Source organism: Rhodococcus sp. WWJCD1, from assembly GCF_002258735.1.
Classification (GTDB): domain Bacteria; phylum Actinomycetota; class Actinomycetes; order Mycobacteriales; family Mycobacteriaceae; genus Rhodococcoides.
In genome coordinates this window covers 57,672-114,886 of record NZ_NOXY01000009.1, presented here as the reverse complement: position 1 = coordinate 114,886, position 57,215 = coordinate 57,672, and the positions used below count along the sequence as shown (strand labels likewise).

At 61.6% G+C, this 57,215-nt stretch carries 55 protein-coding genes and 1 pseudogene (2 of these 56 cut by a window edge); 29 read left to right on the top strand and 27 right to left on the bottom strand.

The genetic code is table 11. The annotated features are described in order from the left end of the window. The 5 genes from CH286_RS05760 to CH286_RS05740 form a co-directional block, all read left to right on the top strand. A protein-coding gene (locus tag CH286_RS05760; protein WP_155293097.1) for a hypothetical protein crosses the window boundary here: on the top strand, window positions 1–31 show its final stretch. Its footprint begins 215 nt before the window's first position; only the last 31 of its 246 coding nucleotides appear in the window; the start codon falls outside the window, past its left edge; it ends in the stop codon at window positions 29–31. 27 nt (window positions 32–58) lie between these two features. Beyond that, window positions 59–610: a TetR/AcrR family transcriptional regulator gene (locus CH286_RS05755; RefSeq protein WP_037147184.1), complete on the top strand. Its 552-nt coding sequence runs from the start codon at window positions 59–61 to the stop codon at window positions 608–610. Between the two features lie 100 nt (window positions 611–710). Beyond that, window positions 711–2,300: a GMC oxidoreductase gene (locus CH286_RS05750; RefSeq protein ID WP_094608640.1), complete on the top strand. Its 1,590-nt coding sequence runs from the start codon at window positions 711–713 to the stop codon at window positions 2,298–2,300. 22 nt (window positions 2,301–2,322) lie between these two features. Continuing rightward, window positions 2,323–3,615, top strand: a complete 1,293-nt coding sequence (locus CH286_RS05745; RefSeq protein WP_255182584.1) for a lipase family protein — start codon at window positions 2,323–2,325, stop codon at window positions 3,613–3,615. Between the two features lie 255 nt (window positions 3,616–3,870). Then, window positions 3,871–4,626, top strand: a complete 756-nt coding sequence (locus CH286_RS05740) for an EAL domain-containing protein (protein WP_176458157.1) — start codon at window positions 3,871–3,873, stop codon at window positions 4,624–4,626. Between the two features lie 8 nt (window positions 4,627–4,634). Here CH286_RS05740 and CH286_RS05735 read toward each other — a convergent pair whose 3' ends face one another. Genes CH286_RS05735 through CH286_RS05720 form a run of 4 tightly spaced genes read right to left on the bottom strand, consistent with a single transcriptional unit; the run spans window position 4,635 to window position 8,361 of the window. Next, window positions 4,635–5,246, bottom strand: coding sequence for a methyltransferase (locus CH286_RS05735; protein WP_032405347.1), 612 nt, complete (start codon window positions 5,244–5,246; stop codon window positions 4,635–4,637). A 23-nt stretch (window positions 5,247–5,269) separates the two neighbouring features. Then, window positions 5,270–6,262: a Bug family tripartite tricarboxylate transporter substrate binding protein gene (locus CH286_RS05730; RefSeq protein ID WP_094608637.1), complete on the bottom strand. Its 993-nt coding sequence runs from the start codon at window positions 6,260–6,262 to the stop codon at window positions 5,270–5,272. Next, the gene (locus CH286_RS05725; RefSeq protein WP_037147174.1) at window positions 6,259–7,782 is read right to left on the bottom strand and encodes a tripartite tricarboxylate transporter permease; all 1,524 of its coding nucleotides are present in this window, start codon (window positions 7,780–7,782) and stop codon (window positions 6,259–6,261) included. The genes CH286_RS05730 and CH286_RS05725 overlap by 4 nt, the downstream gene beginning before the upstream one ends. A gap of 3 nt (window positions 7,783–7,785) precedes the next feature. Then, the gene (locus CH286_RS05720) at window positions 7,786–8,361 is read right to left on the bottom strand and encodes a tripartite tricarboxylate transporter TctB family protein (RefSeq protein WP_032377631.1); all 576 of its coding nucleotides are present in this window, start codon (window positions 8,359–8,361) and stop codon (window positions 7,786–7,788) included. A 142-nt stretch (window positions 8,362–8,503) separates the two neighbouring features. Between CH286_RS05720 and CH286_RS05715 the strand changes: the two genes are divergently transcribed. After that, window positions 8,504–9,343, top strand: a complete 840-nt coding sequence (locus CH286_RS05715; protein ID WP_080739000.1) for a MurR/RpiR family transcriptional regulator — start codon at window positions 8,504–8,506, stop codon at window positions 9,341–9,343. Next, window positions 9,343–10,512: an MFS transporter gene (locus CH286_RS05710; protein ID WP_094608636.1), complete on the top strand. Its 1,170-nt coding sequence runs from the start codon at window positions 9,343–9,345 to the stop codon at window positions 10,510–10,512. Before CH286_RS05715 ends, CH286_RS05710 begins: the two co-directional genes overlap by 1 nt. A gap of 1 nt (window position 10,513) precedes the next feature. On the opposite strand, the gene CH286_RS05705 is transcribed toward CH286_RS05710, so the two are convergent. The 3 genes and pseudogenes from CH286_RS05705 to CH286_RS05695 form a co-directional block, all read right to left on the bottom strand. Next, on the bottom strand, window positions 10,514–10,948 hold the full coding sequence (locus tag CH286_RS05705; protein WP_094608635.1) for a GNAT family N-acetyltransferase: 435 nt from the start codon (window positions 10,946–10,948) through the stop codon (window positions 10,514–10,516). Window positions 10,949–10,979: 31 nt separating this feature from the next. After that, window positions 10,980–11,399: a DUF4234 domain-containing protein gene (locus CH286_RS05700; protein ID WP_037147168.1), complete on the bottom strand. Its 420-nt coding sequence runs from the start codon at window positions 11,397–11,399 to the stop codon at window positions 10,980–10,982. Between the two features lie 185 nt (window positions 11,400–11,584). Next, window positions 11,585–11,824: pseudogene (locus CH286_RS05695) on the bottom strand (YhjD/YihY/BrkB family envelope integrity protein); the annotation flags it as partial. Between the two features lie 234 nt (window positions 11,825–12,058). On the opposite strand from CH286_RS05695, the gene CH286_RS05690 reads away from it, so the two are divergent. Then, window positions 12,059–12,439 (top strand): VOC family protein, encoded by a 381-nt coding sequence (locus CH286_RS05690; protein ID WP_094608634.1) that lies wholly within the window; start codon window positions 12,059–12,061, stop codon window positions 12,437–12,439. A 177-nt stretch (window positions 12,440–12,616) separates the two neighbouring features. On the opposite strand, the gene CH286_RS05685 is transcribed toward CH286_RS05690, so the two are convergent. Further along, window positions 12,617–13,060 carry a VOC family protein gene (locus CH286_RS05685; protein ID WP_032405356.1) on the bottom strand — a complete coding sequence of 148 codons (444 nt, stop codon included), beginning with the start codon at window positions 13,058–13,060 and terminating at the stop codon, window positions 12,617–12,619. Window positions 13,061–13,185: 125 nt separating this feature from the next. On the opposite strand from CH286_RS05685, the gene CH286_RS05680 reads away from it, so the two are divergent. Continuing rightward, window positions 13,186–13,593 carry a hypothetical protein gene (locus tag CH286_RS05680; protein ID WP_094608633.1) on the top strand — a complete coding sequence of 136 codons (408 nt, stop codon included), beginning with the start codon at window positions 13,186–13,188 and terminating at the stop codon, window positions 13,591–13,593. Between the two features lie 2 nt (window positions 13,594–13,595). Here CH286_RS05680 and CH286_RS05675 read toward each other — a convergent pair whose 3' ends face one another. From CH286_RS05675 to CH286_RS05660, 4 genes are all read right to left on the bottom strand, one after another. Further along, window positions 13,596–14,381 (bottom strand): hypothetical protein, encoded by a 786-nt coding sequence (locus CH286_RS05675; protein ID WP_094608632.1) that lies wholly within the window; start codon window positions 14,379–14,381, stop codon window positions 13,596–13,598. 89 nt (window positions 14,382–14,470) lie between these two features. Beyond that, window positions 14,471–14,755: a hypothetical protein gene (locus CH286_RS05670; protein ID WP_032405359.1), complete on the bottom strand. Its 285-nt coding sequence runs from the start codon at window positions 14,753–14,755 to the stop codon at window positions 14,471–14,473. A gap of 105 nt (window positions 14,756–14,860) precedes the next feature. Continuing rightward, window positions 14,861–17,026: a heavy metal translocating P-type ATPase gene (locus tag CH286_RS05665; RefSeq protein WP_094608631.1), complete on the bottom strand. Its 2,166-nt coding sequence runs from the start codon at window positions 17,024–17,026 to the stop codon at window positions 14,861–14,863. Then, on the bottom strand, window positions 17,019–17,426 hold the full coding sequence (locus CH286_RS05660; RefSeq protein ID WP_032405365.1) for an ArsR/SmtB family transcription factor: 408 nt from the start codon (window positions 17,424–17,426) through the stop codon (window positions 17,019–17,021). The genes CH286_RS05665 and CH286_RS05660 overlap by 8 nt, the downstream gene beginning before the upstream one ends. Before the next feature lie 124 nt (window positions 17,427–17,550). Between CH286_RS05660 and CH286_RS05655 the strand changes: the two genes are divergently transcribed. Beyond that, a complete protein-coding gene (locus tag CH286_RS05655) occupies window positions 17,551–18,792 on the top strand; it encodes an Nramp family divalent metal transporter (RefSeq protein WP_094608730.1) in 1,242 nt (413 codons plus the stop codon). A 77-nt stretch (window positions 18,793–18,869) separates the two neighbouring features. Here the strand turns inward: CH286_RS05655 and CH286_RS05650 are convergent, their stop codons facing one another. The 10 genes from CH286_RS05650 to CH286_RS05605 form a co-directional block, all read right to left on the bottom strand. After that, a complete protein-coding gene (locus tag CH286_RS05650; RefSeq protein ID WP_094608729.1) occupies window positions 18,870–19,898 on the bottom strand; it encodes a hypothetical protein in 1,029 nt (342 codons plus the stop codon). A gap of 5 nt (window positions 19,899–19,903) precedes the next feature. Then, window positions 19,904–21,019 (bottom strand): glycosyltransferase, encoded by a 1,116-nt coding sequence (locus CH286_RS05645; protein ID WP_094608630.1) that lies wholly within the window; start codon window positions 21,017–21,019, stop codon window positions 19,904–19,906. Further along, window positions 21,016–22,161 carry a lipopolysaccharide biosynthesis protein gene (locus tag CH286_RS05640; protein WP_032376054.1) on the bottom strand — a complete coding sequence of 382 codons (1,146 nt, stop codon included), beginning with the start codon at window positions 22,159–22,161 and terminating at the stop codon, window positions 21,016–21,018. Before CH286_RS05640 ends, CH286_RS05645 begins: the two co-directional genes overlap by 4 nt. After that, window positions 22,158–23,225 (bottom strand): glycosyltransferase, encoded by a 1,068-nt coding sequence (locus CH286_RS05635; protein WP_255182583.1) that lies wholly within the window; start codon window positions 23,223–23,225, stop codon window positions 22,158–22,160. Before CH286_RS05635 ends, CH286_RS05640 begins: the two co-directional genes overlap by 4 nt. Continuing rightward, window positions 23,225–23,842, bottom strand: a complete 618-nt coding sequence (locus CH286_RS05630; protein ID WP_032376055.1) for an acyltransferase — start codon at window positions 23,840–23,842, stop codon at window positions 23,225–23,227. The genes CH286_RS05635 and CH286_RS05630 overlap by 1 nt, the downstream gene beginning before the upstream one ends. Then, window positions 23,839–24,813 carry a GDP-mannose 4,6-dehydratase gene (locus tag CH286_RS05625; protein WP_094608629.1) on the bottom strand — a complete coding sequence of 325 codons (975 nt, stop codon included), beginning with the start codon at window positions 24,811–24,813 and terminating at the stop codon, window positions 23,839–23,841. Before CH286_RS05625 ends, CH286_RS05630 begins: the two co-directional genes overlap by 4 nt. Next, window positions 24,810–25,805 carry a GDP-mannose 4,6-dehydratase gene (locus tag CH286_RS05620; protein WP_094608628.1) on the bottom strand — a complete coding sequence of 332 codons (996 nt, stop codon included), beginning with the start codon at window positions 25,803–25,805 and terminating at the stop codon, window positions 24,810–24,812. Before CH286_RS05620 ends, CH286_RS05625 begins: the two co-directional genes overlap by 4 nt. Then, window positions 25,805–26,941 carry a glycosyltransferase gene (locus CH286_RS05615; protein WP_094608627.1) on the bottom strand — a complete coding sequence of 379 codons (1,137 nt, stop codon included), beginning with the start codon at window positions 26,939–26,941 and terminating at the stop codon, window positions 25,805–25,807. Before CH286_RS05615 ends, CH286_RS05620 begins: the two co-directional genes overlap by 1 nt. Window positions 26,942–27,367: 426 nt before the next feature. Then, window positions 27,368–28,855 carry a cellulase family glycosylhydrolase gene (locus CH286_RS05610; protein WP_032405844.1) on the bottom strand — a complete coding sequence of 496 codons (1,488 nt, stop codon included), beginning with the start codon at window positions 28,853–28,855 and terminating at the stop codon, window positions 27,368–27,370. Window positions 28,856–28,964: 109 nt separating this feature from the next. Next, on the bottom strand, window positions 28,965–30,386 hold the full coding sequence (locus CH286_RS05605) for a hypothetical protein (RefSeq protein WP_037147145.1): 1,422 nt from the start codon (window positions 30,384–30,386) through the stop codon (window positions 28,965–28,967). A gap of 110 nt (window positions 30,387–30,496) precedes the next feature. On the opposite strand from CH286_RS05605, the gene CH286_RS05600 reads away from it, so the two are divergent. From CH286_RS05600 to CH286_RS28405, 19 genes are all read left to right on the top strand, one after another. Continuing rightward, window positions 30,497–31,957 (top strand): polysaccharide biosynthesis tyrosine autokinase, encoded by a 1,461-nt coding sequence (locus CH286_RS05600; protein ID WP_080737410.1) that lies wholly within the window; start codon window positions 30,497–30,499, stop codon window positions 31,955–31,957. Window positions 31,958–31,962: 5 nt separating this feature from the next. Further along, complete coding sequence (locus CH286_RS05595; protein ID WP_032405371.1) at window positions 31,963–33,207, top strand: alpha/beta hydrolase family protein; 1,245 nt, start codon at window positions 31,963–31,965, stop codon at window positions 33,205–33,207. Next, window positions 33,204–33,881 carry a YveK family protein gene (locus CH286_RS05590; RefSeq protein WP_094608626.1) on the top strand — a complete coding sequence of 226 codons (678 nt, stop codon included), beginning with the start codon at window positions 33,204–33,206 and terminating at the stop codon, window positions 33,879–33,881. The genes CH286_RS05595 and CH286_RS05590 overlap by 4 nt, the downstream gene beginning before the upstream one ends. Then, window positions 33,878–35,125, top strand: a complete 1,248-nt coding sequence (locus CH286_RS05585; protein ID WP_255182582.1) for a lipase family protein — start codon at window positions 33,878–33,880, stop codon at window positions 35,123–35,125. The genes CH286_RS05590 and CH286_RS05585 overlap by 4 nt, the downstream gene beginning before the upstream one ends. A gap of 16 nt (window positions 35,126–35,141) precedes the next feature. Beyond that, entirely contained in the window at window positions 35,142–36,413 is a 1,272-nt protein-coding gene (locus tag CH286_RS05580) for an acyltransferase family protein (protein ID WP_094608625.1), read from the top strand. A 4-nt stretch (window positions 36,414–36,417) separates the two neighbouring features. Continuing rightward, window positions 36,418–37,638 carry a lipase family protein gene (locus CH286_RS05575; RefSeq protein ID WP_094608624.1) on the top strand — a complete coding sequence of 407 codons (1,221 nt, stop codon included), beginning with the start codon at window positions 36,418–36,420 and terminating at the stop codon, window positions 37,636–37,638. Window positions 37,639–37,649: 11 nt separating this feature from the next. Continuing rightward, window positions 37,650–38,483: a sialate O-acetylesterase gene (locus tag CH286_RS05570; protein ID WP_094608623.1), complete on the top strand. Its 834-nt coding sequence runs from the start codon at window positions 37,650–37,652 to the stop codon at window positions 38,481–38,483. A 330-nt stretch (window positions 38,484–38,813) separates the two neighbouring features. After that, entirely contained in the window at window positions 38,814–40,259 is a 1,446-nt protein-coding gene (locus CH286_RS05565) for a sugar transferase (RefSeq protein ID WP_094608726.1), read from the top strand. Window positions 40,260–40,322: 63 nt separating this feature from the next. Next, window positions 40,323–40,622 carry a hypothetical protein gene (locus tag CH286_RS05560; RefSeq protein ID WP_141215806.1) on the top strand — a complete coding sequence of 100 codons (300 nt, stop codon included), beginning with the start codon at window positions 40,323–40,325 and terminating at the stop codon, window positions 40,620–40,622. 158 nt (window positions 40,623–40,780) lie between these two features. Then, entirely contained in the window at window positions 40,781–42,100 is a 1,320-nt protein-coding gene (locus CH286_RS05555; RefSeq protein ID WP_094608622.1) for a UDP-glucose dehydrogenase family protein, read from the top strand. 495 nt (window positions 42,101–42,595) lie between these two features. Then, window positions 42,596–44,107 (top strand): sugar transferase, encoded by a 1,512-nt coding sequence (locus tag CH286_RS05550; RefSeq protein WP_094608621.1) that lies wholly within the window; start codon window positions 42,596–42,598, stop codon window positions 44,105–44,107. Between the two features lie 5 nt (window positions 44,108–44,112). Further along, on the top strand, window positions 44,113–45,258 hold the full coding sequence (locus CH286_RS05545; protein ID WP_141215805.1) for a polysaccharide pyruvyl transferase family protein: 1,146 nt from the start codon (window positions 44,113–44,115) through the stop codon (window positions 45,256–45,258). Then, complete coding sequence (locus CH286_RS05540; protein WP_094608619.1) at window positions 45,248–46,369, top strand: glycosyltransferase; 1,122 nt, start codon at window positions 45,248–45,250, stop codon at window positions 46,367–46,369. The genes CH286_RS05545 and CH286_RS05540 overlap by 11 nt, the downstream gene beginning before the upstream one ends. Window positions 46,370–46,476: 107 nt before the next feature. Next, window positions 46,477–47,169, top strand: a complete 693-nt coding sequence (locus CH286_RS05535; RefSeq protein WP_176458156.1) for a WecB/TagA/CpsF family glycosyltransferase — start codon at window positions 46,477–46,479, stop codon at window positions 47,167–47,169. After that, entirely contained in the window at window positions 47,166–48,257 is a 1,092-nt protein-coding gene (locus CH286_RS28415; RefSeq protein WP_094608617.1) for a glycosyltransferase family 4 protein, read from the top strand. The genes CH286_RS05535 and CH286_RS28415 overlap by 4 nt, the downstream gene beginning before the upstream one ends. Further along, a complete protein-coding gene (locus CH286_RS05525) occupies window positions 48,254–49,822 on the top strand; it encodes an O-antigen ligase family protein (protein WP_176458154.1) in 1,569 nt (522 codons plus the stop codon). The genes CH286_RS28415 and CH286_RS05525 overlap by 4 nt, the downstream gene beginning before the upstream one ends. Beyond that, the gene (locus CH286_RS28410) at window positions 49,819–50,814 is read left to right on the top strand and encodes a glycosyltransferase family 4 protein (protein WP_094608615.1); all 996 of its coding nucleotides are present in this window, start codon (window positions 49,819–49,821) and stop codon (window positions 50,812–50,814) included. Before CH286_RS05525 ends, CH286_RS28410 begins: the two co-directional genes overlap by 4 nt. Further along, entirely contained in the window at window positions 50,811–52,331 is a 1,521-nt protein-coding gene (locus CH286_RS05515) for an oligosaccharide flippase family protein (RefSeq protein WP_141215804.1), read from the top strand. Before CH286_RS28410 ends, CH286_RS05515 begins: the two co-directional genes overlap by 4 nt. A gap of 190 nt (window positions 52,332–52,521) precedes the next feature. Continuing rightward, complete coding sequence (locus CH286_RS28405) at window positions 52,522–52,824, top strand: DapH/DapD/GlmU-related protein (RefSeq protein WP_094608613.1); 303 nt, start codon at window positions 52,522–52,524, stop codon at window positions 52,822–52,824. Window positions 52,825–53,083: 259 nt separating this feature from the next. Here CH286_RS28405 and CH286_RS05505 read toward each other — a convergent pair whose 3' ends face one another. The 5 genes in view from CH286_RS05505 to CH286_RS05490 are tightly spaced (each overlapping or abutting the next) and all read right to left on the bottom strand, a layout consistent with a single transcriptional unit that may run on beyond the window. After that, complete coding sequence (locus tag CH286_RS05505) at window positions 53,084–53,779, bottom strand: SGNH/GDSL hydrolase family protein (RefSeq protein WP_094608612.1); 696 nt, start codon at window positions 53,777–53,779, stop codon at window positions 53,084–53,086. Then, window positions 53,776–54,558: a hypothetical protein gene (locus CH286_RS05500; RefSeq protein WP_094608611.1), complete on the bottom strand. Its 783-nt coding sequence runs from the start codon at window positions 54,556–54,558 to the stop codon at window positions 53,776–53,778. The genes CH286_RS05505 and CH286_RS05500 overlap by 4 nt, the downstream gene beginning before the upstream one ends. Then, on the bottom strand, window positions 54,555–55,649 hold the full coding sequence (locus tag CH286_RS27770) for a glycosyltransferase (protein WP_176458152.1): 1,095 nt from the start codon (window positions 55,647–55,649) through the stop codon (window positions 54,555–54,557). The genes CH286_RS05500 and CH286_RS27770 overlap by 4 nt, the downstream gene beginning before the upstream one ends. Further along, on the bottom strand, window positions 55,646–56,878 hold the full coding sequence (locus CH286_RS27765; protein ID WP_176458151.1) for a hypothetical protein: 1,233 nt from the start codon (window positions 56,876–56,878) through the stop codon (window positions 55,646–55,648). The genes CH286_RS27770 and CH286_RS27765 overlap by 4 nt, the downstream gene beginning before the upstream one ends. Then, window positions 56,878–57,215, bottom strand: partial view of a glycosyltransferase family 4 protein gene (locus tag CH286_RS05490; protein WP_141215802.1) — the end only. It continues 910 nt past the right edge of the window; 338 of the gene's 1,248 nt are visible here — the last part of the coding sequence; the start codon falls outside the window, past its right edge; its stop codon occupies window positions 56,878–56,880. The genes CH286_RS27765 and CH286_RS05490 overlap by 1 nt, the downstream gene beginning before the upstream one ends.

The window sequence follows — 57,215 nt, the reverse complement described above, 5'->3', positions numbered from 1 at the left end:
CAGTGCCGCGTTACGAGCCGTGGACGACTGACGTCCCCGCGAGAGTCATAATCGGACCATGCGGTCGAAACGCAAGATCCTGGACGCGACGCTCGGGCTGATCGCCGAGTCCGGCTTCGAGGACGTCACCATCGCGGCGGTGGCACGGGCTGCAGGCGTGACGAGGCAGACGGTGTATTCGATTTTCACCACCCGTGAGGACATGATCTCCGAGGCGATGGTGGGTCTGGTCGTCGATGTCTTGGGTGCCATCAGGGAGAAGGCCGATCAGGCCGAAACTCCGGCCGAGTTCGTCGTCGAGACCGTTGTGGCTGCACGTGATCTCATTCGCCGAGAACCGGTGCTCAACTCGTTGTTGCGTTCGGGCAATGCGAATCCGTTGTTCGATCCGGACATGATGGATCGAGCAGCACCGGTGGTGCGTCAGTTCCTCGACGGCTACATCGAACGCAATCCCGAATTCGATTCGACGAAGTTCGACGGGGTCGAGGCCATGTTCGCGCGCAACGCACTGTCGGTCATTCTGTTCGACGACCCGACTGTTCACGACGACGACGGTCTACGGGCGTACCTCCGACGGTGGTTGGTGCCGCTTCTATCCTTGGACTGACTCTGTAAAACTTGACACTTCGATCCCCTTCTGTCTAGTTTTGCTTCGCGCGTACACGTGACACAGGTCTCGGGGGCGCTGCAGCACCTTTGGGGGGTATGTGTCGAACTTGAATCGCCGATCGTTTCTCGGTGCAAGCGCTGTTGCAGGCTTGGCCGCTCTGTCGGGCACCGGGGTGGCGCGAGCGGACGGTGGACGACGCGTCCAGATCCCGCTGACCCGCGAGGACCATCGCGTCGTGATAATCGGATCGGGGTTCGGCGGTGGCGTCAGCGCATTGCGCCTGGCCGAAGCAGGGGTGCCGGTTCTGGTACTCGAGCGCGGAAGGCGTTGGAACACAGGGCCGAATGCAGACACGTTCCCCAACGCCACGTCGCCGGACAAGCGCATGCTCTGGCACGGCTCCAGTCCCAACCTGTTCGGCAAACCGGTTCCTTTCGACCCCTATGTCGGCCTGCTGGAGGCCGTTTCCGGGGACAACATGACCGCGTTGTGTGCAGCCGGTGTGGGTGGCGGATCCCTGGTCTATCAGGGAATGACGCTGCAGCCGTCGCAGCCGGTGTTCGAGGAGCACTTTCCGGTCGGGCTCGACTGGCCGACTCTGGACCGCGTGCACTACCCACGTGTGGCGCGGATGTTGCAGCTCGAACAGGCCCCCGACGAGTTGATCGATACGCCCACTTACCAAGCAGCCCGAGTGTTCGCGGCCAATGCGCGGCGAGCGGGCCTGCCGGTATCTAAGATCCCGATGCCGATCGACTGGGACTTCGCTCTCGACGAGACGCGCGGAGTGATGAAGCCGTCGTACACCGACGGCTCCGGGGCGTTCGGAGTCAACAACGGCGGCAAGCATTCTGTCGACGTCACCTACATCGCAGCCGCCGAGGCGACTGGTCTGGCTACCGTGGCAACTCAGCACGATGTCACCCACATCGAACGCGCCGTAGACGGTCGCTGGACGGTCCACGTCGACCGAATCGACTCCGACGGAACGGTTCTGGAGAACAAGATCCTCACCACCGGCACCCTCATCATGGCCGCCGGAAGCCTCAACACCACCAAGCTGCTCGTCCGCGCCGGAGCCACCGGTGCCATTCCCGATCTGCCGGACGAGCTCGGGCAGGGCTGGGGTACCAATGCCGATCGCATCTACGTGTGGTCGAGCATCGAGCAGCAATTCGGCGTGCCCCAAGGGGGCCCGGTGGTGTTCGGCAGCCTCAACTGGGACGACCCGAACACCGCACACACCGTCATCCAGGCATCCATACCACCGTTGTCGTTCGACGCTCACAGCACCATGTTGGTGGGGTACGGAGTCAGCCGCGGACGCGGTCACTTCGGCTACGACTCCGCGTCGGACCAGGCCAGATTGTACTGGCCGGCCAACGGCGACAGCGTTATTCAGGACGGCTCCATCGATCCGACGGTTCGTCGCATCGCCGGTTCGGGCAGCCTTATCACCGATACCAATGCCTTGTTCCCGTCCACGTGGCATGCGTTGGGTGGGGCGAACATGGGCTCGGTGTGTGACCTCGACGGACGCGTCCACGGTCAGCGAGGTCTGTACGTCCTCGACGGGGCACTCATGCCCGGCACCACTGCAGCGTGCAACCCATCCATGACAATCGCCGCACTGGCCGAACGTGCGCTGGACAACATCGTTGCCGACGATGTCGGCTCCTATATCTGACCCCCTCCGCAGAAAGAGATCGATGCATCTGTACCGCAACATGATCGGCGGCATCGTCGTCGCTGTGCTCGTGTCCTCGGCGTCCGTGCTCGGAGCCTCGGCAGCGCACGCCGATGCCGTGGACGACTTCTACGTGCCCCCGGCTCAGGTGGTCGACGACCCAGGTGCCGTGTTGCGAACGCAGCCGATGTCGTTGTTCGCTGCGCTACCCGGAGCCGACGGGGGCTATCCCGTCCAGGCACAGCGGGTGCTGTATACGTCACGGACGCAGGACGATACGCCGGTGGGAGTGTCGGGCACGTTCATCGAGACCGAGGTGCCCTGGCGTGGAGCCGGCCCTCGGCCGACCGTCGTCGTCGCGCCGGGCACGGTGGGTCAGGCCGATCAGTGCGCACCCTCGCGTGCGTTCCCGACGTCGATCAACGCTGTGACGCAACCACTGTCGATCTCGTTCAACCAAGAGCTGCTGTCGTCGACACTCTGGGGATCGATGGGTGCGAACGTCTTCGTCACCGACTACATCGGTTTGGGAACACCGGGTGTGCACACCTACGTCAACCGGGTGGAGCAGGCTCATGCGGTTCTCGACGGCGCTCGTGCAGCGAACGAGCTCACCGGTGACGCCGACGCGCCGGTCGGTATCTGGGGCTATTCCCAGGGCGGGGGAGCGGCGGCCGCGGCGGCCGAACTCGCCTCGGAATACGCGCCGGAGCTGAATCTGAAGGGCACCTGGGCCGGAGCGCCCACTGCGGACCTGCTCGAAGTGTTGAAGACGGTCGACGGGACGCTCATCGGAGGAGTGATCGGCTACGCGCTCAACGGCTTCGTCGAGCGAGATCCGAGCATGCTGCCCCTCGTCGACGAACGACTCACCGATCACGGCAAGGCTGTGCTGAACGATCTGTCGACGCAGTGCATCGGCGACACGATCCTGAAATACCCGTTCCTACGCACCGATTCGTTGACTACGGACGGCAAGTCGATGCTCGAGAATCTGCGCACCATTCCGCAGGCGGGGGCCATCCTCGAGGCTCAGCGGATCGGTCGCAGTACCCCGAACGCACCGGTGATGATCACCAGCGGACTCAACGACGACACGGTTCCGTACGGTCAGGCCCGGCAGTTGGCCCAGGATTGGTGTGGGCGAGGTGCCTCGGTCGAGTTCCGGACGAATCCGTTGCCGCCGATCCTGCAGGGTGCGGTGTTGCCCAACCATTTCGGGCCGCAATTGATCGACGGGTACGGCGGCGAAGCTGCGTCGTTTCTGATGGACCGGTTCGCAGACGCTCCGATGGCACCATGCTCCGTCGACTGAGTGACCGCAGGCGCTGGCGGATGGTACGGAGATTCGTACTCCGAAATCGCTGCCCAGCAGCAATGACCGCCCCGCAACGGGCCGCAGACTACGTCGCGATAGCCGACGCGTTCGGAGTTTTCTGGTCTGGCGACGATCAGCGAAATCGTTCGCTGCTCAGTAGTTTCGAGGATCCGGATCCAGACGCAGTCCTCGACTCGATGCACCGGTTCGCGGCTCCGATTCGGCTTCACCCGGTGGTTCGGGTATGGAACCGTGCCGTCTACTAGGGCCGCCTCGACTCCGCTGCGCTCGACGCTGCTGCGGTCGAGGCGGCGGGTGGAGTCTGTCGTTGCCGGTGGTGGACCGGACATCGTCTTTCAGCCGATCGTCCGTGCACGCGATGGTGCGATCGAGGGATACGAGGCCTTGTCGCGCTTCCCGGCCGGCGGCGGTGACACCGAAGCGTGGTTCGCCGATGCAGCGCAGTGCGGCTTAGGGCCTGCTCTGGACAGGTCGGCGGCTGTGAAGGCCCTGGCAGAATCGGCTCGTCTGCCGGGTGAGTGCTTCGTTGCGGTCAATCTCTGTGCTGCAACGTTACTGGTGGATTCTGCTTTGGTGGACGTGCTGCTCGATCACGGTCGACGTCGACCACTGGTGGTCGAGATCACCGAGCATGCCGCCCTCGACGACGAGGCCGCGGTGGTGGCTGTTCTGGCGGAACTTCGACGCGGCGGGGTAACCGTGGCGGTCGACGATGTGGGGTCCGGCTACGCCGGTATGCGGCATCTCGTCGTGCTCGAGCCGCAGATCATCAAACTCGACGCGTTCGTTGTCCACGGCATGCGGGACAACCGAGCGAAGTCGGCCTTGGCCGAACTGGTACTCGAGTTCGCGCGAAAAACCGACGCGAGGTGCGTGTTGGAGGGCGTCGAGACCGACGAGGATCTCGAGGCGGCCACCGGAATCGGGGCGGATCTGCTGCAGGGCTACCGAATCGGTCGCCCTGCAGCGGTGGATCTGCTCGTCTGAGGCGGTGTTCAGTGGCTGCGGGCCGAGAAGCTCTCTCGTTTCGACGCCTCACGTGCCACTACTTCCTCGGCAGCGACGATGACGACGTCCACATCGGAGCTCTTCACGACGACCACGCCGTCGGCGTCGGCGACGATGACGTCACCGGGAGATACGACGACGCCTCCGAGCGCCACCGGCTCGTTGAGCCGGCCCGGCCCGTTCTTGTACGGTCCTGCCGGGGTGACACTGCGGGCGAACACGGGCAGGCCCAACTCGGCCAAGGCGTCGGCGTCGCGTACGGCACCGTCGATGACGAACCCCGCAATGCCCAGTGATTTGGCGCGGATCCCGATGAGATCGCCGATGAGGGCGCGGGTGTCGTCGCCCGAGCCGTTGACCACGATGACGTCACCGGGGCGGGCGTCGTCGAGAGCCTTGTGAATGTAGAGGTTGTCGCCTGACCGGGTCCAGACGGTGAAGGCCCGGCCGGTCACTGCTGCGCCGGCCCAAATCGGTCGGAGCCCGGCGATGATGCCGAAACGTTCCTGGGCATCGCCTACGTTGGCCGCGGGCACTCGAGAGAAGCGTTCGATCATGTCGTCGGATACGGCAGTGGCGGAATAGGTTTCGGTACTCATGAGATCAATGCCTTTCGGGTGACTTATTGCTGGTCGGCGAGCAGTTCGGCGATGATCGGCTCGATCTCGGTTTCACGCTGTTCCCACAGGGTTTCGACGTCGGCCCCGGAGACCCAATCGGGTTGTGTCGCTGCGCCGGTCAGCTTCTCTGCCACGGCCGGGTCGGCAAGCGCGGTCTCGAGGGCGTTCTGCAGCGTGGTCATCGTCGCGTCCGGGGTGCCTGCGGGGGCGCTGATGGCGAAGTTGTTGGTCATGAACGGGGCGTCGTATCCCTCGCTCGCCAACGTCGGGACGTCGGGGATGAGCTTGTTTCGCTCATCGGTGAGTACCGAGAGGATGTTGACCTCACCCGAGGCGAACTGGCCGTAGAAGCTGGACACTCCGCCGAGGGCGAAGTCGGTTTCGCCCGAGACCAGTGCCGAGATCTTGTCTGCACCGCTGTTGTAGTGAACGATGTTGAAGTCCAGGCCCAGAGTGTCTTCGAGGGTGCGCAGGTTGACGTGGTCGTCGCCCGCACGGGAATCGGTGCCCACCGTGATGGTGCCCGGGTTGGCCTTCACTGCATCGAACAGTTCGCCGATGTTCGCGTAGGGGCTGGACTTGTTGACCCCGATCACGATGTCGTTGGACGCGAACGACCCGATGGGCGAGAAGCTTTCACGATCGAAGCCGGCCTTCTTGCTCGGGTCCAGGTATCGCCCGAGGATCGACGGGATGTTGGTGAAGCCGATGGTCTCGCCGTCCGGCTCGGCGTTGGCCAGGTAGTTCAGTCCGACGACCTGGCTGCCGCCTTCTTTGTTGACCACTTTGACCGGGACTCCCAGTTCGGCTTCCATGGCCGGTGCCATGATGCGGGCCAGGATGTCGTTGCCTGCGCCTGCGGCGGACGGGACGACCCATTCGACAGTGGCACCGTCACGTGGGAACGGTGCTCCCGAATCGGTTGTGCCCCCGCTGCAACCGGCAATGAGTGCGGCGGTGGAGATGGCCGCGACGAGGATGGGCAGTTTTCTCATGAGACGGGCTCCTTGATGGGGTGGTTCGCGGTGGCGCGGCGGGAGAGGATGCGAGCCAGGACGGGGCGCAGCATTCCGAACAGAACGGCTGCGATGAAGACGAGCAGAAGAACCTTGTTGATGGGGCCTTCGACGAAGACTCCGTAGTCACCGCGGGACAGTGACAGTGAGCGTTGAAAGTTCTCTTCCAGCAGTGGTCCGAGGATCAGCGCGAGGACGAGGGGTGTGAGCGGAATCTTGGTGAGGTGGAACAGGTATCCGATGACGCCTGCACCGAGCATGATGAAGATGTCGAAGACGCTGCCGTTGATGCTGTAGACGCCCAGGAACATGAAGGCCAGGATCATCGCCATCAGGTAGTGGAACGGAATCTTCAGTACCGCGATCCACAGACGAACCAGTGGCACGTTGAGGATCAGCAGAATGATGTTGCCGACGAGGAAGCTGGCGATGATGGTCCAGGCGACCTCGGGGTTGTCGCGGAACAACAGTGGGCCGGGGATCAGACCGTTGATGGTGAAGGCGCTGGCCATGATGGCGACGGTGGCGGAGGTAGGGATACCGAGGGTGAACAGTGGAATCATCGACGACAGAGCGAGCGCGTTGTTGGCCGATTCCGGTCCGGCGACACCCTCGACGGCGCCCTTGCCGAATTGCCCAGGACGCTTGGTGAGCTTCTTCTCCATCGCGTAGGACGCCAATGAGGTTGCGGCACCCGGAGATCCGGGAAGCAGGCCCATGAAGAAGCCGATGACCGATCCGCGCATCGTCGGGCCTGCAGACCTGGTGATGTCGGTCTTGGTGGGCAGCAGCTTGCCGACGGCGAGTGGTCGTCGGCCGGCACCTCCCGCCGAGCGGGCCTGGATGAGGATTTCGGTGAGGCCGAAGCAGCCCATCACGACGGCCACGAGTGCGACGCCGTCGAACAGTTCCGGCATGCCGAACGTGAATCGCTGGACGCCTTGGCCGGAATCGATGCCCACCGACGCGATCGCCAGGCCGAGACCGACGCTGATCAGTGCCTTCGCGGGGTTGTTGCCCGAGAAGCTGGTGATCAGGGCCATGCCGAGCAGTGCGACCAGAAACAGTTCCGGAGCGCCGAATTCGAGTGCGAATCGGCTGAACGGGGCGACGACCACGAATCCGATGACGCCGACCAGTCCGCCGACGAACGACGCGAGTGCAGCGACGACGAGAGCGGGTCCGCCGCGTCCACTCTTGGCCATCTCGTAGCCGTCGAGCGTGGTGGCGATGGACGACGCCTCACCCGGAATGCGCAGCAGCACAGCGGTGACGGTGCCGCCGAACGCTGCGCCGTACAGGATGGCGGCGAGCATGATCAGCGCTGTGGTGGCGTCGAGTCCGAAGGTGATCGGGATCAGCAGTGATACCGCGGCGGCGGGGCCGAACCCGGGGAGAACACCGACGAGCATGCCGAGCACGCAGCCGAGGAGTGCGAACAGCAGATGCGTCGGAGTCAGGACGTTGACGAAGCCTGCCATCAGATCGGGAAAACCCATGACTCACAACCCCCAATCAGCGAGGAACGGAATGGAGGAAGCCGGCAGGGCCGTGCCGAGCCAGACGTCGAACACCAGCCGGGTGGCCAAGGTGGTGGCCACTGCGACGCCGACGGCGACCACCGGGGTGCGCTTGCCGACGAACGTCAACACGACGGCGAGCATCAGCGCCATGGACAGCGTGTAGCCGAGTGTGGGCAGCACCAGTGCGGCTCCGGCGATCGCGGCAACGACCACTCCGATTCTGATCCAACCTGCGCGGTCGGGCAGTTCGGCCTCGTCGGCGTCCTCCTCGTTGTCACTGGAGAGGAACGCGACGGCTGCGGAGGTAGCGGGCTCGAGTTCGGGATCCGGTTCGGGCGCGCTCGTCCGCGGTGCTCGGACGAGCTGGATTGCCCACATCGCACCGCCGAGGATCATGCCGAGGCCGCCCACCAAAGGCAGGAAGCCTGCCCCGACGCCGGGGTCGGCCGTGACGCCGTACCCGGTTGCCATGGTGACCGTCGCCAGGCCGACGACGAGGGTCGCGCCGAGCACGATCCATTCGATCGTGTGTTGTGTGCCGAGCAGTACCTTCACGGCCTGCCGCCTTTCTGACATATGTTCGGATGCGGCCTGAGAAGGTCGGCCGGATTGCTGTGCTGTGGATCACTTGCAATCTTGCACAGGTTTACAGGATTGTGGTTGAGTGTGTCAACAGACACAGTGGAAAGTGGAGGGTATGAGCTTCCGAACAGTGGTGGCGAGCAGCGGAAAGTCGCTGAGCGCGTCCGAAAAACGTGTCATTGCGGTGCTTCTCGGCGAGCCGGAGCCGTCGAGTCTGCGAGCGGCTCCAGTCGCGGCCCGCGCGCAAACTCACGAGTCGACCGTCGTGCGGTTGGCGCAGAAGCTCGGATACAGCGGCTTCCCGGACTTGCGCGCAGATCTCGAACGCGACAACCCCGAACCCGTGACCGCATCGGCTCTGATGCGCAGCGATACCGGTCACGAACTGGCTGTCTTCGCGCGCGACGAGGCCCGTGCACTGGAGCGGTTGTCGAGCTTCATCCCGCAGGAGCAGCTGGTGGACGTGGCGACCTCCATTCATCGGGCGCGGGTGGTCTACCTGTTCTCCAAGGCCGACGAACGCCCGGCCCTGGATATGCTGGCCCGTCGTCTCCGCCGACTCGGTCTTGTCGTCGTCGAGCTCGGTCTCGGGGGAAAGGACCTCGCCGAGCGGTTCGTCAGCTTCACCGAGGACTCCATCCTTATTGCATTTGCGCTGCGCGAGGCGCCGTCTCAGCTGCCTGCTCTGGTCCGTGAAGCGGAACGACGCGGCGGCACGTCGATTCTGATCAGCGATGCGCCGGGTTATCACTTCAGGCCCGCGCCGACGCATCTCCTCGTCGCGCAACGCGGAGACGATTCCGAGTACAACACTCTCATCATTCCCATTGCCATTGCTTACGCACTGCAGTTGGCAATCTTCCACCTCGATCCCGATCGGTACGGGGCGGTGCGCGACGACATCAACGACGTATCGAGGTTGGTCGGAGGAACCGACGAAATTCCCTTGCGCTGATGGCTTCTCGTGATTCCATTGCTCTGACCGTTCAGGCGACGACTGCGCAGGCCGGGTGGGTTGGGGTGCGGTTGATGATCGGTTATCGGGCGATCGCCGAGGGTGCCGACACTCGAACGCTTGCGGTGATCGCGGCACTGTTCGCTGCACCCGCAGTATTGGCGGCTCTGCCGATCGGACGCATCGCCGACAGGTTCGGCGGTCCGGTGGTGATCGTATCGGGAATCGTTCTGTGCTCGATCGCAACCGGTGTACTCGTTGGGTTTTCGGCAATGTGGGCGTTGCTCGCGTGTACGGCCGCGTTCGGTCTGGGCAATCTTCTGATCATGATCGGGCAGCAGGCGTTCGTCGCCCACGTCCACGTCGACGGCAAGAACGAAAGTGCCTTCGGCGCGATGACTGCCGCCGCGTCGATGGGGCAGTTGGTCGGGCCGCTCGCGGTGACGGCCGTCGCGTCGAGATTCGGCGGCGCGAGCGTCGAGAGTCCGAACACGACGGCAGGCATCCTCACTGCCGGTGCGTTCACCGCGGTAGCGCTCCCCACCGCACTGTTCTTGATGCTCGGCCGCAACCACATTCGCGCGCAGAAACCTGCCGAGGGCGAAGCGTCGGGGTTGAAATTGCTGAAGCTGCCGGGCATGTGGCAGTCGTTGACGGTCAGCGGCGCGGTACTGGTGACGGTCGATCTGCTTTATGCCTTCGTACCGGCGTGGGCCGTCGAGCGTGGGGTGTCGGTGACGACGGTGGGGTGGCTGCTGGCGTTGCGTGCCGGTGTGTCGGTGGTCAGCCGAGTAGGCCTCGGCAGGCTCGATGCGAAGTTCGGTCGCACTGTGCTGCTCAATGTTTCGCTGGCGGCGGGCGCGATCGCTCTCGCAGTGCTGCCGTTCGTGCAGGCAGTCGGAGCCATCGGAGTCATGATTGCACTCGGCATCGCGTTGGGTATTCCGCAGCCACTGACCATGTCGTGGGTGGTGTCGATCGTGCCGAAATCCACGCAGGGGGAGGCGTTGGGATTGCGGATGTCGGCCAACAGATCGGCCCAGATTCTCATCCCACTGACGGTCGGTGCCATCGCCGGGCCGTTCGGGGTGACGGGCATTCTGGTCGGTAATGCACTGGTGCTCGGGGGATCCATCGTCGCGGCCTCGCACCCGAGGAGTCGGCCGTGACTCAACCGGCGCGGGTCAGCATCTTCACGTGCGGGATCCCGGCTTCCAGGTAGTCCTCTCCCATCCGAACGAATCCGAAGCGCTCATACCACTTTTCGAGGTGCGCTTGTGCGGAGATTTCGACCAGCCCGGGGTACGCCTTCAGTGCCGCCTCGACGAGTTCGCCGGCATAGCCGCGGCCACGACCCTCGACCGCGGTCGCGACGCGGCCGATGTGGACCGTGTCCTCGACGAGGACGCGGAGGGTAGCCAATACCTCTCCGTGTTCGTCCTGTATCCAGAACAACTCCGTTGTCGCCAGTAGGTCTGCGCCGTCGAGTTCGACCTCATCGACGATCTTCTGCTCGTGCACGAACACTGCAACGCGAAGCGCCATGATGCGGTACAGCGTGCTCGGCTCGACGCCGGCAAGTGGAGCGTGGTGAAGGGAAGGCATGGGTCCGTTTCGTCAGCGTTGATCTCGATCGTCACGCCGCAAGCGGCACAACGGTTCCCGGTGCAGCGTCGTTGTATCGCGCCGCGATCTTGTTCAGTTCCAGCTGGTAGTAGAGGCTCTGCAAGCCGAACACGAAGGTGAGTAGAAGCCCGACGATCGAGCTACACGTCGGCTGGAGGCCGGCCGCGCGTTGGGCGTCGGCGATGCGGCTTCCGGTGTTGTAGTAGCTGATCAGGGGCGCGATGATCGTCCAGCCGAGCAGCAGTAGAACCAGCAGTGGCCCGGCGACGGGTGCGTTGACCTTCCGACGGTCGAAGTCGGCCATCTCGCGGTGAATGAGGTAGTACCAGACGAAGTGGTAGATGCCGAGAGTGATGAGCGGCAACAGGATCCAGACGACAACGGGGTTGCGCCGCTTCATCGCGCTTCCTTGGGTGATCGGACCGGTCATGATGCTCCCCAACCTTGTCGAACGGCCTGTTCATGGACCGGACAATTCTCGCACGTCGGTGGGCCGATGCACAGAATGCTCCACTCGACGGCCCGGCCACGCGGATCACCGGACCTGATCCGCGGAGTGGAGCAACTGTTGATCGAACCCGAGATCAGTAGCTAGCGAGAAGCTGGAACGGGAAGTCACGTTTCGGGGTTGTGTTCCTCCCGCAGTTTGCGGCCTTGCTCGACGGCCTGCGCATCCTTCTCGTCGTTCTTGTCCGACACGCGGGTGTCCCGGGGCGGCAGTTGCAGGCACTTCTCGGCGACGATGCCTGCCTGGAGTTGACGGCCGCGTTCGAGCTCGGAGTCCAGCGCGGCTCCGAACAGCAAGGCCAAGTTGGTGATCCAGACCCATAGCAGGAACACGATGGCTCCGGCGAGTTGTCGCTCTCGTACTCATCGCGCTCGCCGCCGTCATGCTGGCGCGCTGGGTCAGATCCGCAGGTGAATCCGCCTTACGGGGATCGTCGGGATCTGCCGCGGTGGGCGCGGGATCGGCAGCGTGCTCAGCCGCCAAGGGCGCATACCCGGGCAATTCAGATGAGAACAACGGTGTTCGGCGGAGGTCGGCCGTCGACGCACTTTTCGACCCCGTGCCAGGTGTAGATTCGCGCCATGGCATGTCGAATCAGTGAACTCGTACTCGATTGTCGCGATCCCGAGGCCTTGGCCATGTTCTGGTGTGAGGTGTTGGACTTCGTCGTATTGGACCGGGAGGACGACGGTTCCGTGGAGATCGGTGCGCGCGACGGGTTCGGAGGGTCGCAGCCGACCATCATCCTCAGTCGCAACGAGAACCCCGAAAAGGCGAAGCCTCGCTTGCACATCGACGTGAGCGCAACCGATCGGGATCAGGACGCCGAACTCGAACGACTTCTCACGCTCGGCGCACGACGAGTGGAGATCGGTCAGACCGGCCAGGAGTCGTGGCACGTGCTCGCCGATCCTGAAGGTAACGAATTCTGTTTGCTGCGAACACGACTCAGCCCTGTGTGAAGCCTCTTCAGGGTAGGCAGAGGGATCCGATATCGGCCACCACGGTGTTGTCGTGCGGATCTATCCATCGCGCGCCGTTCGAGTGGGCACAGGTTCACTTCACGCCCGAATCGAAGGCACTCCAGGTCACGTGCAACGGCGTCGAGCGCGCGTGTCCACGAGCCGCCAATCGGTGACCTAGCTTTCGGCTGCGGCCACCGATTGGGCGAACATCAGAAGAATGTCGCTCGGCCCGCGGAGGTAAGTGAGCTTGTAGACGCCCTCGTAATCGGCCACGCCTCGCAGGGGAAAGTAACCGTGGCGGGCTGCGATCGCCAGAGCGGCGTCGATGTCGTCGACCGAGAAGGCGATGCGGTGCATGCCGATCTCGTTGGGCAGCGTCGGCGTCGTCTCGATGGCATCGGGGTGGATGTACTCGAACAGCTCGATACGCCCGAGGCCGTCCGGGGTTTGCAGCACTGCGATCTTGGCGTGGTTGCCGTCGAGACCGACGGCGGTGTCTGCCCACTCACCGCTGACCGTGTCGCGGCCGAGGACCGTGAGGCCGAGTTCGGTGAAGAAGTCGATCGTGGCTTCGATGTCGCGGACGGCGATGCCGACGTTTTCGAGCTTGATGCTCATGCGCTGAGTCTCGCATACTGCTTTCTCGGATAGAACAAGACCGAGCGGCCTCGTTCTGGCAGGATCAACAGCTACGCCGGGGTGCGGCGGTCACGACCGAAGGACGACCAACACATGACGTCACCGTGAACAAGCTCTCGACGGTGGCGTTGCTGATCCTGTTGGGTGCAGCCGGGACGTTCAACGGAGTGTCGTTGACCTCGGATCCCACCGGGCGGTCATTGGGCTTGAACGTCGGGATGCTCCCGTCGTGGCATACCTGGGATTACCGCATATCCGGGTTGTTCGTGTTGTTCTTTCTCGGACTCGGACCGTTGATCTGCGTGGCCGCCGTGCTCGTCGACGCCTCCGAAGCTGCGGTGTATGTCGCGTGCGAAGGGCTGGTGACCATCGGCTGGATGGTGTGGCAGATCGTCGTACTCGACATCGATGCTCCCCGCGCTCAAGTCCCCCTCACCCTGTTGGGAGTCGCGTTGATCGTCCTCGCACTCGGCCAATTTCGTGCACGTGCCCGCGAACGCAGCCGACAATAGAGTCAGAGACCGACGGCGCCGAGCAGGGCTGCTCCAGGATCGACAACCGCAACGACGGCCGCGACGAACAGCAGCGCCATCGCTATCGTCATCACTGCACCCAGTGATCCGAGGATGACGAACATCCGACGGTGAGCACCGTCCGCCGAGCTGTAGCGTCGAAAGGTGATGACGGTTCCGGTGGCGACTACAGCGATCACCACAGCGGTAGCGACGATCACCGCCCAGTTGTAGTGCTCGACCTGGTTGAGCAGCTCGAGCAGAGGCGGCCTGGTGTCTCCGCTCTGCACACCGTTCTCGATCAGTGACTGTGCCGTCTGCCCGTCCGCATTGTCGGCGGAGAGCATCGGAAGCAGCGCGACTACGGGTGCGACCGTCGACTGGATGTTGAGCACAGCCACGAACACCGAAAACAACGACAGCACAGTCGTAGTGGCCGCAGCGACCACGTAACCTACGCCGGCAGTCAGCGATCGCCGCCACAGAGTCGCCGCGAGCAGACCCAGAACCACGGTCAGCAGCACCGAGATGACGATCTTGATCGCGTGCCACTCGAACCAGTAGTCCACCATCTCCGCCAAGCCGGGAGGGTATGTGCGGACGCCGCTGCCCCAGTATTCGACCAGGCCGCGGCCGAGCAGCTCACTCATGACTGATTGATCCTGAAACTGCGGATAGCGTCCGCGCAGCAACGCGGCTGGACCCAGAACGAACGCGGCCACCAACGCCGACCCGCCGCATGCCAATACAACGATCGGCCAGTGGTTTCGGGTGACGGACACACTCATCGGACGACTCACGGGAGAGAGTCAATCACCGGGTACTCGAGAGCGCATCCATCTGAAGTACTACATCGCGGACGAGCCGCACCAGACGCTCAGGAGTCGACGTCCGGTCGCTGGATGCGCCGGACCCTTGCAACAGTCACCCCAGCCAGGATCACCCCAGCAACAGTGAGGAAGTCGGATTCGGTCAACCCTCTGTCTGCGTCGACCACGTACAACACTGCGCCTTCGATGGGGGCGTTGAAGAAGAGCCACAGAATGGAGGCAACAACCAGCGATATTGCTGCGGGCCACGAAGGCTTGGCGAGACACCATGCGGCCGACGCGAACACTGCGTTCATCAGAACGAGGGCGTGGAAGGGATCGGTAGTCGGCACCGGTACATCATGACCGAATGTGCAAGTGAATACGCTGGCACCAACGAGAAGTTGCTTGTTCGGCGGGACTCTGAGGCTCTATCCGCGACGTCGGTCAGTGTTCTCTCACAACCCGAGCGTGTTTCGTGTTCGGGCTGTGCTGTGCACGGGTTCGGCTGTGCAACAGGAACATCGACTCGAGCAACCGGGGCTCTTATGGCCGGATCCGGTCGAAGCTAGCGGCACCGCGATAGCAGGCGTCAGTAGGTTCGAAGGCATCTTGTCGACGGCTGTGTTTCCAGGATTTGGTGCGGGAGCACAGCATGCATTCTGGAATTCCGGCGCAGGAGCGACGGTGAGGTTGACGGTGCCCGAGCCTGACGGCGGCGGGACGAACCCGTCCAACGGTCTGGTGCGGGCGGCACGAATTGCGTTGGCGATCACCAGAACTTCGGCGAGTTCGTGGACGAGGACCACGGTGGTGAGGCTCAAAATTCCGGTGGCAGCCAATGGCACGAGGATGCCGATGATGGCGATCGACAGGGCGATGTTCTGGACGATGATGGCGCGGGCACGCCGGGCGTGGGCCAGCACCTGGGGTAGGTGGCGCAGGTCCTCACCCATGAGGGCAACGTCGGCGGTCTCGATGGCGACATCGGTTCCCATCGCGCCCATGGCGATCCCGATATCTGCGGTCGCCAAGGCAGGAGCGTCGTTGATCCCGTCGCCCACCATGGCAATCTTCCTTCCGGCCGCAATGTCGGCCAGCAGGGAGGCTTTCTCCTCGGGCAGTAGGTCCGCGTGAACGGTAGTGATGCCTGCTTCCGCCGCCAAAGCCTGCGCGGTGAGCGCGTTGTCTCCGGTGAGCATCGCGGTGTCGATCCCGAGAGCAGTGAGTTGGCGGACGGCATCGGCGGACTCGGGCCGAAGCTCGTCGCGGACGGCGATCGCGGCAATCAGAAATCCTGCGCGTTCGACGAGAACGACTGTGGCACCGGCGCTTTGCAAGCGGTGTACGTCCTCCCGGAACATGTCGGTGTCGAACCAGCTCGGTTTTCCGAGCCTGATCGGGGTTCCGTCGAGGGTGCCGGTCACGCCGTGCCCGGGGATTGCGGTGACTTCGTCGGCTGCCGCAACGGTCGACACGGACGCGAGTATGGCGCTGGCCAGTGGGTGCTCACTGCGCGCTTCGAGAGCAGCTGCCGTGGCCAGCGCGTCTGCACGGTTGATGCCGTCTGCGGTGACGACGTCGACGACTTCCGGTCTTCCTGCGGTGAGGGTGCCGGTCTTGTCCAGCGCTACGACACGGATGAGGCCGAGTTCCTCAACGGCTGCGCCGCCTTTGATCAATGCCCCGTTGCGACTTGCTGCGCCGATTGCTGCAACCACCGACAAGGGAACGGAGATCGCCAGCGCGCACGGTGATGCCGCGACCAGGACCACCAGTGCTCGTTCGAGCCACAGCATCGGGTCGCCGAGCATCGCGCCCACGCCGGCGACGAGGACGGCGAGAACCATGATCGAGGGCACGAGGGGGCGTGCAATCCGGTCTGCGAGCCGCTGGCCGGACCCTTTGCGGTCCTGGGCTTGCTCGACGATGTGCACGATGCGAGCGAGTGAGCTCTCCGACGCCTTCGTGGTCACGGTGACGTCGATGGCCCCGCCGCCGTTGATGGCACCGGCAAACACGTCGTCGCCGACACCGGCTTCGATGGGGACGGATTCACCGGTGATCGCGGACAGGTCCAGGTTGGTCGATCCGCGGGTGATGGTTCCGTCTGTGGCAGCCCGCTCGCCGGGTCGCAGCACCATGGTGTCTCCGACGACGATGTCGTCGGGGGACAGCGTCGACTCGATTCCACTGCGTATGACCGACACCGTCGGCGGCACCAAGGACAGGAGGGCACGAAGCCCGCGGCGAGTCTTGGTGACCGCGTGTTCTTCGAGCCCTTCGGCGATGGAGAACAAGATGCCGAGCATCGCAGCTTCGGGGATTTGACCCAATGCGATGGCTCCGACCAATGCGATCGTCATCAGCGTGCCGACACCGATACGGCCGTGCCGAAGATTTCTCATCGTCGCAGGTACGAAGGTGATCGCGGCGAGCGCGGCGGCGGCCAGTCCGCCGAGGGTCGCTACCGTGTCGAGACCTGTTCGGCCGAGCGCCCACGACGCGATGAGGATGATCGAGGCTGCAGCGGCTAGTTGCAGTTCGCGTACCTGCCACAATCTCCGAGGCCTGTCGTCTATCGACGGCGGTGTAGGGGTCGGTCTGCAGCATGCGTCAGACATGATCGACACCAGCGGGGGTGGCGACCCTGGGCCTGGCCGAGGCGGTGGAAAGTGGCTCGGTCAGGACTGACAGCAGGTGCGCTCCGCGGTCGGTGAGCGAATACATGACGAGCTTCCCCTGCCGGGTCGAGGTCACGGTGTTCGCCGTTTTGAGCTTGCGGAGGTGGTGGGAAACCAGTTTCTGGCTCTGCCCCACGATCCATGCGATGTCGCAGCCGCACATCTGTCCGCCGGCGTTCAAGGCGAGGGCGATGGTCAGGCGGGTGGGGTCGCCGAATGCTCGTGCAGCGTCGGCGAGTGGTTCGACGTCGACGAGTGCGGGCAGGGCAGCGCGGACGTCTTCGGCGTGGGGGAGATCCATGCACAGCAGATCGCAGGAATCCAGTGGTTCGAAAGCCATGAAAACAATCTAACAACCATGCGATCGTGCGTAAGAGGCCGTGGTCGACCGTTGCGATGTTTGGGTCGCCGAACTATATTATCCGGGTCCTCAAAAATGTCGGTGGCGTTGGAGCGTGATGTTGATGTCTGTCCTGCTGCGCCGATCTTCTGGGTCCCCGTCGCGGTTGCGCTCGAGCGTCGTTCTGCTCGGTCCCGCTTTCGTCGCCGCGATCGCGTACGTCGACCCTGGAAATGTCGCCTCCAATGTCAGCGCCGGTGCGCAATTCGGATACCTTCTGGTGTGGGTGATCGTTGCAGCCAATGTGATGGCGGGTCTGGTTCAGTTTCTGTCTGCCAAGCTCGGCATCGTGACCGGGATGACGTTGCCCGAAGTTGTTCGTGACAGATCGAGCAGGCCTGTGCGACTTGCCTATTGGGGGCAGGCAGAGGTGGTCGCCATGGCGACCGACCTCGCCGAGGTCGTCGGCGGCGCGATTGCGTTGTATCTGTTGTTCGATCTGCCGCTTCTAATCGGCGGGTTGATCACCGGGACCGTGTCGATGCTGTTGCTGTTGGTGCAGGATCGGCGCGGTCAACGCCCGTTCGAGTTCGTGATCCTGGGCCTGCTCGGTGTCATCGCAGTCGGGTTCCTCGCCAGTGTCGTCGTCGAGCCGCCGTCCTTCAGCGCGGCCGCGGCGGGTTTGGTTCCGCGGTTCGACGGCGCGGAGAGCGTGCTGATCGCAGCCGCAATGCTCGGTGCGACGATCATGCCGCACGCGGTCTACCTGCATTCCGGCCTGGCTCGTGATCGACATGGGCATCCCGACGCAGGTCCGGTACGTCGGCGACTGTTGCGGATCACCCGGGTCGACGTCGGACTGGCGATGTTGTTGGCCGGTGCCGTGAACATGTCGATGTTGTTGCTGGCCGCCTCGACCCTCGGGGGCAAGGAGGGCGTGGATTCGATCGAGGGAGCTCACTCCGCGGTGGGCGAGACTCTGGGCCCGGTCGTCGCGCTGTTGTTCGCGTTGGGACTGCTCGCGTCCGGCTTGGCATCGACATCAGTAGGGGCGTACGCCGGCGCGATGATCATGGACGGTCTGCTGCGCAAACGCATCCCGATCGTGGTGCGGCGGCTTGTGACCCTGATTCCTGCACTCGGAATCCTCGCCGCGGGGGTCGACCCCAGCCGGGCCCTCGTCGTCTCGCAAGTCGTGCTGTCTTTCGGAATTCCATTCGCGCTGATTCCCCTGGTGCGGTTCACCTCCGATCGAACGCTGATGGGCGAGGACGTCAATCGCCGGGTGACCGCATACGCGGCCTGGTTCATCGCAGCAGTCATCGTCGCGCTCAATGTCGCACTGATCTATTTGACGGTGGCCTGATCTCCGGTTTCCACTCGACGCCACGAACCCGAGACTTCTACCCTCGAGTCCCGCGAGTGGAGCAAAAATTGCAGAGCTTACGACCCGGCCACCACATCGAATGCCGGCTTGTGGCTGAAGTCCGAGCGCAGTAGTCCGTAGTTCTGTTCCGAATCGGCTGGGTCGGTTCCCGAGTCACGCAGCGAGTGCACGAACACCGGTCCCACGTACGGCAGTGACGACGCCTTGTTCAGGCTCGAGCCGATGATCGCGGCCTGTGCATCCTCGGTGACGGCCATCGGGCCGTTGCCGGTGGGTGCGCCCAGTTCGGTGATCCAGATCTTCTTGCCGCCGTCGCCGTTGGCCGCCATGGCGCCGTAGGCCTGATCCACCTGGGCCCATTGGCCGTTGGGGTCGTTCTCGACGGTGAAGGGGAACGTATAGGGATGCAGCGCAACGGCATCCATGAACCCACCTGCTCCGGCGGCGTACATCTGCTGGAGGAAGGTCACCGGCGCAACGGTCCAGGCTCCGAAGTTCACGGTGGTGGCCAACCCGGCGCTGAGCACGGTGGCCCCGGCGTCGGCGTTGTGGATCGCGGGGTAGGCGGCGCGCAGCAGTCCGGTGTAGCGGGCGGCGTCGACGGGCGCGAAGAAGGTGGGGATGTTGGGCTCGTTCCACACCTCGTAGCTATCGACACGATCGCCGAGGTGCGCTGCTGCGGCACCGGCGAATGCACCGAAGGTGTTGGGGTCCAACGGAACTGCGCCCGGCAGCGGGGAGGCGACGCCACCCTGCGCCCAACCGGGGGTTCCGCCGAGTACGGCCAGTACCGAGTAGCCCTGCGCCGTCGCGGCATTGATCACGCGATCGGTGTTGCCCCAGTCGAACACTCCCGGGGCTGTCTCGATGGCCGCCCAGTTCACGACCACCCGCACCCACGAGGCACCGATCTCACGCCCGGCCCCGAGTTCGTTGTTCAGCGTGGCGTCGTCGAGCGTCAGGAACGGAGCGCCACCGGTGAATCCGAGCCCCGCAGCCGGTGCTGCATGCGCCACGGGTGACGAGAGACCGACGGCGATCGCGGCGGCTGCCGCAACGGTGAGCAGACGTGAGCGGAGGGTCATGGCGATCATCCTAGGGTGCGTGTCAGCGGAGCACCGATCAGTGACTCCACGGTGGAGTGGGGGATGCGATCGTGCCAACGTGCGGTGTTCAGTTCGTAGATGCGCTCGCCCGCCTTGACGGCTGCGGTGCGATCGAGCAGGTAGCGGCGGCATTCGGCGACGAACTGCTCTTTGTCGTCGAAGGTGGGCAGCTCGAAGATCGAGTCCAGGGATCCGACGGCCGCCGAGGTTCCGACGACGGGTAGGCCTTTGCTCGCGGCGTCGAGGATCTTGACGCGTACGCCGCCGCCGGTAGCGACGGGTGCGATCAGGGCGCGGCAGGTGCCGAGGAATTCCTGCAGGTCGTCGACGAAGCCGAGGTCGCGAACTCCGGCAGGATAGACGGGATCCTTGGCACCCGGGGCCTTCGCGCCGATGATGCACAGTTCGGCACCTTCGATGCCCGCAGAGATGGCCGGCCAGTACTCCAGAGCGATCTTGAAGGCCTCCTGGTTCGGCGGCCAGTCGCGGGTACCCATGAACACCAGACGTTGTGCGGTCTCGGCCAGATTCAGCTGCGGTGCGGGTTCGAGGGTGAGGTCGATCCAGCGGGCGTCACGTACACCTTTGTCTCGGTACATCTGTGCCTCGTCGGCGTCGTACGTCCCGACGGCATCCGCTGCGCGGGCGACGCGAATCTCGTCGCGCAGGATGCGCGGCGCCTCGATGCGGCCGATCAATCCGCGCGTCACCTTCCACACCTGCGATTCGGTGTTGACGGTGTTGATCGCGAACGGTGACCCCAGTTTGGCCGAGCGGAGGAACGATTCGGCCATGTAACTGTGTTCGGCCACATACACATCCGAGGTGGATGCGTCGATGGCATCACGGAAGGCGTCGACGTCGTAGCGCCCGTGTACCACCGAGCGGGTCGGCCGTAAGGACTTCGCCAGCAAACCGACATCGACCTTCGGCTTGGGAACGCGAACGACGTCGGGAACTACATCGGTCTCCTTGGACAGGCAGATCGAGCGCACCTCGAAGGCCTCGCGGGCCAGCTGCATCATCAAGCGAGACAATGCGATGTCGCCACCGTGTTCGGTGACGGGGTCCTTGGACAGCAGGAAGGTTGCGCGTCTCATTGCGTCACTTCTTCTTTCACCGGATCTCGGTACAGGGCGCGCATGAACCAGACGAGGAGCACGGCGTCGGTGATCACCGACGCCACGGCTGCGCCGACGGCACCGAAGGGGAACAGGCACAGCACGAGCACCATCTTCAGCGGCGCGAGTGTTGCGGCAGCCAGCACCCGCGTGCGGTCGCGATGCTGGAGGTACAGCACGGTGGTGAACACGTGGTTCATCACCCGCATCACCACGAACAGGGACATCACCACCAGAGCGCCGGCAATCTGTGGGGATGCCGGAGTGAAGAACAGGACGATTCCGGCCGCCAACAGCAGAGATCCTGCGGCACCGCCGAGAATCGCCGTGTGCTTCAACGCCGGACCGGCACTGACCAATCCGTCAGCTGCGCGCAGCTTCTCGTGGAAGGTGTTGCCGAAGGCCTGGCCGATGAAGGCCACGGCCCAGGCCGTCACCGCAGCGACGGAGTAGTAACCGGCGATCGTGGAGTCGGTGAGGAAGCCGAGCAGCAGCACGTCGCCCTGGATGTAGACCGCGTTGGCGAGGTTCTCCGAGAACAGCATCGACATCTCGCGCCACGATCCGGGGATACGTGGTGCCGCGACTCGGGTCTGCAGCGCGGCCAGCAGCGCGATGACGAAATACGGCGCAGCGTAGAGCAGGCTGGCTTCCGTCAGCGACGGGTCGGGAACGGCGAACAGATACGCCGTCGCAAGCGCGATCGAGGTCGCTTGGCGAGTGGTGTCCAGGCGCTGTGTCAGATCAGGACGGCCGTCGCGCAATGCCCTGCTCTTGTAGGCATTGAAGACCAACTCACCGCCGCCGATGACGAGAGCGAACCAGGCGATGTAACTCACCTGCACCAGGCACAGTCCGCCGACGATCAGTACGGCACCGGCCAGCACACGAGTGGTGCGCTCGCCCAGGAACTCTCGTTCGCTCACGCGGATGGAGCGCACGGTGAACGGATGATCCAGGGGTGCGGCGAGGATCGCGGCCAGTGCGAACGCCATGGCGTACTGGCCGTAGTCGCTGATCCCCAGCTTGGCGATCAGCGCGACGGTCCACAGCAGGCCGATTCCGCGCCCGCCGTAGGTCCACAGGGCGGCGACCCCGGCCTTGATCAGATTGCCGTTCACTTCGACCACACAGCCACGAAGTTCTCGGCCACCAGGTGGGGAGCGTTGGCGCTGCGCAGTGTCTCCACTTCGTGGCGGAGTCGGGTCAGCGCTTCTCGATCGGTGACGAGGCGAGCGGTGGCGTCGGCGATCTCGACGGTTCCGCCGGCGACAACCAGTGCACCGCCATCGGTTTCGGAGAGCGCGCCTTCCTCGAGGCAGACAACCGGGGTTTGGTAGGCGATGGCACGGCTCACCGAGCCGGAGGCAGGGAACGCGTCGCCGTAGATGGATCGTTTGCCGTAGGGCACCACGAGTGCACGGATGGATTCGAAGAAGGCGTCCTCGTCCGGTCCGTTCACCTCTCCGAGAATTTCGACTCCGTCCACGGGGTCGAGCTGTTCGGTTCCGCGTCCGGCGATGCGAATGGCAATGTCGCTCGGCAGACGATCGCGCAGCTGCTGGAGCTGATCGAATCCTTTACCGCGGTAGACGAATCCGAACAGGCCGACGGCAAGTGGGCGATCTTCGGCCGGAGTGATGTCGGGCCGTTCGGGGACGAAGTGCATCACAGCTTCTGCCGTCACGGCGGGGTAGCTGCGTTCCAGGGAGTCGGCACCGGAGCGGGTGAGTGCGAACAGCGTTCGACGGCCGACGACGGCGCGTTCCAGTCGGCGCCACGCTGCCCGAAGTGGGTAGTGCAGGCCGTGGTTGAGCACCTTCTTGCCGGCCAGGAATTTGGTACGGGCAGGCCACCAGACGATGCCGGGTGGATCGTGCACGGTCGCGGTCACCAGCGGGTTGCCGGTGAGACGAGCGGTAGCCCAGAACGGCATCACCGAGCCGCCGCTGAGTTCGCAGTGCACGATGACGCGCTCCGGGTCGGCGTCGACGAGCTCCTGTATTGCCTTGCGGTGCCGCAGAATGTCTCGTACCGAGTGCGACCCGGGCCCGTCGTGGCGATACTCGATCACCTCGCCGAAGTGGTGACGCACGGCGTCGGCGAAATCGTCGGCATAGTCGCCTACCCCGCCCACTCCGGATCGAGGGGCGAGGTAGACGAGTCGGCAGTCGCGCAGAATCATCAGTAGAACAGCGGCCGATACTTCGGGCGGTAGGCGAGAGCCTTGGGATCGCGCATCGCGCGCACCTTGGCAGGCACTCCGGCAACCACTTCGAGTTCGCCCACGTCTCCACGCACCATGGAGCAACCGCCGACGACGGCACCGCGGCCCAGGGTCACACCGCTGAGAAGCGTGCTGCGACTGGCAATCCACACGTAATCGTTGATTACGCAGGGCTCGAGGATCGGGGTGAACTCCGGCGAGTTGTGATCGTGGTAGCCGGCGATGATGTGGGTGTCACTGGCGATGACGACGTTGCTGCCGATCGTGATGCCGCCGCGGGCGTCGAGCATGCAGCGGAATCCGATGGAGCATGCGTCGCCGATGGTGAGGCCCTCGGGATCGAGGATGGTGGTGCCGCGGAAGATCGAGACGTCCTTGCCGATCGTCGCTCCGAACGCGCGCAGGAAGTTCTGCCGAATCCAGTGTGACGGAATGAAGGTCACGAACATGTTGAAGCCGAGCGTGCCGATGCGATTGCGCAGCTTCCGCTTGAACGTGATGTCCTGCATCTTGTAGTTCGACACGTCGTAGATCTCGGGTTCCGCGTCGCCCACAGGCCGTTCCACCGCTGTCATGCTGCCATCTCCTCGGTCATGTCGAACTCGACCATCGCCTTGACGATCTGATCGAAGTCCTTGGTCGGTGCCCAGCCCAACAGGTCCCGGGCTTTGGTGGCGTCGCCCACCATTCTTGCCGAGTCGGCAGGTCTGAGCATCTCGGAGTCACTGCGGACGTAATCGCGCCAGTTGTCGATCCCCACTGCCTCGAACGCGGTGGCGACGAAGTCCGCCACGCTGTGCGCCTCGCCGGTGGCGACAACAAAATCGTCACCCTTGCCGTAGTCGGCCATCGCTGCCATCGCGTCGACGTAGTCCGGTGCCCAGCCCCAATCTCGCTCCGAGGTGAGGTTGCCGAGCTCGAGCGTGTCACGAGTGCCGCGGGAGATGGCGGCGGCCGCCTTGGTGATCTTGCGGGTCACGAAGGTTTCCGGTCGCCGCGGCGATTCGTGGTTGAACAGGATGGCGTTGGTTGCTTCGAGACCGCGGGATCGGTAGACCTGAACCATGTTGTGGCTCAGTGCCTTCGACGCGCCGTACGGAGAAGTCGGGGCAATTGGGGTCCCCTCGTTCTGCAGGGATACTCCGGATCCGGCGAAGATCTCTGCACTGGACGCATTGATCACCATGATGCGCTTGCCCAACGCCTCCTGCTGCGTGAAGCAGGCATCGAGCAGGGCAGCCGCCGATACTCCGTTCACCCGGGTCGTGAGAACCGGGTCGTTCCACGAGCGCCACACCGACGAGATGCCGGCGAGGTGGAACACGTAGTCGGGTTCGATGTCGCGAATCAGAACCTGGGCAACCCCGGGCTTGCTGATATCGACGTGGTGTTGCGCGACGTGCGGGTTGACTGTGCCGTCGTTACCACCTGGCTTGGCTACACCGTGGAGGGCCCAACCGCGTTCGAGCAGAAGCTCGGCGAGGTAGCTGCCGTCCTGGCCTGCCACTCCGGTGATCAGCGCGGTCGGGCGGTGCCCGGCGTTCACGCGATTGCGGCCGTGTCGGGCGACTGCTCGGCGAGGTCGTTGTGCACCATCATCGTAACCAGTTCGGGGAAGGCAACCTTCGGCTTCCAACCCAGTGCTGCGTGTGCTTTGGCGGAGTCGCCGACGAGTAGATCGACCTCAGCGGGACGGAAGAACTGTGGGTCGATCTTGACGTAGCGCTCCCAGTCCGTGATGTCCACTGCGGCGAACGCGTGGTCCAGAAGTTCTCGGATGGAATGCGTCTCGCCGGTGGAGATCACGTAGTCGTCGGCCTCGTCCTGCTGCAGCATCAGATACATGGCCTCGACGTAGTCGCCGGCAAATCCCCAGTCGCGTTTGGCGTCGAGGTTTCCCAGCGAGATCTCGGTCTGCAATCCGAGGGCGATGCGGGCGACGGCCTGGGAGACCTTGCGAGTGACGAATTCTGGCCCGCGACGGGGTGATTCGTGGTTGAACAGAATGCCGGAGCTGGCGTGCATGCCGTAGGACTCGCGGTAGTTGATGGTCATGTAGTGCCCGTAGACCTTGGCCACGCCGTACGGGGATCGGGGCCACAGGAGCGTTTCCTCGCGCTGCGGTACCTGCTGGACCTTGCCGAACATCTCCGAACTGGACGCCTGGTAGAAGCGAACCTGCTTGCCAGATACCTGCTCGTAGAGCCGGGTGGACTCGAGCATGTTCAGCACGCCACCGCCGGTGACATCGGTGGTGAGGCGCGCGTTCTCCCACGAGTACGCCACGAACGAGACGGCTCCGAGGTTGTAGACCTCGTCGGGGTCGGCGACAGCGAACGCGCGCATCAAGGCCGAGAGATCCAGAAGATCGCCGTGCAGGATCTGGACCTGAGGTAGCTCCCGTTCGACCATGGCGGCCTTCGGGTTGTTCTGTCCTCGAATCAAACCGAAGACTTTGTATCCCTTGCTCAACAGCAGTTCGGCGAGGTAGAGGCCGTCCTGGCCGGTGATGCCGGTGATCAGTGCGCGCTTGGTCATCACGATGCCGCCCTCTCCATGTTTTCTGTGTACATCTCGGACACTGCCGCGTGCAGTTCGGCGGCGAAGCGTTCTTCGTTGAATTGCTCGACGTGCGCTTTGATCTTCAAGGGTTCCCACGTGGTTCGTTCGAGGATTGTCACCGCGTCGCGGATCGAATCCGGTTGGGGTTGATCGAAGTACACACCGGATACGCCTTCCTCGACTGTGTCGAGGAACCCGCCCCAGTGCAGCACCGCGCTGGGTTTGCCGTGGAAGCCCGCTTCGATGGGGGTCAATCCGTAGTCTTCATAGCTGGCGGCGATCAAACCGTTACAACCCTGGTAGAGCCAGGTCATCTGTCCCGAGGTCAGATCGCTGAGCATCAGTACGTTGTCGGACTTGAGCTTTCGCAACCGGTCTGCCTCGGGGCCGCGGCCGACGACGATCAGCTTGCGGTCGGTGCCGGCGAACGCGGCCATGACCTTGTCGACGTTCTTGTACGGCAGCAGTCGTGAGATGCACAGGTAGTAGCCCGAGCCGCTCAGAAACGCGTCCGCCTCGGGGATCGACTCCGGCGTCGCCGTCTCGACGGTGAACGGCGCGGGTAGCACCGTCGACTCGATGCCGTATGCGTCGGTGATGCGTTGCTTCACCACGGTGGAGATGGCGAGATATCGGTCGGCCGAGAGGGCTGCTCGTTGGTCCCAGGTGCGCAGCGGCGCTGAAAGCGTCTTGAGCGCAGCACGTTTGAGCGGACTCCGCGCCTCACCCAGGTACATCTGTGATTCGTACAGCCAGCGTGCCGGGGAGTAGCAGTAGACGAGCTTGCGACCGGAGGTGTGGAAGCCGTGGGCCCAACCGCTGGTGCTGGTGAGAACCACGTCGGCGTCGACCTCGATCGACGAGGACGCGAACGGGAGCAGTGGCAGGGCGGCGCGGTGGTTCTTGCGAAGGAACCCGATTCGGTTCAACCTGGAAGGCCGCACGTCGAGGTCGGAAAATTCGGGGAACGTCGTCGACGGCTCGAAGAGGGTGGTGTAGATGGGCGCGTCCGGGAACGCGCGAGCCATCGCCAGCACAACCTTCTCGGCACCGCCGCGTTGGGTCAGGTAGTCATGGGCAATCGCAACGCGGAGCCCAGTGCCGTCGGTCATGGTTCGACCTGGTAGTGCTTACGCGAACTAACATGCGACACAACAATATTCGTATCCATCAGTTACCCATCGTGTCGAACCGTACTCGAATGGAGCGAGAACATCTCAAGCACCGACCGGGTTCGAGCGTGCGGCACTGCACGACGGAACCGTGGACAAATCGGCGTCCCCCGACGAGACATACGAACAATGGACGTAATCCTGCCACGAAGAGTCATTCGTTCGCTGTATATGAATATCCGTTTCCACGACAAATAGATAGCTCTGAGTGAGGTTCTTCACAACGCAAATTAATCCAGCGAGCCGACGAAACCCTGCCTTCGCCCAGAGTTAACTTGACCGCAATGAAGACGCCGAGAAAGTCCGCGCAGAATGCGAATAAAAAGGCCTACCGGTATGTGAATACCCGATCAGATAGTGCCGAATTCAACGGGTGACGGTCGTCCCCACGAAGGGAGCCCACGTGATGGCGCCGTACTGGAACGTCACGCGCACGCCGCCGCCGTACTGAGGGATCTCGTCGCTCGTGGCCGGGCCCAGGGTTGGATCCCAGGCGCTGAAGATGCCACCACCGATGTTGTGGGTACCGCCGACGGCGGTGGAGAACACACGGAGGCCGTAGGGGCTGTCGAAGTCCTGGTAGGTGCCGTTGAACGGGGTGGTGGGTAGAAATCCGGTGTACCGGATGGCCTCGGCCACAGCGCGAGGTACGCCGACGAATCCGTTGGGCATCTCGTACACCACGGCGTCCTGCCGATACTGGGCCCACGTGTCGCGAACGGGGAACACCGGGCCGAGGACGGCTCCGAAGTTGTTGGGAGCGGCAGCGAAGCGGTTGTACTCCGGGGTCCGCGGAATGTTGTTCTGCAGCAGGCTCATCAGCGCCCACAGGGCAGGCTTGGCCGACCAATCGGTGTGCAACAGCCCGAACGTCATCTCCGGATCGTTGCTGCCGGTCTGCTGGTCGCGCAGCTGATACAGGAAGATCGGGCCGGTGTACGGCAGCTCACGCCACTTGGTGACGAAGTCGGTGATCATCGCGCTCTGCTGATCTTCCGAGGCCACCGAGGTCGGCACGCCGTACTCGGTTCCCCAGATCTTCTTGGCGCTGTCGCCGTTCGCCACCATCGTCGCGCGCATGTCCATGACCTGCCGGGCCGGGGAGTGATCGACGTACGGGCCCTCGGAGAACTTCAGCGAGTACTGATACGGGTGGTAGGAGAGCGCGTCGAAGTAATTCTTCGCGCCTGCCGTGTACATCTGATTGGTGAAGTCGACGGGGTTGACCACTCCGTATGCCTGCTCGGCTGCACCCAGCACGCCGCCGACGACTGTCGCGGCCGAATCGGCTGCTTTGATCTTGGGATATGCGGCCTTGAGCAGGGCGGTGTATCCCGACGCGTCGGGTTGCGGTGCGTAGAACATCGCCCCGTTGGGTTCGTTCCAGATCTCGTAATCGGCCACTTTGCCCTTGTACCTGGCGGCGACTTTGCCGGCGAAATCACCGAACGCGGCCGGCGAGGCAGGACGGGTGTTGATGGGTTGGTTCACCGGCGAGGTGGCCCACGACGGGGTGTAGGCGATGATGCCCAGCATCGAGATATTGGCTGCTCGCAGCTTGTTCACAATGCGGTCGACGGGTGCCCAGTTGAGCTGCCCCTGGACGGGTTCGACGGTCGACCACGGGATGGCGATGCGCATCGACTTCACACCCATGGCGGTGACGAATTGGACGGTGGTGTCCAATTCGGCGTCCGTGGACCAGAGCAGGCCGCCGCCGTCCGAGATGCCGACACCGGGAGGTGTCGGGGCTGCTTGGACTGGTGCTTGCGCTCCGAATGCAAGACCGGCAGCGACGATCATCGCTGTTGTCGCTGAAATCAATGTGCGAAAGCCACCGCGAAAGTGAACCATCTTCAATTCTCTCCACCAGGGGGCCTGTGCCAACGTTCGACGGGCCGGTGCGGAGAATCATTGCACTACAAACTGGGTTTTGTGCAATTCCCAAATACCGTCTCGATCGTTATGAAACTGCTGGTCGAGCTTCTCTCGGTGAAACCAAGCTTTTCGTTTCGAGAGCGTGGGCATTGTCGGCAAGTGGATCGGTTTCCGACGACTTTTCCCATGCGTAGACGAGAAATGCGTACATCACCGAAAACGCCATCGTGGTCGCTGGGATCGTGACAACGGGGAAGTCGAGTTGCAGCGCGACGACGGCAAAGCCGATCATTCCGCCGCCGTAGAACCCGTACTCCCACTGCCGGGCGCGCAGCAGTTTGTATCCGACCACTGCGATGACGACGAGTATCGCGACGAAGGCGATACCGGCCACCAACCCTCCGCGGTAGATGGTCAGCAGCGGGGTGTTGGCAACGTAGTTCACCTCGAAAGCGACCGTGGGGTCTTTGAATTCGGCACGGCCCCAGCCCAGTCCGAACATCCAGTGGCCCTGCATGTGGCCGGGGAACTCCACCAGAGCGTCGCCGCGTGCACTCGAGCCGGCGTCCCCGCTACCGAACGACGAGAAGACGCGATTGCGCACACTCGGTACGGCGAGAGCGCCGACGAATGCTGCCGCGAAGGAGCCGACGATGGCGAGCCGCTCGCGGGTGCGCAGTTGCTGGAACGCCAACATCAGCAGTACGCCGAACACCACGGAGAACAGCGCTGCGCGAGAGAGCGTCATGACGATCGACAGGAACAGCAGTGCGGCAAGCATTGTGCGCAGGTAGCCGCGCAGAAGCAGCACGCACAGCATCAGGGCCAGGACGAATCCGATGCCGGCCGCGTTGGGGTCGATGTACGTCCCGGCCAGGCGAACAGTGGTGGCTCCGGTGGGGCTGTAGACGAAACGAGTGCTTTCTTCTTCGCTGCCGTAGCCGAAGATCGACAGGTAGCGAATGAGTTTCCCGGCCGGATCTGCGACGAAGATCAGCACGGCGAAAGCGGCTGCGGCCGAGGCGGCGTAGACATAGATTCTGCCGAATAGAGCCAGCTCGTCCCGCTGCATGCGCAACAGGCAGACGACGACCAAGGTGGAAACGACCCATTGGCCGAATTCCACGTAGTCGACGAGTGCGCCACTGGTTGCGAACAACGACAATGCGGAGAGAACGAGCAGTGCGATCATCGGCATTTCCGGCCATGTGATGCGGCTCACCGCTGTGCGGTGGATCACAGTGGCGAGGATGACCGCGATTCCCAAAGCGAAAATTAACGGGGCGTGAACACCGGGAACATATCCGAACGGCAATGCGCCGAGTGAAAAAGCAAGAGCGCGAGTCAGATACAGCGGATGACGTAGGCCGATGTACGCTCCCACAGTCAGCACGACGAGGGCGAACGCGCCCAGTTTCGCTGGAGTTCCGCCGAGAATCATTGCGAATGTAACGAAAACGGGGACGACCACGATGGCCGCCGCACCGACTCGTTGCGTGATGCTCATAAGCACTGATGTTGTCACGCTTTCACCCGCTCGCAACATGTACGCCGTGCCGAATCGTTCGCTGCGCTTTATTCTTTCCCCTTGACCGACGTCATTCGATTGGAGCACTCGTGGAGATTCGAGAGTACGGGCGCATTCTTCGCGCGGGATGGTGGATCGTCGCGCTCGCGATGGTCGTCGGCATCGTCGGAGGTTGGGCCTACACGCTCTTCACGACGCCGCAGTACCAGGCGTGCGCCCGACTGTTCGTCACCACCGAAGGTGGCAGCTCGGTCGGCGAGGCCTACCAGAACAACCTGTTCTCGCAGGAACGCGTCACCTCCTATGCCGGATTGGCAACCAGCACACAGGTTGCCCAGCGGGCGATAAACCAGTTGCAGTTGGACATGTCTCCGGACGAGCTGCGTTCACGCGTCACCGCCACTCCGATCGACAAGACGGTGTTGCTCGATCTCTGCGCCACCGACGCCGACCCTGCGGTCGCTCAGGTCTTGACCAACGCGGTCGCCGGTCAGCTGACCCAGTTGGTGCAGGAACTCGAAACCTCCCAGCGCGGTGGTAGCCCGGCCGCCGGTGCCACCATCGTCGATCAGGGCGATGTTCCGGCCGCACCGATAGGCATGGGGTTGACCACCGTCCTCGGACTCGGTGCTGCCATCGGTCTCGTCGTCGGTCTTGCACTCGCGTTGCTTCGCGGATTGCTGGACCGTTCTGTTCGGGATCGGTCGCGCGCGGAGGAGATCTCGGGCCGCACCGTTCTCGGCGGACTGCCGGTCGATGCAACGCGGCCGAAGGCAGCAGTGGCGTCGATGATCAAGATGGGCGAGCCACTGCGCGCGCTGCGCACCAACATTCGCTTCCTCGGCGGTGGCTCGCCGCCGCGCATCATCACCGTCACGAGCCCGTCCGCAGCCGAAGGCCGCACCAGCACCGCCATCGATCTGGCGGCAATTCTTGCCGAAGCAGGGCACCGGGTCCTGCTCGTCGGCGGCGATCTTCGCAGCGCAGCCCTGGGAACTCGCCTGGGCATCGATCAGCACAGCGGACTGTCGACGGTGCTCTCCGGTGAGCACGGCATCGAGGACGCCGTTGTGCACGATGTGTTCGACGGTGTGTCGGTACTGCCCTCGGGCCCGGTGCCGCCCAATCCGAGCGAGCTGCTCGGATCGGACCGTGCCCACGAGGTACTCGAGGAACTGCGCGGCGACTACCGCTACGTCATTGTCGACACCCCGCCTCTGCTCGAGGTCACCGACGGTGCGATTCTCACTGCATTGGCTGACGGCGCACTGGTTCTCGCGCGCACCGGCCGAACGACACGGGAGAAGCTGCGACGTGCGATCAAGGTGCTCGACGGTGTCAGCGGCACCGTGCTGGGCGTCGTGACCACATTCGAGCCCTCCGGCCGACGCCTTCTCGGTGGAAACTCCTCGTCGTCCGGTGAATCCTCGGTAAAGCACTCTGCTGCAGAACCTTCCACGCCGGCTCCGTCGGCACCGGTCCAGTCCGCAGCACCCCGGCCCACGCCGGCGACGAGCGACACTGCGAGCTCCTCGGCGAGCAGAGGATAGCTTCGATGGCAGGTAGGTTCGCGGCCAAGGTCGGCGTGGTGCTGACCGTCGCGGCGGTGCTGGTCTCCTGTTCGCAGGAGGCACCCGTGGTCATCCCTCCCGGCGCGCCGACGGCTCCGGTCACAGCGTCCGCGACGGCGTCGGAGCCGCCTCCTCCGTCGAATTTCGGTGGTACGGCTCCGGGTTCGCTGATCTCGGCCGAACCGATAGACGACATCGCCGTCGACATCACCGAGCTCGGTGCTTCCGCTACCCGGGTGGTGTATCGGTCGACCTCGGGCGTCACCGGTCAACCGACGGAGGTCTCGGGAACCGTCATCGTGCCGGCCGGCACGCCGCCCGAGGGTGGCTGGCCGATCGTGTCGTTCGGACACGGAACCACGGGAGTGCTGAACGCCTGCGGCCCCTCGCTGTACGCGAACCTGCTCGGTAACGCTCCTATCGTGGCCGCTCTCGCTCTGAACGGATTCGCGGTGGCGATGACCGACTATCAGGGCCTGGGGCTCGAGGGGTCCTATCATCCCTACCTCGACTCGAAGACGTTCGGCTACAACATGATCGATGCCGTGCGCGCGGCCAGGAACTTCATGCCCACGCTGAGCTCTCGGTGGTCGGCATACGGAGTCTCGCTCGGCGGGATGGCGGCGTGGGCCGCAAGCGACCGCAACGCCGAATACGGCGGCGGACTGGAGCTGGTCGGTACGGCCGCGATGGTGCCGGTGTCGGATATGGCCGGTCTGGCCGACGCGGCAGCGAACGAGACGCTCACCCGAGCGCAGTATCCCTTGCTGATGTATGCGTTGGATACGCTGGCGATCTCGCATCCCGATATGAATCTCGACGACTACCGGTCCGGCTTCGCGCGGGAGCGATGGAACGATCTGCTCGAGTGCGTACCGCCGGGCTCGTTGGACGTTCCCGAGTTGCAGACACAGCTCGAGCCCTCGGATTTGAAGCCGGTGAGCCAGGAGGCGACGGATCGTCTGCGCGGCTACCTCTCGGCCATGGCCCTGCCGCAACAACGTTCGACCACACCATTGCTGGTCATGTACGGCAGCGAGGACGATCTGATCCTCGAACCGTGGACCGAGAAGGCGTTGCAGCGCGCGTGCGACTCCGGAGACGTCGTCGAATACGAGCTGCACCAGGGTGAAGGCCACGGCAACCTGGACAGCAGTCGGTCGTTGCCGTGGGTCAAGGGCATGTTCGCCGGCCAACGACCCGTCAACACGTGTGAGCAGAAGCGATGATCGCGCCCGCCGGTGTGCCGACCCTCAAGGACTACGGCCGTGTTCTGTTGTCCGGCTGGGTCTTGATCGTGGCTGCGGCCGTACTGTCTGCGGGCGTCGCGTGGTTGGCGACATCGTTCGTGGAACCGTCCTACACAGCGGCCTCACGAGTGTTCGTCACTGCGCCCGGTCCACCGTCGCCCAAGAATTCGTTGGACGGGAACCGTGGATCTCTGGTTCGCGTCGAGTCGTATGTTCAGCTTGCCACCGGCGAGCAGGTGCTCCGACGCGTCATCGCGTCCGAGGATCTACCGATCGAACCTGCCGAGCTGAAGAAGGACATCACGGCGGCGCCGAGTCCCGGCTCTGCGCTGATCGAGATCTCGGTGGTGAACGCCGACGCCGACCGCGCCCGTGATATCGCCAATTCCGTTGCGGTCCAACTGGTCAAGCTGGCCGCGGAGATCGATCTGGGGGCCGACGGGCCGGTGTCTCAACTTACTCTGGTAGACGCAGCCACCACTCCGAGCTCGGCAACCAGCCCGAAACGCACGAGCAACGCGATGCTGGGCGGCGTCATGGGCATCGTTCTCGCCAGTGTGCTTGTGCTCGCGAGGGGGATTTCGCGAGATTCGATCGACCATCGCGACCAGGTCGAACAATTGCTGGGGCAAGTCATGGGGGAGAAGCGATGAACTACACAGGAACAACGATGCTGCGCAGAGCGGCAACGGCCGGCGCCTTGGCGCTGGTCTTGATATCGGCGGGGTGTTCTTCGGACGACGCGGTGGTGGATCCGCAATCCGTGGCGGTCGGGGCCACGCTGCCCGCCGATTACGGCAACGACGGCCCGGGCTCTCTGGAAAGTGCGGAGGAGTTGCTCACCGTCGATCGCCGGCTGAGCGGAATCTCTTCCATCGCCGCGCGAGTGGTGTACACCTCCACGTCCGGAGTGGACGGATCCGAGCAGCGGGTATCGGGCACCGTCTTCGCTCCGGAAGGCACAGCGCCGGAGGGTGGTTGGCCGATCATCGCCTACGGCCACGGCACCACGGGGGTGCTCGAGGATTGCGGCCCGTCGACCGACCCGGAGCTGCTCGGCAGTTCCCAGATCGTTGCGGCGCTGGTGCGCTCCGGACACGTGGTTGCGGTCTCGGACTACCAGGGGCTCGGTCTCGACGGCACCTACCACCCGTATCTCGATGCACGTACCGTCGGGAACAACCTGATCGATTCGGTACGTGCCGCCCGCAAGTTGGTGCCGAACACCTCGACCCGATGGGCTTCGTTCGGTGGTTCTCAGGGTGGTCAAGCATCCTGGGCTGCAAACGAATTGGCGAAGAGTTACGGCGCAGGTCTCGACATGGTCGGATCGGTCAGCCTGGTACCTGCAGCAGACATCACCGGGTTGGCCGCGGCGGCGGCGAGCGGCACGCTCACCGAGGATCAGAAGCCGCTGCTGCAGTGGGTTCTGGTGGGCTTGGCTCAGGCTCATCCCGAGCTGAATCTCGACGACTACCGCAGGGGCATCGTGGCCGAGAAGTGGGACGAGCTGTCGGCCTGTGGCGGCGTCCTCGCTGCCGACCGCACGTCCTTGGCCGCTCAGATCAGCGACGACGATCTGCGCCCGGCAACTCCGGAGGCAACCGCGACGCTCGAGGGCTATCTGAGGGAGATGAGCCTGCCCAAGTCGCCTGCGTCGGCTCCGATGTTGGTGATCTACGGCGGCAAGGACACGCTGATCTCACAACCGTGGACGGATGCGGCGATCGCCGCCGGCTGCGGCAACGGCGACAGTATTCAGTATGTGCTTCAACCGAATTCCGGTCACGCAGACATCGACGGTGCTGCTGCGTTCGGATGGCTGGCGGACCGGTTCGCCGGCACCGAGGCCATCAGCTTCTGCCCAGCCTCGGCCCCAACGGCTCCGGCTCCGTGACCTTCAGAAGGCAGCCATGACAGCAACTCCAGACAGCACCGCGGCCGCAGCAACTGAGCCTGCGTCTCCGGTGAGCAGCGAGTCCAAGCGGCCCGCTCGTATTCTCGGCCTCGACGGGCCGCGTGGCTTCGCGTGTCTGTGTGTGCTCGCCGTGCACGTCGGTGGTCACTACTCGCCGCAGACCGTGCTCACGTACAAGCTCGGGCTGCTCGGCCAGGGTCTGATCTTCTTCTTCGCCCTGTCGGGTTTCCTCATCTTCCTGCCGATGGTGCGAAAGTTGTTTGCGGGCAAACCGATGCCGAACAATGTCAGCTACGCGATGCACCGCCTGCTGCGCGTGTTCCCCGCGTACCTGTTCATCTTCCTGTTCGCGAACTTCGTCATGCGCGCGGTGTTCGTGGAGAACGCGGCCGTCGCCGAACGGCACTTCACCGACAACGGACTGGGAGTGCTCACCGATCCGCTGACGCTGCTGGCCAATCTGACTCTGGTGCACTCCTACATTCCGAGCATGCTCCAAACCGGGATCAACCCGTCGTGGTCACTGTCGTTGGAGTTCGCGTTCTATCTCGCGCTTCCGCTGCTGACGGGCATCGCGTTCTATCTGCGCAAGCGAACGTCCATCTCGGCCCCGCTGCTGGCGATGATTCCGGTGGTGATCATGTTCGTCATCGGGGTGACCGGAAAGCTGTACACCGCCTCGCTCGTGGGGCCGTCGGGCATCACCGATCCGAAGTTGTTGGATTGGGGACCCAACGAGGTCGCGGTGCTCAGCCGCAGCTTCTGGTCGTTGGCCGACAATTTCACGTACGGGATGCTCGCAGCCGTGGTGTTCGTCGCGATAGACAACGGAATCATGAAGGGTGCCATCGCAACCAAGATGCGGTGGTGGACGGGAATCGCGATGATCCCCACCGCCGCGATCTCACTGAAGCTGATCGACGACAACTCTCGCTGGCAGAGTTCCACCGTCGCCCTCGGCTCGGCCCTGCTCATCCTGTTCATCATCGTTCCATTGGCCCGAGGGGAGAAGTCCTCGCTCGCCGAACGTGCCGATTGGGCACCGCTGAGCTATGTGGGAACGATCTCGCTCAGCGTGTACCTGTGGCACTTTCCCATCCTGATCATGGTGGGTCGCTTCGGTTGGATGGCCGGCGACAGCCCGCTGGGCATGCTTCGCAACTTCGTTCTGGTCAGCGCGGTGAGCATCGCGTTCGGAACGTTGACCTACCGTTTCATCGAGAAGCCGGCGTTGACCTACGCCCGTAGGTTCAAGGCCAGCAAATAGTTTCATGCGTCGAACACATCGAGCGCTCACAGCATTGCTGCTGCTGCCCGTCCTGGCAGGATGCACCGCCGTCGTGCCTATCGGTGCGGAGGTGCAGCGCGGCGTCGCGGCGGCGGTGCGAGGTTCGGATCCCGAGCCGATGGTGATCGCGGACCCTGGGACAGGCAGCGGGTCGATAGTCAGTGCCGAGACCATGCCCAATCTGCCGATCCAGGTGCGGCTTTCGGGAGTGAACGCAGCGAAGGTGGTGTATCGCTCGGTACAGCCGGGAGCGGGGGAACGAGAAGTATCGGGCACGGTCTTCACCCCGTCCGGTGATGCCCCCGAGGGCGGTTGGCCGATCATCTCCTACGCCCATGGCACGACGGGCATCGAGCAGGACTGTGCACCGTCGGAATCCAGTTCGCTGCTCGGTGCTTCGGCGCTCGTACAGGGCTACACCACAGCGGGATTCGCCGTGGCCATCACCGACTACGAGGGCCTGGGACACGCCGGCAGTCACGCTTACCTGGACAACATCGCGGCCGGATACGACGTCATCGATGCCGTGCGGGCTTTGCGCACAGTCTTTCCCGACGCTGGTACTCGGTGGGCTGCGTTCGGTGGCTCGCAGGGTGGTGGCGCTGCGTGGGCCGCGAACGAACTCGCGGGTTCCTACGCCCCCGAGTTGGATCTGGTCGGTTCGGTGGCGCTGGCACCGGGTGCGAACATGGTCGGGTTGGTGGACAAGGCCATCGCGGGGACACTCACCGTCGATCAGGGTCCGCTGCTGCAATGGGTACTCGAGTCGTTGTCGCGACGTGATCCTGCCCTGAATGTCGACAACTATCGCAGCGGAAACGCCGCGCAGGACTGGGATGCCCTCACCGGGTGTACTCCGGACAGGGCCGGTGCCCGCGACGATGCGGTGAAACGGCTTGGCGACAAAGACTTTGCGCCCAAGTCCGACGAGGCTGCCGCAGCACTGCGCGCGGCGCTGACGGCGATGGCCGTGCCCACGGGGCCGGCGTCGGCACCGATGCTGGTGGCCTACGGCGACGCCGACACCTTCATCGACGCGGCGTGGACCGATGCGGCACTCGAGCAGGCTTGTGCGTTCGGAGACGTCATCACCATCGATCGACAGGCCGGGCGGGGGCACGGGGACGTGAACGGCGACGCCGTCAATCAGTGGATAGGTGATCGATTCGCCGGGACACCGGCGCAGAACGATTGCAGTCGATGAGGGGGATTGAAATGGGATTTCGTGAAGACCTGAAGGTGCGTGCGAAGGATGTCGTCAAGAGGCGTCTTGGACGAGGCATTCCGGTGGAGGAGTTCGACGAGCCGTACCTGGTGGTCGCAGTGTTGGGGCAATCGAACGCACATGGCGGGGGCCGTGGGTTGGATCGATCCGGTCTCGACGCTCCGCATCCCCGGGTGCATCAGTGGGCGGCGTCGGGTCGGTCGAAGAACACCATCGTGGCGGGCAGCAATCCGCTGTTTCACGAGGTCCCCTCCAAGGCAGTCGGATTCGCTCCCACGTTTGCAGCGCACCTCGCCGATACGACGGGTAAGCCGGTGTTGCTCGTTCCCTACGCGCGGGGTGACTCGGGGTTTGCGCGTATCCACGGCATTTCGTGGGATCCGGCCGATACCGGGGCCCGCGTCAATTTGTTCTGGGCTGCTGTGCAGCGCATCCGAACCGGTCTGGCCACCAAGCCCGGCAACGAGCTCGCCGCGGTGCTGTGGCATCAGGGCGAGAGCGACGTACCGTTGCTGACCGGGCCGGTGTACGCCGAGAAACTCGACAGTCTCATCGATGCCTTGCGTGAAGAATTCGGTGATGCCCCATTCGTTCTGGGTCAGATGGTGCCGGACGAAATCGAAGCGGGGGAGCCCAACTACGCCGTCATCGACGCGGTGCATGCCGATACGCCGCGTCGAAGGACAAACGTTGCGTACGTGCCGGGCCCGAAGGGGCTCTACAACAGCGAGACCGAGAAGATCCACTACAGCGGTGCGGGGCAACGGGAACTGGGCCACCGAATGTGGACGGCCTTCGCAGGAATGGAGCCGCGCGTCGTGTAATCGACCGACAATGCTTGACATCGAGCGAGAATCTGTTGCTCACTGGTCCCCGGGAGGGGAGCGGATCAGGGAATTCGGCAGTGCCAGAAACACAGTGGACGCCTCTGGTTAATGCACTCGAAACATGTAACGACCTGCGGCTTCGCGTCGATCAACATATCGTTATCACGAGTCACGTTCATCACGATGAAGGCAGATAATAGGACTGGGAGGCACGGTGCTGTGTCGATCACGGAAGTTCGACAAGGCACACGTACCGAGGGGGAATCAGTGTCGGTCAGCGATCTGAATACGCAGAATCCGGTAGTTTCGCGGCGCGACGCGAGGAGGATGCGGAAGGTGACGTCACGTCGCGAGTGGGAAGCGCACTACACCGAGGGTCTGCGGGTGACCGATACTCTTGTTGTTCTCGGTGCCGTGACGGTTGCTCAGATCATCCGTTTCGGCGATATCGACTTCGGTCAGCCGTGGGCCATCGTGAGCTATTTCGGAGTCTCGGCGGTACTTGCAGTTTTGTGGTTGACGTTCCTCGCCATCTTCCGCACTCGTTCCCCGCGGGTGATCGGCAACGGGTCGGAGGAATACGGACGCATCGTCTCGGCCACGTTCCGCTTATTCGGCACCATTGCCATTCTGTCGCTGCTCTTCCGGTTCGACATCGCTCGTCTGTATCTCGCCATCGCGCTACCCGTCGGCATGATCGGCCTGTTGCTGAGTCGGTGGATTTGGCGCAAGGCGGTCGCCCGCAAGCGCGCCGGCGGCGGTTATCAGACGTCGGTGCTCATCGTCGGCAGCCGTAGTTCGGCGCTGTCGATGGCTGCTTCGTTCGAGCGTTCCCCCGAAGCGGGCTACAGCGTGGTCGGAATCTGCCTCCCCAACTACGAGCCCGGCAACGACACGTCATTCACCATCGACGGCGTCGAGATCCCCGTGTTGGGAGACGAGCACAGTGTGGTCGAGGCCATCGAGACCTCCGGAGCCGACACCGTTGCGGTGACGGCCACCGAGCACATCGGCCATCGAGGCCTGCGAAAGATGGTGTGGGACTTGGAGAAGAAGAAGGTGGATCTTGTCGTCTCGCCGGGAGTGGTGGACGTGGCCGGCCCGCGGCTGGTGATGCGACCGGTGGCGAACTTCCCGCTGATCCATGTGGAGAAGCCGCAGTACAACGGCGCGAAACGCTTCAGCAAGACGGCCTTCGACTTCGTGTTCGCCGCATCGGTGCTGCTGCTGATCTCGCCGATCCTCATTGCGCTCGCGGTGATCATCAAGCTCACCAGTAAGGGTTCGATTTTCTACAAGTCCGAGCGAATGGGCATCGACGGCAAGCCTTTCCAGATGATCAAGTTCCGGAGCATGGTGCAGGACGCAGACAGGCGTGTGCAGGAGTTGGCCGCTCTCAACGAGGGCGCGGGCGGCGTGTTGTTCAAGATGCGTGACGATCCACGGGTCACCCGCGTCGGCAAGGTGATGCGCAAGTTCAGCCTGGACGAGCTACCGCAGTTCGTCAACGTGCTCAAGCGCGAGATGAGTGTGGTGGGTCCGCGGCCGCCACTGCGCAGTGAAGTGGAAACCTACGACGGCGAGGTGCGACGCCGGCTTCTCGTCAAGCCGGGTATCACCGGGTTGTGGCAGGTGAGTGGTCGATCCGATCTGTCGTGGGAGGAGAGCGTGCGTCTCGATCTCTCGTACGTCGAGAACTGGTCGATGACGGGGGATCTGCTCATCATCGCCAAGACCGCGGTGGCCGTGTTCAAGAGCGAAGGCGCGTACTGACGTCGGTCTCTTTCTCGGCCCACTCACCGTGCAGGCGGTCGGTTTTGTTCGTATGATGGTGTGATGTCGACTATTTCGGAGAACGGATCCGGTATTACCATGGCGCAGAGTTCTTTTCATGATTTCTTGTCCGATCGAGTAGACCGGATCGCACGGGTGCATCTGAATCGGTCGACGTCGCTGCACGCGGTGATCTCCGACAGCGTGGACGCTTACACATCGGCATTCGCCGAGTATCACGGCACCGAGGCCCCGTTGGATCTGCTTGCCCCCGAGGTTCGCACCGAGCTGAGCGATTTCATCCACCGCTGCGCCGAGGCCGTCGAGGAGCCCGAGAACCCGCAGTTCCCCGTTCGCCGCTGAACTTCCTCTCTGTTTAACCGTCTGCTCGAGGGGTAACTCCCTGATGCTCATGCGTAGTTCAGCCCGGCTTATCCGGTCGTTTGCCTTGAGCACTCAGTGTCGTACCGATACTGCGGCTCCGTCGCGGTTGCGGTCGAAACCAAGGAGATTGCCGGAGTATGCGCATCACAGTCTTCGGTACCGGCTACCTCGGTGCCACTCACGCCGCATGCATGGCCGAACTCGGCCACGAGGTGCTCGGTGTCGATGTGGATCCGGCCAAACTCGCCAAGCTCGAAGCCGGTGAGGTCCCGTTCTGGGAGCCAGGTCTCGAGGAGGTGCTGCAGCGCAACATCGCGGCCGGCCGCTTGCGTTTCACCGCGTCGTACCAGGAAGCCGCAGACTTCGCGGAGGTGCACTTCCTCGGAGTCGGTACCCCTCAAAAGAAGGGGGAGTTCGCGGCCGACATGAAGTTCGTCGACTCGGTCATCGAGACGCTGGCACCACTGCTGACGAAGCCTGCGGTCATCTTCGGTAAGTCGACCGTGCCGGTGGGCACAGCCGAGCGGCTCGGCCGCATCGCCCGCGAACTCGCACCCGCTGGGGACAACGTCGAGGTCGCCTGGAACCCGGAGTTCCTCCGCGAGGGTTACGCCGTGAAAGACACCCTTCACCCCGATCGCCTGGTTCTGGGTGTCGACCGTGCCCGCCCGGGCCGCGCCGAGACACTCGCCCGCGAGGTCTACGCGCAGCTGCTCGACGAGAAGATCCCGTTCCTGGTCACCGATCTGGCGACCGCTGAGCTGGTCAAGGCATCGGCCAACGCGTTCCTGGCCACCAAGATCTCGTTCATCAACGCCATCGCCGAGGTGTGTGAGGCGGCGGGTGCAGATGTCACCGTGCTCGCCGACGCCATTGGCCACGACGAGCGCATCGGCCGCAAGTTCCTCAATGCCGGCATCGGCTTCGGCGGTGGCTGTCTGCCCAAGGACATTCGGGCATTCATGGCCAGGGCGGGCGAACTCGGTGCCGACCAAGCTCTGACGTTCCTGCGCGAGGTCGACAACATCAACATGCGACGCCGTACCCGCATGGTCGAGCTGGCGCGCGAGGCCTGCGGGTCTCTGCTCGGTGCTCGGGTCGCCGTGCTCGGTGCGGCCTTCAAGCCCGACTCCGACGACGTGCGTGATTCGCCGGCTCTGAACGTGGCCGGGCAGATCCAGCTGCAGGGTGCTGCGGTCAACGTGTACGACCCCAAGGCGATGGAGAACTCGCGAGCACTGTTCCCCACTCTGACCTACAGCAACTCCGCGCTCGAAGCCTGCGAGGGCGCTGACGTGGTGTTGGTGCTGACGGAATGGAAAGAGTTCAAGGCGCTCACTCCGAAGGACCTGCAGGACGCAGTGCGCAGCAAGACCCTCATCGATGGCCGCAACTGCCTGGACCCGGAGCAGTGGCGGGCGGCGGGGTGGAACTACCGCGGGCTCGGCCGTCCCTGAATACGACAGACCATCCGAGCGATAATTCATTCGTTGGAATGAATTATCCCGCTCATTCCTTTAGGTGCATCTCTTCGGCTGTTCGACTTCTTGCGAACGCCGATATCGGCAAAATCCTTGTTTCGCCCCTGGTGGGGCGGTGCAATGGTTTGTTCGGCGTGCTATTGGCGGGAGTGCGGCTTTCGATCTCACGATAAACGGCGCTGCAACCTGTGAAGCCTCACATTGCCGTGTCGATTGTGTTCATCTGTAACGTTTTTCGGCCCTGGCGCGGTTACAACCGGTGGGTTCCCTGTCACACGTATCGCCTAGTCAGCGATGGTGTGGTAGACCGATTACCTGCTGTTATTTGTTTGTGATCTACGCCGCTCGCATGGTGCGTTGGATAGCGGCGTGGGACTATTTCAATTCGACACCAGTCGCTTTTCGGATTGGTTCGAACCGAGCTCGCGCGTTCACCTCCGGTGGGCGCGGAAGTGCAGAGGAGGGGAGCACGTGGCATCTGTCGGGGCTGCACAGCGCTCTCTATGGGGATCGCCGCGTCGACCGGACGCGGTGACGGTCAGAAGGCTCACCTCCCGCCACGTGTGGGAGGACGAATACGTCCGGCGGCTCCGGTTGACCGATGTCGTCGTCGTCGCACTGTCAGTCGGACTGGCTCAGGTCGTGCGCTTCGGCGGTGTCGAATCCACCGGCCTGCTCTCCATGATGACGTACACGGGTCTGTCGGTCGTCATCGCCGGAGTCTGGATCGCTTTTCTTGCCATCTTCCGCACGCGATCACCGCGGGTCATCGGGAACGGAGCGGAGGAATACCGACGCATCGTGTCGGCCACCTTCCGCCTGTTCGGTGTCATCGCGATCGTGTCGCTCCTGTTCCGCATCGATATCGCCCGGCTTTATCTAGCTATCGCTCTGCCTGCCGGCCTGCTTGCGCTGCTGCTGAGCCGATGGATATGGCGCAAGGTGGTTGCTCGATCGCGAGGCAAGGGCGAATACAAGACCTCGGTTCTGATCGTGGGAAGCCGATCTGCGGCCGTATCCATGGCGGAGTCCTTCGAGAAGTCTCCCTCCGCGGGTTACGCTGTGGTCGCAATCTGCATGCCTGGCTACGAGGCTCCGCGTGACGGAGTGGTCAGTGTCGGAGGATCCGAAATCCCGGTCCTGGGCGACGAGCATGACGTGCTCGCTGCGATCGAAGAGTGCGGTGCCGACACTGTTGCGGTGACCGCTACGGAGCACCTCGGGCACAAAGGCATTCGCAAGATGATCTGGGACCTGGAGAAGAAGGACGTCGACTTGGTGGTCGCACCGGGTGTGGTCGATGTTGCCGGTCCGCGCCTGGTGATGCGTCCCGTGGCCGGCTTTCCGCTGATCCACGTCGAGAAGCCTCAGTACAACGGCGCGACGCGGTTCAGCAAGACGGCCTTCGACCTCACGTTCGCAGCTCTGGTGCTGGTGCTGATCTCGCCGATCCTGCTCGCAGTGGCCATCGCAGTGAAGACGACCAGTCGCGGACCGGTGTTCTACAAGTCCGAGCGAATGGGCATCGACGGAACTCCCTTCTCGATGATCAAGTTCCGCAGCATGACCGCCGACGCCGACAAGCAAGTTGCGCATCTCTTGGATCAGAACGAGGGTGCCGGCGGGGTCTTGTTCAAGATGCGTGAAGATCCGCGCGTGACACCCGTGGGCAAGGTTCTACGGCGCTTCAGTCTTGACGAGCTTCCGCAGTTCATCAACGTTCTCAAGCGCGAGATGAGTGTGGTGGGGCCCAGGCCACCTCTGCGCCGGGAGGTCGAGACCTACAACGGTGAAGTTCGTCGGCGACTACTGGTCAAGCCCGGAGTTACTGGTCTGTGGCAGGTCAGCGGGAGATCCGACCTGTCGTGGGAAGAAACCGTCCGGCTTGACCTTTCGTATGTCGAGAACTGGTCGATGGTGGGCGATCTGCTGATTATTGCCAAAACTATTAATGCAGTAGTTGGAAGCGATGGGGCATATTAAGCGCCGTGGACACGTCGGTAATCGACCACGAGTCGAGGCTGAAGGTGGGTCGAGAAAAAGCAGCGGAAAAAATACACCGCGAAATCTTGCGAATCGGGAGAATTTTGAGAGTAGTCAACGACAAAGTTGCCGATCGAGACTGGCTGGCCAAGATTCGTGCTGAGACGCGCTCAATTCTTACACACCACATACCGTCACGTAATGTCGCGCTTCTCGACGTTCCGACTCACATGAATGTCGGCGATACAATGATTTGGGAAGGCGAAGAGCAATATCTTCGCAGTATCGGGAAGAAAGTACACTACGAAGCCGATCAAGCTCGATTCGACCCGAACATGCTGGAGACGCTCGCAGATGATGCGGCGGTGTTGCTTCATGGAGGTGGAAACTTCGGAGACGTGTGGAGTGAGTTCCAACGCTTCCGCGAGGACATCGTCGCCAAGTTTCCCCATCGTAAAATCATCCAGCTTCCGCAGACTGTCAGGTTCAGCAACAAAACGGGTCTAGATCGGGCGAATAGGATCTTTGGGGAGCATCCTGATTTCGTATTGATGGTTAGAGATCGAGTATCTCTCGAAACCGTCAGACATGGTATGCCCGACGTACAGGTCGTCTACTGTCCAGATATGGCGTTGGGCATCGAGAGTTTCAGTCGGCCTATCAATAATAGACCTGAACTTCAATGCCTGGTAATTGCCCGCACCGATCACGAAAAAGCAGCCGACCTCTCTTTCATGGACGCACCAAAAACGGATTGGGGGCTTACCGGCCCAGCACTTGTTCATTGGAAGCTCGCTAGAATTCCCGGTACTGTGGCTCGCCGGTTGCAGAACAGGCACACAAGCCGCGTCGCCTATCCTCTGCTTCTTGCTGGATATAACGCCATGCGACGTTTGAATCTCGCTTCGGGTGTGTCGATGGTGAACTCCGCCGAAATAATCGTCACAGACCGACTCCATGTCCATGTACTGTGTGGACTTTTGGGGCGAGAACACGTAGTCCTAGACAACAACTACGGAAAAATACGATCTATTTTTGACGATTACACAAACAATTTTTCAACCGCGCATTTTGCCGATAATACTGCCTCGATTGAGTCAATTACCGCGAATATTAGGCTCCGAAATGACGGTGGTCTAGATGAAGGTTAAAAAGATTCTTTACCTGACGACATACGAGCAGCATCGGCACGACCTTGGTGGCGCTGCCTGGGTGGACGGTAAAGTACTGGAAGAATTGCAAGAAAGCTTCCAAGTGATCGTATTCCCCGTTGTAAATGCTGCCGACGAGTCACCGGTGCCACTCGAAGTAAGAGGGAGATTCAACCCGCTGCTTAGGACCGCATGGCAGATGCTGGCCAAAAGTCAATGTTATCAAGAAGCAAAATTTAAATGGTCGTCGGCCTGGGACTCACGGAAAGATCGACTACTAGACGCGATCGATTCCTTCAAGCCCGATATAATTGTAACCAGTCAGTGGCCGGCCCTGCTCATGGCAGTTGATAGCTCACTTGAAAATGTCGTTCACATTGCGCACAATGTCGACAGTGTGTTGTCGGAGCTCTACGACCCGGTACCTCTGCGAGCAATAAAAAATGCCGAGAGAATGCTGAGCCGCGAAAAGCAGCTACTTCAAACTTGCGCTAAGGTACTTGCAATTTCCGCTACAGATGCTGAGCGGATACGCGGTTGGGGAATCCAGGTGAGCCATCTTAAATTAAAGGTCTCCTCTTGTTCAAAAATGAAATCGGGAATGTCGGCAATTGGATTCATAGGCAAAGCATCCTGGCCGCCTAATAAGGACGCGGTTACAAATCTTGTCCAAACGGTAATGCCGGAGGTTCGAGAGCAGATGCCAGTCAACGCGCCTACACTCGTCATCGCGGGCCGCGGCAGCGAGATGTGGGAAGGAAGCGAGGGTGTGCGCGTGCTCGGTCAGATTGACGATCTGGACGAATTCTACTCTCAGATCGACTTAGTTGTTGTTCCTCGAACCTCGCAGACCACTGGCATAAGCATAAAAATGCTGGAAGCAGTGGAACGCGGTGTAACGGTCATATCGACGGGGATAATGGCGGAAGATGCAGGGCTCTCTGCAGGTTTTATCGGAGCAGACACCATAGCTGATATTGTCCAAAATATTGTCCGATTCTATAGTGATGACAGTAATCTCGATAACGACACGCGCGGGCATCAGTCTGAATCCAGAACCGGTCCTTCTGTATATATCTCGGACACTCTTCATATGATCGGCGGCCATTGAAGATGAGACCTGACCAGCTCGTTGAACAATTTCGTCTCAAGTGTGTCAAAACTGACCAGGAATTCCTCGAACTGGCAACCGGGCGTAGGGTTGGACGAATCCAGACAGTGAATCTGCATCATGTCGCGCTGTTGCGAAAGAATGCGGAGTTTAGGTCCGCATTCTTTGCCGCAGATCAAGTAACAGCAGATGGATGGCCGGTAGTCCTCACGATGAAGCTTGCGGGGATGCAGGCTCAAAGAGTCACGGGTGCTGATTTCGTGGAGCATCTGGTGCGCAGCGTGGAAACGAGAGGCCTGAGGATAGGATTACTCGGTGCGACGGAGTCCGCGGGTGACGCGTTTGCGTTGCTTCTTGCCAAGCAAGGGGCTGAACTGGTTTTTAGGGAGCACGGACACAGAAACGATTGGCAACTGGACAACCTGTCCGCGCGAATCGCCGCCTATCAAACAGATTTGTTGCTCGTTGCGGTCTCTCCGCCTTGGGGAGATGTACTGGCTTCGGAAATCGCTGCGCGGGATGACAGAGCTTGTGTTGTCGCCGTTGGAGGAGCAATCGACATGGTTGTCGGAAATAAGCGCAGAGCTCCGGACGCGATCGCGAGGTTCGGTCTCGAATGGCTCTTTCGTGCGGCGCAAGACCCTAAACATCTATTCCGACGATACGTGGTCGAGTGTGGTGGCACATTAGTGACCTACCTCCTTCCTTTGTGGTTGCGACTCATCGTTGCGAGCAGTTCTGGCACTACTCCCACGGAGTTCGACAACCAGTCCGCGGCCAGAAAAGAGCAGCGGAAATGATCCCGCTCGTACTCCACACACCGCCTGGCCACGGAACTTCACAGTGGGAAGCCCGGCATTCTGCGGGAGAAGTACCCGATCGCTGGCTATACGGCCTCAACTCGTTGAACGACGGGGCCGAATTTCGAGTGAAATCTAATGAATTGAGCGAACTAGGACATGTCGGACGATTACGGTCCTTCGGACGATCCATAGTTCCGAGGCCACCTAGCCAGCACATACCGACCAGTCCACTTCACTTCACATGGGACGAATTACGAGCTGTATATATGCTGGACCAAAACCCAGGTATTGAAGTCTGTGCGTCTGGTGCGATTTGGTGTATCGACGAGCAGTTGCGAAAGCCACTTGATCCGAGAAACCTAGTAGTTCGAAACACTTTGAGACGGATGTCGTTGATATGGTGTTTGGTTGATGCGCAAATTCCGCTGGTGCAGCAATGGCTTGGAGGATCAGCGAATGTGAAGAGCTTGCCGTTCGGAATTGATACGTCATTCTATCGTGAGAGTCCTTATCCAGACGGCCCGCTGAGGATTCTGTCTCTTGGTTCGGACCGTGACCGAGATAGTAAAACGTTAATCGAAAGCCTAGCGTCTGTTTTGAAACAGATTCCAAGTGCTACGGCAAGTATCCAATGTCCCTCGGGGACGGTATTGCCGCCAGGTGTGGTTCGTTTGAACCGACTTAGTCACCGCGATGTGCGGGCATTGATTGCGGAGAGTCATGTAATACTCATACCAACTAGGCCGAATACACACTTTTCTGGTATGACTGTCGCCCTTGAAGCGATGTCGGTCGGTCGTCCAGTGGTGGCGACAGCGACGCTGGGCGCTGACCAGTACATTAATCACGGCGTCGACGGATTTCTTGCCAACAGCGGGAACAGTGAGGAGTTTGCTGCGAATGTAGTCGACATATTCAATGATCCAGTTTCGGCGGAGGGAATTGGTAGAGCGGCAGCGGGAGTTGTGAGGGAAAAGTTTGACTCAAAGATCATGGTGGCCACGATGAAGCGTAACTTCACGTCCATCTATAAGAATTCTGATCAACAGATCAACGCTCCCGAAGAGGCATGGAAGCTATCGTGACTGTCATTCGATCTGCAAAAGGCACAGATCGTGCTGAAAGGTGGACTCAAGAGAAAACCCTGCTTCCCGCCATTCTCATCGTGCTAACAATGTCGGTCGGACTAGGTGCAGCAGCGACGGTATCGACCATGGTGCTTCCGGCTGTGTTTGGTTTGGCAGTGATTATTATCTTGGCAACGTCCGATTCGTATACTGCGTTGGGAGTCATTGCATCTGCATTAGTTCTTCTCTTGCTGGCCCCGCTGCCCTCGGTGGTTCCGACCGCGATCTACTTCGCCGGCGGGTCGCTATACTTTGCGGATCTAATAAGCATGCTCGGCATTGTTTTCGTCTGCATGCTTCATTCCACGAGCTCGAAGCTAAAAGGCTGTATTTATGTATCCGGACTAATGGCGGTACTCTTTGTGCTCGTTGGCATCGTTAATGGAGCCACGCCCGGCGCAGCGTTTGCGGACGTTCGGGGGCCGCTCAGGCTGTTGGCCGGCACTGTTATTACTTACCAATTGATAAGCTTGAATCGTACTAAGGCAATCCGATTGTTGGTCTGGTTGTCAACGTTCATTACTATTTGGACTGCAGCGGTAGTTGCATCGATCGCGTTTCTTGGAGTGTCAGCCTTTAACATTCGCACTTCCAATGCCGCTGTTTACACCACTAGCAAAAGTATTATTTACGACACCGCACGCGTCACTCCAGATTCGGGGTTGACGTGTGTTGTGATTGCTGGATGCCTCCTGTCATTGCGACTAGTCTGGAGCTACACGCCAATCAAGCAACCGATTATGTGGTGGGGAGTCGTTGGTTCCGGAATATTTGTGGGCTTGGTGTCATATACCCGCGGCCACTTTCTTGTGCTTCTTCTCATTGTAGTTCTGACAGCCGCAGTTCCGCAGTCGCGGATGAGAAACTTTGTTCGGATGGCAACCGGCGCAACTATCCTTGCACTATTCTTCTTGCTCAGCTACCAACTTGTGGACGCTGTGAGTACGCAATACGGCGAGAATCTCCTTCGGCCGTTTTCTGCTTTTCGAGGAAAGGTATTGGATGGTCTTCTCGTAGAGAATGTGCAGGTTGACACCAGCGCCCTGTGGAGGGTACGCGAAAGCGGTTTGGCTTTAGAGTACTTTAGCAACAATTGGCTTTTGGGAAGTGGGTTTGGCGCTCGATATCGAACGTTCGCAAGAGGTGAAATATTTGAAGGTGTACGCGGCTTAACATACATCCACAATGGTTATCTTTGGATTTTAATAAAAACAGGGATCATTGGGTCGATTGGTGTTGTACTCGCTTGTGCAATGGGTATTAGGGCAGTTTTTAGAGCCAGTCGTTTGCATAATCTTTCATTTGTAGCGCTTGTGGGACTGGCAGTACTAGCTGCTTTGGCAACTCAAATGATCACGTCGCCAACAATGATCGAGAATGCGAATTCGTTGCTGGTCGGGATCGTGGTCGGCGTCGTGGGATACTCACTACGTTCAACTGCTGACTCCAGCCGTGATCAGAGAGGTCTAACCTACGGCAGAGGTCAAGGATTCAGTCGATCTCAAGTTGAGGAGTCTCGATGAAGGTCGGACTAGTGGGCGGCGTCCCATCAATTATGGGTGGCGGCGGCCTAGAGGTTCAAATAGGTAAAACTGCCGACGCTCTTCGATCGCAAGGGGTAGATGTCGTCGTTGCAGGATCATCCGACACTAATAGTGAGCCGTTTGATCTTATCCATATGTTTGGGGCAGATCCTGCCAACTGGAACTACTTGAGGAATTGGTCCATCAACAGGTGCTCGCTAGTCGTGTCACCCATCCTGGTTTTTGACTCGTTGAGGCAAGCAAAGCTTGAGCGGTATTTGTCGAGAATTCGAGTAGGTCCCACGACAACCAGCGGAATGAGGCGGGGTGTAGTTCTCGCGGCTGATCACGTCGTAGCGCTACATGAAGGCGAGCGCGAGCAGCTAATGCGCTGGTACGGCGTTCCTAGTGGGACAGTATCTGTAGTGCCGAATGGCTCCGAAGCCAAGCCAACGGAGGCGGATAGGTCGGGTCGTCCATTTTTCATTTGCGCTGGGACGATCAATTCTAGAAAAGACCAGCTCTCACTCATTCGGGATTGGCCTGCGGATTTTCCTGATTTAGTGCTTGTCGGGCCGCTCGGTCTAACGGGTATTGAGGCGAAGGTATTCGAGCGATTGCTGCGTTCTAAGCTAAACGTCAATTGGCTTGGCAAAGTTAGTCAAAGCAAACTGTGGCTACTTCAGGAAACGGCGTGTGCCACTGTGTCGTACAGTCAGTCCGAAGGAGAAAGCCTGGTTGTGCTTGATAGCTTGGCGTTGAGTACCCCCGTGCTGATACGGGAAAGTGGTTCAACTCAATATTTGCGCAGCCGCTACGGAGACGGAGTTCTGACGTTCACGACGAATATCGATTTCTACTCTGCGGTTAAATCATTAAAGACTGAAGCGATAAGCACGGAATTTCGCACAATTCCGTCGCCGCTTTCCTGGTCTGAAGTGGGGAACCGTCTTGTCGGGGTCTATCAGCGTACGAATGGGCGTACGCGGTGAGTTCAGAAGCGGTAGCGAAGCGGCGAACGGTTTTAGGTGCAGTCACCTCGAGTGCGTCTTTAGGTGTGCTTTCCCTTCTCGCTGGTCTCTTGATGTTGCCGCTTGCCTTTAGCCGCGTTGGTGTATCTGAGTACGGAATCTGGATTATCCTCACGACGATGACTACATATCTTTATCAGTCGGATCTGGGTATGGGTAGTGCTGTAATCCGCTATGCGGCTATAGCTCGATCGAAAGGCGATCGAGACAGTCTGTCTAAAGTGTCGTGCTCAAGTCTGGCCTGGATGTCAATTGTGGGGGTAACCGTGGCTCCCATAGCTGGACTATCGTTCTATTTGGGAATTGGCTCAGTCGCTGGGGATGCACACGTGGGTCGCGAAGTGTTTGTCGCTATGTGTGCTTTCTCGACGGTCATAGTGTCGCTTCTGGGCCTCAGGTGCTTCTCGGCATTAATGCAAGGTTTAGGATTTTGGTCAATTGAGAAACGATTTCAAATTGTCGGTCTGATTATTCGAGTGGTTGGTACTGTGGTAACTTGCCTCTTTTTCCCGCAGATCTTGATTCTGGCTTTAGTGGAAACCGTTGCTCTGATTGTCCCGGTTTTTTTAGCGGCGTTCTACGTACTGCGCTTGAATATGTTTGATTTTGGGAGAAGGTTTATTTCTTATAGTCAAATAAAGTTTCTGCTATCCTTCAGTTTTCGAGTCTTCGCTGTAGGCGCGGTAGGCACCGCAATCATACAGGCGGGAGTGATTATAGCTGGAGTTATAGTTTCACCGGCGGTAGCGGCCTACTACAGTGCCGTACTGAGGCTCTACCTCGCGGTGAGGCAGGCGATCACCTGGGTAGTCGAACCGTTCATGCCGGCATTGGCTCGGCTTCACAGTCTGTCAGAAGATAGTGATCGCAGATTCTCTCTCGCGGTAATTTCTATTTCATCTGTAGTTGGCGGACTTGGAAGTGTTGCTATCCTGCTCTCTTCGAGGGATATTCTTCGACTATGGCTCGGTATGGATGTGCCGATTGCGGCGTTGGACATGAGTCTGATGTTAATGATGATCGGTATGTTCGTTAACAGCCTTCATATTGGGTCTATCAGTGCCTTGAACGCGGTAGCCAAGCCGGGGGCTTACCTTTCTTTGCAGTTGGTTTGGTTGATCTCAACGATCTTGCTGTGCGTTGTGCTTGGTGAAAAATTCGGTATTGTCGGAATATCGCTCGGCAATGTGTTGCCGATAGTTTTTCTTGAGGTTTTGTACGTTCGGCGATTTCTACGTCTTTTAGAAATTGGGTTCAAGAGGTGGTTGGTCGCATGCTTGATTCCGTTATTTATTTTGAGCATGGTTGGACTGTTGGGGGCGGCTCTGTTTTGCTCGATCTCGCTTCTGATTCATGTTGATTTGTGGCGCCTGTCCTCTGGAGTTGGCTTCGTCCTGGCGGTCGCGGCGGCTTTAGGTGCCATGAGAAGATCGGAATGGTTGCTATCTGTTCGTGATTCTCTGAAACTTGCCGCGTAATTATTTCTGCTGTTTATAGAAGGAGGACGGTTTGAATCCCGGTAGTCTTTGGTACCTTTCGTGCCGGTTGCATCAACGTGGTTGGACGATCTCAGCCAAAGCCATAAAGGTCTTTAACTTTCTTGTCTTTCATGCGGTTCTTCCACCTGAATGTGAATTATATTCAGAGGTAACACTTTGGCATCGCGGTATGGGCACGGTTATTCACCCCAATTCGACCATTGGGGTGGGAGTAACTATTGGTCACGGTGTTACCTTCGGCGCGTCTTCTAATGTGCCAGGCTCGCCATTAAGGGTGATAATCGAAGATAATGTAACTATAGGTGCTCATGCTTACGTGGCTGGTTCGAGGGGGCGTCCGATTGTAATCGGTACGGGGGCCGTTATTGGCGCGCATGCGGTTGTGACCGAAGATGTTCGACCGGGCGCAAAGATGGTCGGTCCTAAAGCAGTTGATATCGTTAAACGACCTACTTTCCCGGACTGTGATTGAGCATTTTGCCGACTATGGCGCTGGGTGTCGTTTTGGCAGTCGGCGTAATTTTCGCCATTCCTGCGGTCGTTTCGGTCATCCAGTCACGATTCGCATACACGTTGTGCCCCCGTCCGTTCGACTAGTTGGAGTCCTGGTGCAGTGTGGACACTGAACTGATTGTGTTAGGCGCTACTAGCTCTAGTCGGAGCTATCGTCGCTAGCTGGCCGGCATTCTCGGGCGGACGAACAGCCATCGAGTCGATGGGCGTTCCTGAAATCACAGGAGAGCATCGAGGGCCGCGCCCGCTATCGTTCGGTGACCCGCGTCGTTGGGATGCAGGCCGTCGGGGTCGATCATGTCCGGATGATCGGCCAGTGGCTCGCCTATGTCTAGGTAAAGGGCATTCGCCTGCGCTGCTGCTGATTTCACTCCGTCGATTAGAGTTGCGAAATCGGCCGGGGGTTCGGTTGAATCCCAGATCGGGCTAGTGACTATCACCTCCGTATTCGGTGCCGCCGCCTTTACGGCTGCGAACAGCGACGAAGCAACCGCTCCGGTTATGCCGGCGGTGCCGGCCTCGTAGTCGTTGCGTCCACCGGACACAACGACGATGTCCGGCTGCGCTGCGGCAATCACATCCAACTTGATGCTGTAGTCGGTTTTCTGGCCGAGGTAGGACGTGGTGTACCCAGATCCGCCCTCCGCGAGATTCAGCTCCGACCACCCCATCGCCGCCGAGACCAGCGTGGTCCATCGCTTCCCGTTCGTGGACGCACCGATGCCCTGACTGTATGAGTCCCCCAGGAAAGCAACCACCGGTACCGAATCCGGGATGGTTCGTGCGGGTGCGGTCGCGGGTTCTGCCAGCGGGGGGTCGGACCGCGAGCCGATCTGCCAACCAACGATTCCGCTGAACGCCACGAAAAGCACCGAGACCGCGAGATAGACAAGTACCGTCCGCCGCGCCCTCATGGTGCAGGGACACTGATGTTTGCGATGAGGGCATCGGTGACGGAGACGGACCAAAGGCGGTATCCCTCGGGGTTCGGGTACCGACTCTCGCCGTCGTAAGTTCCCTCCGCTCCATTTACTGTCGTCGCCGCGTTGATGACCTGGAAGTTGTTCTTCCGGGCGGAGACCTCCAGATCGTGAACGTTGGCCTTCACCAGCATGCCGAGCTCTTCGGGCTTCCGAGGTGCCGGTTGGAGTACCGCGACCACAGACGCCTGCGAGTACGTCTCGGCAAGTGTGCGCAGCAGGGGAACGGACTCGGCAGCGAGGGTGCGAGGGCCCATGTCGAGACCGTTGCTCACCAACACCACATCGATATCCGATGGTGGACGATTCTGGGGAAGAGCGTTGGTCAGAAACTCGACGTTGCGTGACACAGATGCGTTCCACAGAGAAATAGGCGTGCCGATGCCATCGGCCACCGATATCGGCGGGTCGACGTACCCCGCGCCCGCGAGAACATCCCACTCATGGATCACAGCAGGCCGGCCGTACTCCTGCGCCAGGCTCTGCATGGTCAGGAACACCCAGCTACCGAGCGAGATACCCGTGCCGTCGCCGATGAGCAGAATGTCGACAGGATCGTCCGATGCGGCCAACTTATTGGACAGTGGTTGCTGCCCAACGGAATCGGTCGTTGTGGCCGTGACCGGTCGATAAGTGTCCGATGTACTGCTGCAGCCCGTCGCGGCTACCAGCGTCACCACAATCGCGGCGGCAGCCAAGCGCCACCGCGTCACGACGTCAACCGCCTACGGGACTTGCCTTTCGTTTCGGTCATCGCGCCACGCATGGTGTGGACCATGTGCTCCCACGACGGAAACTCGAAGTCAGACGCGAGTGGGAGTCGACCATCGGACAGGCTGAGCTTCATGGCCTGCGCCACTGCGTCGATGTCGGTGGGATCGCAGTACCGTACCGACTCACGGAGCAGCTCTCTGAAGATCGGCCGTTCGCTCACCAGCACGGGTGCGCCGAGACGCAGCGCCTCGAGCGGGGGTAGCCCATAGCCCTCGTTCAGCGAGAGGTACACGAACAGAGCGGTATTGCGATACAGCCACGCCAGGTGCTCGGTCTCGACGAACCCGGTGTAGCGAATCGAGCCGTCGTCGATAGCCGCGAGTACCCGCCGCTCGAGCTGGTCGGCCTTGCCGTTTGCCGGACCCACCACCACGAACGGGCGGCTCGCTGAGATCGCTCCTGAATGCACAGCAGCGGATAGCGTTGTCGCTAAATTCTTTCGCGTATTCAACCGCCCTACGGACAGCACGAAGGAGCCGGGCCGAAGGTCGAGAGCCGGAGGTGGTTCGGGATTCGCGTCGAGCAGCGCGTGAGAAATGCCGAAGCCGGTGACGGCTGTCGGTACCAGGCGCGGGTTGTGCTGAACGATGCGAGCCGCCTCGGTTTCACTGCTGACGAACAACACGCTCGCCGCGCGTGCGGCGATCATGATGGGGGAGAGATAGATGCGCTCGATCGTGGTGAACCACTCGGGGTTGGACTGGAACAGTGCGTCATGCACGAAGACGGCCGATTTTCCCAGCAGCGGAGAATAATTCGAACCCCACGCCATGTCGTACGGGCCGAGACGTACTCGAAGCGAAAGCTCCATCATGTTCTTCAGCGGCTGCGTCGGCAGGTACGTGCGGATCCACCGCAACCCCTGTCGTTCCAGGTCCGAGGCCTCTGCCGGTGTAGGGCGTCGTCGCAGCGCCACGGTGAGCGCATCGTCGGGAAACTCGCGTCGCCACGCTGCGATCTTCTCGTGTGTGATGACGATGCCGGCGGGCGGACCGCCGAACCAGTAGTACCCGTCGAACAAGACCCTCATGACGTCTCCGTTCTGTCGCGTCGTGGCAGTACGACGAGCATCGCCACCGATACCGTGATGCGTAGCGCGCTCAGGACTATCAGCGTCCAGACCAAACCGGCTGCACCGCCGACGAATACGCCGATCGTTTGGCTCCCCACATCGATGAGCACCGAGGCCAGGCGCGCTCGATGCGTGAAGACGGGACCGACAAAGAACCGGGTGGCCATCAGCGCCACCTCGAAAGTCTGTGCAGACAGGATCGCCAAGCCCACGGGAACCACGTACGGCAGCGCGGTGGCGGGACCGATGTCGGAGAACACCGTCGAGAGCGCCGTGTACCCCACCAGCCCGCACGCGCCGAGGCCGAGAGCCACCGCGATGTTCCACCGCACCGAGACCGCCAGAACTGCGCGCGTGCCCTGCGCACTGAGGGTGGCGAATTGCTTGAAGATCAACGGCTGGATGCTCTGGATGATGACGAACGCCGGTGCGAACACGAGCGAATAGGCGAACCGAATACCGGCAGTGGCGGTGTCGTCCTGGATCAGATACAGCAGCAGGGTGGCGATCTGGCTTCCGAACCCGAGGTAGATGGCCTCTGCGGTGATCCGCCATGCGATGGAGAAGTGGGAATCGGACTTGGTGGTGGAGGTGGACGTGCCGCAGAGGACGAGCCCGGCCGCGAGCACGATCAGCAAGGTGCTGAACCAGATCGGCAGCAGCGCGGTGTTGTCGACACCGAGCGCAAGCGCACCGGCAGCGACCAGCGCGCCAAGGGCATAGAGCGCCGCCAGCAGTGCCGCGCGGGAGTAGCTGCCTCGGATGATGAGGACCTGACGCGGCAGATCGGAGATCACCATCGTCGCAGCCAACGCGGCCACCGCGGCGGCATATCCCCACTCGCCGCCGCGGCCGATCCATAGGAACGAGGCAATGGCGACGACGGTCGCGAAGGCAATGGTGCCCCGCCAGCTCGACCACCGGTCGATGGAGTCTTCCGGACGCACTCCGATCTTCGCCGCGTCCACTATCGGTGCATAGATCCCCCACGCCCGGGAGGTGCCCACGGCGATGAAACCCAGTGCGGCACCCACCGACAGCGATGCGAACTCGCTCACCGTCAACGACACACCGGCCGTGACGTTGAAGACGAAGAAGCCGAGGGACCACAGGCCTTGATCCAGAGTGCGGATCAGCACGCTCGCCCGAGTGACGGACGAGTTCTCTACGTCGGCACTGGTGGTCATCACGGCCGACCCGCCCGGCCGGGAAGCGCAGCATCGAACGCAAGGCCTTCGGCGTAGAGCTGCGCAGCGAGGTCGACGAACCGTTGCTTCGTCCACTGCGTCGTGCTGATGCGCTGCATGGTCGACGCGCGAACGATGGCTTCCGCCATCATGTCCCGGGTAGTCGCCGAATCGGCCGGAAGCACTACCCCGGATGTACGGGAATCCTCGAGCACAGAACTTGCTCCGGTCCGCTCGAAACACACCACCGGTAGTCCACACGCCGCCGCTTCGCCCACGACGCCGCTCGCACCTTCCCGTCCCGAGGGATGCATCAACACATCCGACTGGACCATCA

What these genes read in the sequence shown, in the direction of transcription:
- CH286_RS05755 (WP_037147184.1), top strand. Translation starts at nt 59, where the DNA reads ATGCGGTCGAAACGCAAGATCCTGGACGCGACGCTCGGGCTGATCGCC.
- CH286_RS05745 (WP_255182584.1), top strand. Translation starts at nt 2,323, where the DNA reads ATGCATCTGTACCGCAACATGATCGGCGGCATCGTCGTCGCTGTGCTC.
- CH286_RS05735 (WP_032405347.1), bottom strand. Translation starts at nt 5,246, where the DNA reads ATGAGTACCGAAACCTATTCCGCCACTGCCGTATCCGACGACATGATC.
- CH286_RS05730 (WP_094608637.1), bottom strand. Translation starts at nt 6,262, where the DNA reads ATGAGAAAACTGCCCATCCTCGTCGCGGCCATCTCCACCGCCGCACTC.
- CH286_RS05725 (WP_037147174.1), bottom strand. Translation starts at nt 7,782, where the DNA reads ATGGGTTTTCCCGATCTGATGGCAGGCTTCGTCAACGTCCTGACTCCG.
- CH286_RS05715 (WP_080739000.1), top strand. Translation starts at nt 8,504, where the DNA reads ATGAGCTTCCGAACAGTGGTGGCGAGCAGCGGAAAGTCGCTGAGCGCG.
- CH286_RS05710 (WP_094608636.1), top strand. Translation starts at nt 9,343, where the DNA reads ATGGCTTCTCGTGATTCCATTGCTCTGACCGTTCAGGCGACGACTGCG.
- CH286_RS05705 (WP_094608635.1), bottom strand. Translation starts at nt 10,948, where the DNA reads ATGCCTTCCCTTCACCACGCTCCACTTGCCGGCGTCGAGCCGAGCACG.
- CH286_RS05700 (WP_037147168.1), bottom strand. Translation starts at nt 11,399, where the DNA reads ATGACCGGTCCGATCACCCAAGGAAGCGCGATGAAGCGGCGCAACCCC.
- CH286_RS05690 (WP_094608634.1), top strand. Translation starts at nt 12,059, where the DNA reads ATGGCATGTCGAATCAGTGAACTCGTACTCGATTGTCGCGATCCCGAG.
- CH286_RS05685 (WP_032405356.1), bottom strand. Translation starts at nt 13,060, where the DNA reads ATGAGCATCAAGCTCGAAAACGTCGGCATCGCCGTCCGCGACATCGAA.
- CH286_RS05675 (WP_094608632.1), bottom strand. Translation starts at nt 14,381, where the DNA reads ATGAGTGTGTCCGTCACCCGAAACCACTGGCCGATCGTTGTATTGGCA.
- CH286_RS05665 (WP_094608631.1), bottom strand. Translation starts at nt 17,026, where the DNA reads ATGTCTGACGCATGCTGCAGACCGACCCCTACACCGCCGTCGATAGAC.
- CH286_RS05660 (WP_032405365.1), bottom strand. Translation starts at nt 17,426, where the DNA reads ATGGCTTTCGAACCACTGGATTCCTGCGATCTGCTGTGCATGGATCTC.
- CH286_RS05655 (WP_094608730.1), top strand. Translation starts at nt 17,551, where the DNA reads ATGTCTGTCCTGCTGCGCCGATCTTCTGGGTCCCCGTCGCGGTTGCGC.
- CH286_RS05650 (WP_094608729.1), bottom strand. Translation starts at nt 19,898, where the DNA reads ATGACCCTCCGCTCACGTCTGCTCACCGTTGCGGCAGCCGCCGCGATC.
- CH286_RS05645 (WP_094608630.1), bottom strand. Translation starts at nt 21,019, where the DNA reads ATGAGACGCGCAACCTTCCTGCTGTCCAAGGACCCCGTCACCGAACAC.
- CH286_RS05635 (WP_255182583.1), bottom strand. Translation starts at nt 23,225, where the DNA reads ATGATTCTGCGCGACTGCCGACTCGTCTACCTCGCCCCTCGATCCGGA.
- CH286_RS05630 (WP_032376055.1), bottom strand. Translation starts at nt 23,842, where the DNA reads ATGACAGCGGTGGAACGGCCTGTGGGCGACGCGGAACCCGAGATCTAC.
- CH286_RS05620 (WP_094608628.1), bottom strand. Translation starts at nt 25,805, where the DNA reads ATGACCAAGCGCGCACTGATCACCGGCATCACCGGCCAGGACGGCCTC.
- CH286_RS05615 (WP_094608627.1), bottom strand. Translation starts at nt 26,941, where the DNA reads ATGACCGACGGCACTGGGCTCCGCGTTGCGATTGCCCATGACTACCTG.
- CH286_RS05610 (WP_032405844.1), bottom strand. Translation starts at nt 28,855, where the DNA reads ATGGTTCACTTTCGCGGTGGCTTTCGCACATTGATTTCAGCGACAACA.
- CH286_RS05605 (WP_037147145.1), bottom strand. Translation starts at nt 30,386, where the DNA reads ATGAGCATCACGCAACGAGTCGGTGCGGCGGCCATCGTGGTCGTCCCC.
- CH286_RS05595 (WP_032405371.1), top strand. Translation starts at nt 31,963, where the DNA reads ATGGCAGGTAGGTTCGCGGCCAAGGTCGGCGTGGTGCTGACCGTCGCG.
- CH286_RS05590 (WP_094608626.1), top strand. Translation starts at nt 33,204, where the DNA reads ATGATCGCGCCCGCCGGTGTGCCGACCCTCAAGGACTACGGCCGTGTT.
- CH286_RS05585 (WP_255182582.1), top strand. Translation starts at nt 33,878, where the DNA reads ATGAACTACACAGGAACAACGATGCTGCGCAGAGCGGCAACGGCCGGC.
- CH286_RS05580 (WP_094608625.1), top strand. Translation starts at nt 35,142, where the DNA reads ATGACAGCAACTCCAGACAGCACCGCGGCCGCAGCAACTGAGCCTGCG.
- CH286_RS05575 (WP_094608624.1), top strand. Translation starts at nt 36,418, where the DNA reads ATGCGTCGAACACATCGAGCGCTCACAGCATTGCTGCTGCTGCCCGTC.
- CH286_RS05570 (WP_094608623.1), top strand. Translation starts at nt 37,650, where the DNA reads ATGGGATTTCGTGAAGACCTGAAGGTGCGTGCGAAGGATGTCGTCAAG.
- CH286_RS05565 (WP_094608726.1), top strand. Translation starts at nt 38,814, where the DNA reads ATGCGGAAGGTGACGTCACGTCGCGAGTGGGAAGCGCACTACACCGAG.
- CH286_RS05560 (WP_141215806.1), top strand. Translation starts at nt 40,323, where the DNA reads ATGTCGACTATTTCGGAGAACGGATCCGGTATTACCATGGCGCAGAGT.
- CH286_RS05555 (WP_094608622.1), top strand. Translation starts at nt 40,781, where the DNA reads ATGCGCATCACAGTCTTCGGTACCGGCTACCTCGGTGCCACTCACGCC.
- CH286_RS05540 (WP_094608619.1), top strand. Translation starts at nt 45,248, where the DNA reads ATGAAGGTTAAAAAGATTCTTTACCTGACGACATACGAGCAGCATCGG.
- CH286_RS28415 (WP_094608617.1), top strand. Translation starts at nt 47,166, where the DNA reads ATGATCCCGCTCGTACTCCACACACCGCCTGGCCACGGAACTTCACAG.
- CH286_RS28410 (WP_094608615.1), top strand. Translation starts at nt 49,819, where the DNA reads ATGAAGGTCGGACTAGTGGGCGGCGTCCCATCAATTATGGGTGGCGGC.
- CH286_RS28405 (WP_094608613.1), top strand. Translation starts at nt 52,522, where the DNA reads ATGGGCACGGTTATTCACCCCAATTCGACCATTGGGGTGGGAGTAACT.
- CH286_RS05505 (WP_094608612.1), bottom strand. Translation starts at nt 53,779, where the DNA reads ATGAGGGCGCGGCGGACGGTACTTGTCTATCTCGCGGTCTCGGTGCTT.
- CH286_RS27770 (WP_176458152.1), bottom strand. Translation starts at nt 55,649, where the DNA reads ATGAGGGTCTTGTTCGACGGGTACTACTGGTTCGGCGGTCCGCCCGCC.
- CH286_RS27765 (WP_176458151.1), bottom strand. Translation starts at nt 56,878, where the DNA reads ATGACCACCAGTGCCGACGTAGAGAACTCGTCCGTCACTCGGGCGAGC.